The organism is Loktanella salsilacus (genome assembly GCF_900114485.1).
Taxonomy (GTDB): Bacteria; Pseudomonadota; Alphaproteobacteria; order Rhodobacterales; family Rhodobacteraceae; genus Loktanella; species Loktanella salsilacus.
In genome coordinates this window covers 230,687-287,843 of sequence record NZ_FOTF01000001.1, presented here as the reverse complement: position 1 = coordinate 287,843, position 57,157 = coordinate 230,687, and the positions used below count along the sequence as shown (strand labels likewise).

Genomic DNA, 57,157 nt, shown 5'->3' with positions numbered 1-57,157 from the left:
TAGGCGACGTCAAAGGTTGCGCCGCCCCAGCATTCAACCGAAAACAGCTGATGCATCTTGGCGGCATAGGTCGGGGCGACCGTGACCATGTCGATGGACCGCATCCGCGTCGCCAGCAAGGATTGGTGCCCGTCGCGCATCGTGGTGTCGGTGATCAGCAGTTGCGGCTGGTCTTTCATCCACTGGGCGACGGCCTTGGGGCCTTGCTCGTCCAGAATTTGGCGCGTGCCGGGGATCATCTTTTCCAGCGATTTGACCGGCGCTTTCGGCAGCTTCACATCCGCCGCAGGGCGCGGGCGGCCGGCAGTTTCCGGGTGACCGTTCACAGTGATATCAGCGACATAGGTCAGGATCTTCGTCGCCCGGTCGCGGCGCGGCTTGAAGTCGAACAGCTCTGGCGTCTGGTCAATGAACTTGGTGTGGTATTCGTTGTTCAGGAACGTCGGATGCTTCAGCAGGTTTTCCACAAACGCGATGTTCGTCGACACGCCGCGAATACGGAATTCGCGCAGGGCGCGGTCCATGCGGGCAATCGCCATTTCAGGCGTGGGCGCGCGGGCCGTGACCTTGGTCAGCAGGCTGTCGTAATACCGTGTGATCACAGCGCCGGAATAAGCGGTGCCGCCGTCAAGGCGGATGCCCGGACCAGTGGCGCTGCGATACATCTGGATGCGGCCGTAATCGGGGATGAAGTTGTTTTGCGGGTCTTCTGTCGTGACCCGGCATTGCAGCGCGTGACCGTCAAGCTTGACGTCATACTGCGACGCGCAGCCCGTCGCCTCGACCAGTGATTTGCCTTCTGCGATTAGGATTTGGGCGCGGACGATGTCGATACCGGTGACCTCTTCGGTCACGGTGTGCTCAACCTGCACGCGGGGGTTCACTTCGATGAAGTAGAACTCTCCGTTTTCCATATCCATCAGGAATTCGACGGTGCCGGCACATTCGTAATTCACGTGCTGGCAGATTTTCTTGCCCAGATTACAGATCTGCTCGCGCTGCGCGCTGGACAGGTACGGGGCAGGGGCGCGTTCCACGACCTTTTGGTTGCGGCGCTGGACGGAACAGTCACGCTCCCACAGGTGATAGATGTTGCCTTGGTTGTCGCCAAGGATCTGCACCTCGACGTGACGCGCCTTGATGATCATCTTTTCCAGATAACCCTCGCCGTTGCCAAAGGCGGCCTCGGCTTCGCGGCGGCCTTCGCGGACTTTTTCCTCTAGCTCTTTTTCAGAGTTGATCGCCCGCATCCCGCGCCCGCCGCCGCCCCAGGATGCCTTTAGCATCAAGGGATAGCCGACCTCTGCCGCTTGTTTTTTGATCAGCTCCATATCATCGCCCAGCACGGGCGTGGCGGGGATGACCGGCACGCCAGCGTCGATCGCGACTTGGCGCGCGCTGGCTTTGTCGCCCAACTGGCGCATGGTTTCGGCTTTGGGGCCGATGAATGTAATGCCGTTCGCGGTGCAGGCGTCAACGAAATCGGGGTTCTCGGACAGCAGGCCATAACCGGGGTGGATCGCGTCAGCGCCGCAATCCTTGGCGACGCGGATAATCTCTTCGATGCTCAGGTAGGCCGCGACGGGGCCCATGCCTTCGCCGATGCGGTAGGCTTCGTCCGCTTTAAAGCGGTGCAGCGACAGCTTGTCCTCTTCGGCATAAACCGCGACGGTTTTCTTGCCCATTTCGTTTGCAGCACGCATGACGCGGATGGCGATTTCACCGCGGTTTGCGATTAGAATTTTTTCAAAGTCGGCCATGGTCATCCCTTTTGCAGTTGCAGCATTGTTAAGCGCTGCTGAAAGGATGTCCAGTAGCCGTTGCGCAAAGGCGCTGGCGGGTGTGTGCCCTTTGCAGATCGCCCGCTTATTGATCGCGCGGTGATGTGAACGGATCGTGAACAGGGGTTTATCTGCGCCGCGTTCAGGCGTATGCCTAAGGGCATGAGCAGTTATTCCGAAGACGACGCCTTTGAGGCCGCCGCCCGCCCCCTTAGCCAGCGGGCCATGCCGCAACGCAGTGCCGGCCCTTATCTAGAGGGGCTGAACGACGCGCAGCGCGCCGCCGTTATGGCGCTGAATGGTCCTGTGTTGATGCTAGCGGGCGCTGGCACTGGCAAAACCAAGGCGCTGACATCGCGAATCGCGCATCTTTTGGTGACGGGCACGGCCCGCCCGCAAGACGTGTTGGCGGTGACTTTCACCAACAAAGCCGCCAGAGAGATGAAGAACCGCGTCGGCCGCCTGATGGGCGAAACGGTCGAGGGGATGCCGTGGCTGGGCACCTTTCACGCGATCTGCGTCAAGCTGCTGCGCCGCCATGCGGAACTGATCGGGCTGAAATCGAACTTTACGATTCTGGATACAGACGACCAGATCCGGCTGATGAAACAGCTGATCATTGCTGCCGGGATTGATGAAAAGCGCTGGCCGCCGCGCATGCTGGCCGGAATCATCGACGGGTGGAAAAACAAGGCGCTGACGCCTGATAAGGTGCCGCTGGCCGAAGCAGGGGCCTTTGATCAAAAAGGTGTCGACCTTTACGCCGCCTATCAACGCCGTCTGTTGGACCTGAATGCCTGCGATTTCGGCGATCTGCTGCTGCATATGGTCACGATTTTTCAGACGCATACCGACGTGCTGGAAATGTATCAGCGGCGCTTTCGCTATATCCTCGTGGACGAATATCAGGACACGAACGTTGCCCAATACCTGTGGCTGCGGCTGCTGGCGGCAGCGCATAAAAATATCTGCTGCGTGGGCGACGACGACCAGTCGATCTATGGCTGGCGCGGCGCCGAAGTCGGCAACATTCTGCGGTTTGAACAGGATTTCCCCGGCGCGACGGTTGTCAAACTGGAACAGAACTACCGGTCTACGGAACACATTCTGGCTGCCGCCTCTGGCGTGATCGCCGGGAATAAGGGGCGGCTGGGCAAGACCCTGTTCACCGAGGCGACGGGCGGCGAAAAAGTACGCTTGATCGGTCATTGGGACGGCGAGGAAGAAGCCCGCTGGATCGGCGAAGAGATTGAGGCCCTGCAGCGCGGCACGCGCGGGCTGGAAAAAGTCAGCCTTGATCACATGGCGATTCTGGTACGGGCCAGCCACCAGATGCGCGCCTTTGAGGATCGCTTTCTGACCATCGGTCTGCCCTACCGCGTCATCGGCGGGCCGCGATTCTATGAGCGTTTGGAAATCCGCGACGCGATGGCCTATTTCCGGCTCGCGGTATCGCAGGATGATGATCTGGCGTTCGAGCGGATCGTGAATACCCCCAAACGCGGCCTTGGGGACAAGGCGGTGCAGACCATCCAAAAGGCCGCACGGACCAATGGCGTCAGCCTTGTCGAAGGCGCGCGGATCGTGGTGCAGGCCAAACTGCTGGGCGGTAAGGGCCTGAAAGAACTGGCGCAACTGGTCGACGGTCTGGATCGCTGGCACGCGCAAGTCCGGTCAGAGGCGGATACGCATCAAGAACTAGCCGAGATGATCTTGGACGAATCCGGCTATACCGGCATGTGGCAAAACGACAAAACGCCAGAGGCACCGGGCCGGCTCGAGAACTTGAAAGAACTGGTCAAGGCGCTGGATAACTTCGAGAACCTGCAAGGGTTCTTGGAACACGTCGCGCTGATCATGGACAACGAGACAGAACAAGAAGGCGAGAAGGTCAGCATCATGACCCTACACGCCGCCAAGGGTCTGGAATTTCCCGCCGTGTTCCTGCCGGGCTGGGAGGATGGTTTGTTCCCGTCCCAGCGCAGCATGGACGAAAGCGGTGTGAAGGGGCTCGAGGAAGAACGCAGGCTGGCCTATGTCGGCATCACGCGGGCCGAGGCGATTTGCACGATTTCCTTTGCGGCGAACCGGCGCGTTTACGGCCAGTGGCAAAGCGCATTGCCGTCCCGCTTTATCGACGAGCTACCAGAAGATCACGTCGAGGTGCTGACGCCGCCGGGGCTCTACGGCGGCGGCTACGGCGCGGCGGGGATGGCGGGCAGCGCGAGCCCCAAACTGCGCGAAGAAAGCATGTCGGACCTGCATCAAAAGGCCCATGACGCGAACGTCTATAACTCGCCGGGTTGGCGGCGGTTGCAGGCACGCGGCCAGCAACGCGGCATGGCCCAGCCGGTCGAGGCCCGCAATATGGTCATCGATATGAGCGCGGTCAGCGCTTTTACGACCGGCGACCGGGTGTTTCACCAGAAATTCGGTTACGGCGTGATTGAGGGGATTGAGGGCGACAAGCTGGACATCGCTTTCGACAAGGCGGGGTCCAAGAAGGTCGTCGCTAAATTCATCGTGGCCGCAGACGCAGCCGACGACGTGCCGTTCTGATCACGGCGGTGCGGCGCTGTTTGGGCTGCCGCCCAAAGACGCCCCGCCCGCCGTCCCATCCTAATGCACAAGCATCGGATAGAGTGAGGCCAGCAGCAGCGCGGCCATCGTGATGTTGAAAATCCGCAGCCGTTTGGCCGTGCCAAGAAAACGGCGCACCTGAACACCAAGTACGGCCCAAACTGTGATCGACGGCAGATTGGTGCACAGGAAAATGACCGCCACGAGCATCGAGCCTGACCAAACGCTCCAGTCTTGCGGGGCATAGGCTGTGATGGCCGTGATCGCCATGACCCAAGCCTTGGGGTTCACCCATTGAAACGCCGCCGCTTGCAAAAATGTAAAAGGTTTGCCGGTGACGCGTGATGCCTCTGGCGGCAAGGCCGTCGCGATTTTCCACGCAAGCCAGGTCATATAAAGGACTGCGCCAACGGTCAGCACGGTATTCAGCGCCGGGACCGCATGAAACAACCGCAGCAACGCGACCCCCACCATGACCACCATAAAGCTATGGCCCAGACTGACGCCCAACATATGCGGCAGGGTCCGGCGCAGGCCATAATTCGCGCCTGACGCCATCAGCATCAGGTTATTAGGGCCGGGCGTGATTGAACTGGCAAAAGCGAATTGCACCAGCAGGTATAGGGCAAGAGGTTCCATCCGCCCGGGTTAACGTCAAACCCGCAGGGCGACACCTGATATATTGTGCTGATTACAATCGCTGCTGAGCATCCCCCAAAAAACCAAAAAGGCGATGCGCGGGAGGAGGTGCGCATCGCCTTGATCTGGGATGTGAGCTCTGGGGAGGAGGTCAGAGCCGCATCTTTCGCCCTAGCCGCAGGGAGGAGGTTGCGGCGTCAGGCTATCCGGGGTGGCTGCGGGAGGAGGTGCAGCGCCCGTATGGGGTCAAATCGGTGGCGGCCGGGAGGAGGTGACCGCCACCGATCTGTATTGGACTGCGCCGCAGGGAGGAGGTTGCGGGCCGTCCGGGTCGTAAACCCCAAGGCCAACCAGGGAGGAGGTTGGTGGCCAGGGGGCCTGTCAGAACTGCCGCGGGAGGAGGTGCAGCGTTCCGATCTGAATATCCTGTCGGTGGTGGCCGGGAGGAGGTGACCACCACCGATCTGGGTGGACCGCGCCGCAGGGAGGAGGTTGCGGGCCGTCCGGTATTTTCCAAAGCTTGCCAGGGAGGAGGTTGGCGCCCTTCGGATCATATAGGTAACTGCGGGAGGAGGTGCAGGTTCCCATATTTCTTAAACTGGTTTCAAAACGGCGACCCGGGGAGGAGGTCGGGTCGCCGTTTTGTTTTGCGCGCCCACCGCAGGGAGGAGGTTGCGGCGGCGCGGGTCAGAAACGGTCAGGGAGGAGGTTGACCGGTTCCGAACTGAATTACTTGCCGTAAGCGGCTTCATAAGCGATGGCGCGGATCATCGAGCGGGAGATGCCCAGATCGGCCAGATCGCGGTTGTCGAGCGACTGCAGTTCAGTCATCGTTGTCCGGTACACTTTACGTGCTGCCATTGCTGCGATCATGCGTGCCATCAGGCCGGGTGCTGCTGTCTGTGTTGCGTTTGCGTATGCCATGTTCATCTCTACCTTCGTCGTCTTAAATTTCGGTGCAGTGTCTGTCGTTCTGCTTGTGATGGTTATGTAGGAAGATGCTGCACCTGCACAATGGACGTGTTGGCAATGCCGCTATGCAGCAAATGCAACGTTACCCTAGGACAGTTTTTACGCCGCTCAATCATTGGGCAAAACCTGCGCGCGCCCTTGTGAAATAGGGGGTTGCGGGTTTGGGCCCGGCATCACAGGGTGCCGCAAACGCCATGCACTATGAAGGAAATATGAAAATGCCGACGTCCCGGGACGATATTTTGGCCGCTGTTGCAGGGATTTCGCTGCCGGACGGTGGCACTTTGGGGGCCAGCGATATGGTCCGTGCCATTCAGATTGACGCAGATACGGTCCGCTTTGTCATCGAAGCCCCTGATTCTGCCACCGCCGCCACGCTAGAGCCTGTGCGCCAAGCTGCGGTCGCCGCGGTACAGGCGCTTGCGCCCGGTCAGACTGTCTCGGCTGTGTTGACAGCGCATAGCGCGCCTGCGCCCAAGCCCGAGCCGCCCAGCCTAAAGATTGGCCGTCACCCCACACCGCAGGCCGGCCCTGCGCCGGTGGTCGGCGTTGATCGCATCTTAGCGATTGGATCGGGCAAGGGCGGGGTTGGTAAATCGACCGTGTCTTCTAACCTAGCGGTGGCGCTGGCCAAGAAGGGGCGGCGCGTCGGTCTGCTTGATGCGGATATATACGGTCCTAGCCAGCCGCGCATGATGGGCGTCAGCAAACGGCCCGCGAGCCCGGACGGCAAGACGATCATTCCGCTGCATGCCCACGGCGTCACCATGATGTCGATTGGTCTGATGGTGGACCCGGACAAAGCCGTCGTCTGGCGCGGCCCTATGTTAATGGGCGCATTGCAGCAGATGTTGACGCAGGTCGAATGGGGCGAACTTGACGTCCTTATTATAGACCTGCCGCCGGGGACGGGGGATGTGCAGCTGACCCTGTGCCAAAAGACCAGCGTCACCGGGGCCGTCATCGTCAGCACACCGCAAGACGTCGCGCTGCTGGATGCGCGTAAAGCCATCGATATGTTTAAGACACTCAATACGCCGCTGCTGGGTCTGATCGAGAATATGTCTACCTTCTATTGCCCGCATTGCGGGGAAGAGACGCAGATCTTTGGTCATGGCGGTGTCAGCCATGAAGCAGAGCGTCTGGGCGTACCATTCCTGGGCGCGTTGCCGATTGATCTGGATACCCGTCTGTCAGGGGATGCGGGCACGCCGATCGCTTTGGGCGACGGCCCGGTGGCGCAGGCCTATGCCGAGCTTGCCCAGCGGTTCATTGACGGCGGGATGGCCTAACCGTCCGAATCCCCGGCCCGCGGGCTGGCATGGAATCTCTGTGAACTTAGAATCGGATCGCCCCAAAGGGCGGTCCGATTCTTCTTTCTGGGCCTCAAATTTCCGCAGACTTAGTTATTTTTTAGGATTGACTGCGTCTTGACGGTCACTGGTTTTGCGCGACTCGGACGGGTCCCGAAACTTTTTTGGGGTTTTTGTGAACCCCGCACCACGGTTAATATTTCCACAAGATGTAGGGATTTTTATCCACAGGTACGCAAGATGGCGGCGGGGGTCTGTGGATAACTTCCGAATCACAGACCCGTGAAAACCCCCGGTTTCCCGTGAAGTTCACAGCAATCCCAAATTAGTCATTGCCGCAGCCGGAAGCGTCTGCCAAAACAGTGTCACGGTAACGACGGGCAGACAAACAAGGGGCATCTCAAGAACCCCACCGGCAAAATGTCAGGTTTCATACAGGCCTCGTTTTTACCCAATAAAGCGATCCGGCGCGCGAGCGAGCAGACATCCCCCCAGGTGGTGCGCGCAGTCGGTCCAGCCCTTTCAGGGCAGAAGATGGCGGGTTGAGTAGTGGCAGCTTCTCAATCCGCCGTTTTCACATCTAAGACAGATTTTCGGGGGACGGGCAATCAGAAGGCTACAGGTTGAACCTCTCGTTTACGAGCACATACCAGTCGAAAGTAGACGCCAAGGGTCGCATGTCGATCCCGGCGAAATTTCGACGCGTGATCGAAGCGGGCGACCCGGCCTGGACCCCCGACCAACCCATGACCGCCAAAATCCTTTACGGCAAACACCTTGGCGAAAGCCTGCAAGTGCTGACGGTCGAGGCCTATGACGCCAAGATCGGCCGCATCATGGCGATGCCCGACAGCGACCCCAACAAGAACAAGCTGCGCAAGCTGTACATGGGTTATTCAGAAGACCTGACCATCGACAAAGACGGCCGCGTCGTGCTGGCCCTGCGCCTGCGCGAAAAGCTGGGCGTCGTCGAGGGCGAGCTGTCTTTCATGGGTCTTGGTGAATATTTTCAGATCTGGAAGCTTGAAAGCTTCGAGGCCGACGTTGACGAACCGCTTGATGAGTGGTTGGACGAAATGGGCGAAGATTTCGACCCGATGAGCCTCGTGCCGTAAGGATCCACCATGTCAGATGCACCCCACATTCCCGTCCTGATCAATGCGATCCTCGACGCATGCGCGCCGATTCATGGCACGTGGCTGGACGGTACATTTGGGGCAGGGGGCTATACCCGCCGTCTGCTGGATGCGGGCGCTGAACGTGTCATCGCCGTCGACCGTGACCCGCTCGCGTTCGAGATGGCGCAGGACTGGATCGGCGACTACGGCGACCGGATCGTGCCTGTCGCCGGCACCTTTTCCAAGCTGGACGAATACGCGCAGAACCTTGACGGCGTCGTGCTGGACCTTGGTGTCAGCTCTATGCAGCTTGATCTGGCAGAGCGCGGCTTTTCCTTCATGCGCGACGGGCCGCTGGATATGCGGATGTCGCAATCCGGCTTTTCTGCCGCCGACCTTGTCAACATGAAGGACGAGGCGGAAATCGCTGATATCATTTATCTTTACGGTGAAGAGCGTGCCAGCCGCCGCATCGCAAAAGCCATCGTCGCAGCCCGTCCCGTGACGACGACAGCGCAGCTGGCCCGGATCGTGGAATCCTGCTTGCCGCGCCCCAAGCCGAACCAATCCCACCCCGCCACGCGCACCTTTCAGGCGCTGCGTATCGCGGTGAACGACGAATACGGCGAACTTGCTACCGGCATGGAAGCGGCTGAACGTGCGCTGGCCCCCGGCGGGCAACTGGCCGTCGTGACATTCCATTCGGTCGAGGACCGGATGGCGAAACGTTTCATCCAGACCCGCAGCGCGACAACGCCCAATGCGAACCGCTATGCGCCAGTGCTGGACACCGTCGTGCCCGCCTTTACGCAAAAGACGCGCAAGGCGATTGTGGCGGACAAAGATGAAGTCGCGATGAACCCGCGGTCGCGTTCGGCCAAGCTGCGGGTCGCGATCCGCACCGATGCGCCTGCGCAGCCGATGGATCGCAAGGACATGGGGATGCCGATGATGAAGGGTGACGCGCAATGATGCGAGCCGTGATGTATCTGATGGCGGCGCTTTCCGTCATGGGGCTGGCGTTCTGGGCCTACCAGGAAAACTACGCCACGCAGCAAGCCATCAAGGACGTGCGCCGTCTGCACGCGCAGATTGGTGATGCGCATGAACGGCTGGGGATGCTGCGGGCCGAATGGGCCTATCTGAACCGTCCGGACCGCCTGATTGATCTGGCCGAGATTAACTTTGACCGCCTTGGCTTGCTGCCACTGGGGCCAGAGGCCTTCGGCAACATCGAATCCATCGTTTATCCGCTGCCCGATATTCTGCCCATCACCGATCCCATCGACATTAGATCCGTCACCCCGGGTGGCGGCGAGGACCCGCTATGATCCGCACACCGCTTCGCCCGCTGGCCCGTATCCTTAAAGCCCGTGAACGCGGCGAAGATCCCGGCGCGATTGCCGCCGAAAACCTGCGCCTGCGCCACGAAGCGATTGCCGACAAATCCCGCGCCCGCGCCGAAGGGCGCCTTTTGGTGCTGGGGGCCTTCTTTGCCGTCGCTTTCCTGACCATCGGCCTGCGGATGGGCACCATCGCGAACTCTGCCCCAGAAGAGCCGCGCACCGCCGCGACGGGCAACCCGATCATCGGCCAGCGCGCTGATATCGTCGACCGCAATGGCCGCATCCTTGCCACCAACCTCGAGACACACTCGCTGTACGCCCAGCCGCAGCACATGATCGACCCGCTGCGCGCCGCAAGCGAGCTGAAGGCAATTTTCCCGGAACTCGACGAAGAACGCCTGATCAAGGATTTCACCGGCAAGCGTAAATTCGTTTGGATTCGCAGACAGTTGTCCCCCGAACAGATGCAGCAGGTCCACGACATCGGCAGCCCCGCGCTGCTGTTCGGCCCGCGCGAAATGCGGCTTTATCCCAACGGCCCCATCGCGTCCCACATCCTTGGCGGGGCCAGCTATGGCCGCGAAGACGTCGCCAGCGCCGAAGTCATCGGTGTCGCCGGGATCGAGCGTAACTTCGACAGCTTGCTGCGCGATCCCGCGAACGAAGGCAAACCGCTGCAACTGTCGCTGGACCTTAGCGTGCAGGCCGCGACCGAAGAAGTGCTTGATGGCGGCATGAAGTTGCTGAACGCCAAAGGCGCGGCATCGGTCCTGATGGACATCCACACCGGCGAAATCATCGCCATGGCGTCCTTGCCCGACTTTGATCCCAACAACCGCCCGCAGGTTTTGCTGACCGGCGATCAGTCCGACAGCCCGCTGTTTAACCGCGCGGTGCAGGGCGTTTACGAGCTTGGCTCGACCTTCAAAATCTTTGCCGTCGCGCAGGCGATGGAACTGGGGTTGCTGAACCCCGACACGATGATCGACACCAAAGGCCCGCTGACTTGGGGCCGGTTCCGCATCCGCGACAGCCACTATTTGCCGCCCAGCATGTCCGCGACCGATATCATCGTCGAATCCTCGAACGTGGGCACGGGCCGCATCGCCATGCAGATCGGCGGCGAACGTCAGCGTGCATTCCTAACCTCGCTGGGCCTCGCAGAGGCGACCCCGGTCGAGCTGTCAGAGGCACCTTCTGGTGCGCCGCTATTGCCGAAAAACTGGTCTGAAATCAGCACCATGACGATCAGCTTCGGTCACGGTATTTCCGACTCGCCGCTGCATCTGGCCGCCGCCTATTCGTCCTTGCTGAACGGCGGCACCCGCGTGCTGCCGACCTTGCTGAAATCGGATACGGTCCAGCAAGGTGCCCGCGTCGTGCGTCCAGAGGTCAGCGCGCGCGCCCGGTCCATGCTGCGCCAGGTCGTGACCCGTGGCACCGCATCCATGGGCGATGTCGAAGGTTACCGCGTCGGCGGCAAGACAGGCACAGCTGACAAGCCCAAGGAAAACGGCGGCGGCTATTATGACGACAAGGTCATCGCGACCTTTGCCAGCGTCTTTCCCGCCGACGATCCCAAATATGTGCTGATCGTCACGCTGGACGAGCCGAGCGAGAATTCCGGTGACAAGCCACGCCGCACTGCTGGCTGGACCGCCGTGCCGGTCGCTGCTGAAATGATCCGCCGCGTCGCACCGCTGCTTGGACTGCGACCACAGATTGAAGTCTCTGACGTTGCCAGTGTAACACTCACCTCGAACTGAACGGGCGAGGGCCAAGACATGGCGCAGACAAAAACGCTGGCGGAACTGGGATTAACGGCGCAAGGCGGCCGCAGACCCCAGATTGCAGGCCTGACAACCGACAGCCGCGCCGTGCGGCCGGGCCATATGTTCGCCGCGATGCCGGGCAGCAAAGTGCATGGCGCTGCCTTTATCGCCATGGCGCTGGAAAAGGGCGCAAGCGCGATCCTGACCGACGCGGACGGCGCGCAATTGGCAGCAGAGGCGCTGGCCGGATCGGACGCCGCGCTGATCATCGCCGAAGACCCCCGCGCAGCCTTGGCGCAGACCGCATCGCTGTGGTTTGGACCGCACCCCGACGTCATGGTCGCCGTCACCGGCACCAACGGCAAAACCAGCGTATCCACCTTTACCCGCCAGATCTGGGAGGCGCTTGGCTATCCCGGCATCAACATTGGCACCACCGGGGTCGAAGGCGCATGGTCCGCGCCCCTGCATCACACCACCCCTGATCCCGTGACCCTGCACCGCGTACTGGCGCAAGCCGAAGCCGCTGGCATCACCCATGCCGCGATGGAGGCATCAAGCCACGGCCTAGACCAGCGCCGCCTTGACGGCGTCGTGCTGCATGCGGCGGGCTTTACCAACTTCACGCAGGACCATCTGGACTATCACCACACGTTCGAGGCGTATTTTGACGCCAAAATGGGCCTGTTCACCCGCGTGCTGTCCGAAGACGGCGTCGCCGTCGTGAACTTTGACGATCCACGCGGGCACGAGGTTGCCAGCCTGTGCACCACCCGCGGCATCGAAGTGATCGGCGTCGGTCGCCACCCGGACGCGCGCCTGCGCATCCTCAGCCAGCGGTTTGACGACACGGGCCAAGACCTGCGCTTTTCTTGGCAGGATCGCCCGCATACTGCGCGGCTGAACCTGATCGGCGGCTTTCAGGCGGATAACGTTGCGCTGGCCTGCGGCCTTGCCATCGCGGCGGGGGCTATTCCGGGCGAAGTCTTTGATGTCATGGACCAGCTGACGACCGTGCGCGGGCGCATGCAACTTGTCGCGCGCCGCGATAACGGGGCCACGGTTTTTGTCGATTACGCCCATACGCCGGATGCCGTGCAAACCGCGCTCAAGGCGCTCAAGCCGCATGTCATGGGCCGCCTGATCGTTATCGTCGGCGCTGGCGGTGATCGCGACGCTAGCAAGCGGCCCTTGATGGGGCAGGCGGCGGCGGAAAACGCGGATCTGGTGATCGTGACGGACGACAATCCCCGCTCTGAACGGCCCGAGGATATCCGTGCTGCCGTGTTGGCCGGCGCAAAAGGCACCGCCGAGGTGATCGAGGTCGGCGACCGCGCCGAGGCAATCCTGCGCGGCATCGACGCGCTGGGGCCGGGCGATGCGCTGTTGATCGCAGGCAAAGGCCATGAAACCGGGCAAACCATCGGCGATACGGTGCTGCCCTTTGACGACGCGGAACAAGCCAGCGTTGCTGTCGCCGCATTGGAAGGCAAGATATGAACCCGCTTTGGACCGCCGCTGACGCCGCCCTTGCCACCGGCGGGACGGTCACAGGTGACTGGCATGCGAACGGTGTCTCGATTGACACGCGCACCTTGCAGCCGGGCGATCTGTTCGTCGCCCTTGCTGCCGCACGCGACGGGCACGAATTCGTGGCGCAGGCGCTGGCAAATGGGGCCGCCGCCGCATTGGTCACGCACCGCCCGGACGGCGTGGCGGATGATGCGCCGCTGCTGATTGTGGTTGATGTGCTGCGCGCGCTAGAGGCGCTGGGTGCCGCAGCCCGCGCCCGCACGCAGGCCCGCGTTGTGGCCGTGACCGGCTCTGTCGGTAAAACATCGACCAAGGAAATGCTGCGCGCCGCGCTGACGCCGCAGGGACGTACCCACGCGGCAGAGGCGTCTTATAACAACCACTGGGGCGTGCCCCTGACCCTTGCGCGGATGCCTGCGGATACCGAGTTCGCGATCATCGAAATCGGCATGAGCAACCCCGGAGAGATCGCGCCGCTGGCTAAATTGGCGCGCCCCGATGTTGCCATGGTCACCACCGTCGCCGCCGCGCATCTAGAGGCCTTTGGCGCACTGTCCGGCATCGCTGCCGAGAAAGCCTCGATCATGGACGGGCTAGAGGCGGGCGGCATCGCCGTACTGAACGCCGACCTAGAGACATCGCACATCTTGCTGGACCATGCGGCGGCAGGGCAGCACAAGATCGCAACCTTTGGCAAAGGCGCGGACTGGGCGCTTGGTGATGTGCGCATCACCGACAGCGCGACCGTGATTAACGCCAGCCACAACGGCACTGACTATCTGTTCAAACTCTCTGTCCCCGGCCGCCATTTCGCGATGAACGCCGTGGCCGTGCTGGCTGCTTGCGATGCGCTTGGCGCGGACCCGGTGCAGGCGGCGCAGGATATTGGCCAGTGGCAGCCGCCTATGGGGCGCGGCACGCGCGAAATCGTTGTGCTGGATTACGGCATTGCCGAAGAAACCCTCGACCTGATCGACGACGCCTTTAACGCCAACCCGACATCCATGACCGCCGCGCTAGAGGTCCTGTCGGCCAGCACCCCGCGCGACGGCGTGGGCCGCATCGTCAAAGGGCGCCGCGTCGCGATCTTGGGCGATATGCTGGAACTGGGGCCGGACGAAATCGGGATGCACACCGCGCTTGCGGACGATCCTCATCTTGCCAAAGCGCATATCGTGCATTGCGCAGGGCCGCGCATGCGGGCGCTGTTTGACGCCCTGCCTGCCGATCTGCGCGGCCAATGGGCACCAGAGGCGGACGATCTGGCAGGCCAGGTCGCGCGCCTTGTGGATGCAGGCGATGTTGTGCTGGTCAAGGGATCAAAGGGCAGCAAAGTGTCCCGCGTTGTTGACGCGATCCGCAAACTCGGGCATCGCTCTTGACGATAAAAGCAAGGAAATAACCAGATGTTGTATTGGCTGACAGAGCTGTCGGACGGCGGCGATTTTTTCAATCTGTTCCGCTATATCACATTTCGCGCGGGCGGGGCGTTCCTGACCGCGCTGGTGTTCGGCTTTATCTTTGGTCTGCCACTGATCAACGTGCTGCGCCGCAAGCAAGGCAAGGGTCAACCGATCCGCACTGACGGGCCAGAGGGGCACTTTGCCAAGGCTGGCACGCCAACCATGGGCGGGCTGCTGATCGTCGGCGCGCTGACGACCTCGACCCTGCTTTGGGCGCGGCTGGATAACCCTTACGTCTGGATGGTGCTGTTTGTGACGCTGGCCTTTGCTGCCATCGGCTTTGCCGACGATTACGCGAAGGTTAGCAAGCAGAATACCAACGGCGTGTCGGGCCGGGTCCGCATTGTGCTGGGCCTGCTGATCGCCGCGATTGCGGGCTATTGGGCGGCGCAATACCATCCGGCAGAGCTGACGAACCAACTGGCCGTGCCGATCTTTAAGGACGTGTTGATCAACATGGGTTTCCTGTTCGTGCCCTTTTCGATCATCGTGATTGTGGGCGCGGCCAATGCGGTGAACCTGACCGACGGTCTGGACGGCCTTGCCATCATGCCTGTGATGATCGCTGCGGGCACCTTTGGCATCATCGCCTACTTCGTTGGCCGCGTTGACTTTTCCCTAAGCCTTGGCCTGCACTATGTGCCTGACTCGGGTGAGATTTTGGTGTTCTGCGCTGGCCTGATCGGCGGTGGCCTTGGGTTCTTGTGGTATAACGCACCGCCCGCCGCCGTGTTCATGGGCGACACCGGATCGCTTGCCCTTGGCGGCGCGCTGGGTGCAATCGCTGTCGCGACCAAGCACGAGATCGTCTTGGCCATCGTCGGCGGTTTGTTCGTGGTCGAGGCGCTGAGCGTCATCATCCAAGTGCTGTATTTCAAGCGCACGGGAAAACGCGTGTTCCTGATGGCCCCGATCCACCACCATTACGAGAAAAAGGGCTGGGCCGAGCCGCAGATCGTCATCCGCTTTTGGATCATCTCGCTGATCCTCGCGATGATCGGCCTTGCGACGCTGAAGGTACGGTAATCCAGCATGCATCTGCGGGGGCCCGCCGGTCCCCCGTGATGACCTTCGCTTTAGCATAGGCATTCACCTTTCATTCAGACCTGCGGCCTAAACATGGTGCGGCAGTGACTGGCGAAAGTATGGATGATGCCTGATAACCGTCTCGACCCCGCGTTGGTGACCCCCAGTTACGAAGACGCAGGTCTGTTTAAATACGATCTGTGCAGCTTGAACCTGTCGCTTTTGCCCGGTGTGCGGCGCAATGCGCGGGCTGACTATATTTTTGACGCCATGATTGATGGCAAATACCGCGCGCCTATCTTCTTTGCCGGGCGCAGGGCCAGACAGACCTTTTTAATTCTGGACGCGATGACACGCATGGCCCGCGGCGTCCCGCTTGCTGATCCGGCGGATGATGATCTGCCAGACAGCAACCCAGACCTGTACCTTGCCTATGACGGGCCCAGCATTCCGCTTCAGGTAAATGGCGCATGGCGCAGCCTGGTGATTGAGGATGATCAGGGTTTTGCCCGCCCCATGCACCAGTTCATCGCTGCCGTCTGGACGTTGAACGCAGGAACCGGACCCGGAATGCAATTCGGCGCGCCCCCCGTGCGCTGACGCTCTTGCATCCCGGACCCCGCACAGGGCAATGTCCGCCCAAACAGCCATGGGGTGCGCGATGATACCGGTTCAAGGATATGACGGACGGCAGGTTGCTGTACTGGGGCTTGGCCGGTCGGGACTGGCGACGGCCCGCGCCTTGGCCGCTGGCGGCGCAACGCCGATCGTATGGGACGACAGCCCGCGGGGCCGCGACACGGCAGAGGCTGAAGGCTGGATCGTGCGCGATCTGACCGCACCCGGTGCCTTTGACGGCATCGCCGCGCTGATCGTATCCCCCGGCATTCCGCACCTGTACCCCTCGCCAAACCCCGTCATCGCGGCGGCATGGGATGCGGGCGTGCCCGTGGATAATGATATTGGCCTGTTCTTTCGCTCCTATGCCACCGACGATTGGGATGGGTTCGATGCCGCACCCCGCGTGATCGCGATCACCGGATCGAACGGCAAATCTACGACCTCGGCCTTGATCCACCACATCCTTGTGGAAAACGGCCGCCCGGCGCAATTGGCTGGCAACATCGGCCGCGGCGTGCTCGACATCGACCCCGCGCATGACGGCGAAGTCGTGGTGCTGGAACTGTCGAGCTATCAGACCGATCTGGCCCGGAACCTGACGCCAGACGTTGCGGTTTTGACCAATATCAGCCCCGACCATCTGGACCGCCACGCCGGACTGGGCGGCTATTTCGCCGCCAAGCGCCGTCTGTTCGCCGAAGGCGGGCCGGACCGCTGCGTTATTGGTGTCGATGAAAACGAAGGCCGGTCACTGGCGAACCAGCTGGTGGAAAACTTTGGCGACGACCGCCTGATCCGCGTTTCTGTCAATCGCAAGCTGACCGACGGCTGGACGGTCTTTGCGCGCAAAGGCTTCCTAAGCGAATATCGCCGGGGCAAGCAAATGGCGTCTATTGATCTGCGCGGCATCAAGGGATTGCCGGGCGCGCATAACCATCAAAACGCCTGCGCCGCCTATGCGGCCGTGCGCACGCTGGGGATCGGCCCCAAGGGGATTGAGGCGGCTTTGCACAGCTATCCCGGTCTGCCGCATCGCAGTCAGTTGGTCGCCGAAGCGGGCGGCGTGCAGTTCGTCAACGACAGCAAAGCCACCAACGTCGACGCCGCAGCGAAGGCGTTGCAGGCCTTTCCCGCGATCCGCTGGATTTGCGGCGGTCTGCAAAAAGAAGGCGGGCTTGATGGGCTATTGCCGCATCTTGGCGCGGTCAAAAAAGCCTATGTCATCGGGCGCGAGGCCGAAAGCTTTGCCCGTCAATTGCGGGGGATCGAGGCCGAGATCTGCGGCACAATGGACGTCGCTGTGGCCCGCGCCCGCGCCGATGCGGTGGCGGGCGAAGTGGTGCTGTTGGCCCCGGCCTGTGCGTCTTTTGACCAATACGACAGCTTTGCCGCGCGGGGCGATGATTTCACCGCGCAGGTGCTGGCTGGCATCGCTTAGGGGCGAAAATTGACTGCACCGTTATCGCCCTGCGATGGCGGTGCCTGCGGCCCAGCCCGACGACCAGGCCCACTGAAAGTTATATCCGCCCAGCCAGCCGGTAACATCGACGGCCTCGCCAATAGCAAACAGGCCCGGCACGGTCTTGGCCTCCATCGTGCGGGAATTCAGCGCGGCGGTGTCGATACCGCCCAGCGTAACCTCTGCGGTGCGATAACCTTCGGTGCCGGTCGGGGTTAGCTGCCACTGATGCAGGGCCGTGCCTAAATCGCGCAGCGCGGCGTCCGGCAGGTCTGCAAGGTTTGCCGTTGGCCAGTCCGGCGCAAGGTATTGCACCAATCGCGCGGGCAGGTGGCGCGACAGCACGCTGGTCAGGCCTTTGCGCCCTTCGGTCTGTTTTGCGGCAATCAGAATATCGCCCAGCGGCGCGGCAGGGGACAAATCGACCGTGATCGGATCACCCTCGGGCCAATAGGACGAGGCCTGCAAGATGGCCGGGCCGGACAGGCCGCGATGCGTGAAGAGCAGCGCCTCGGTAAAGCCGGGGCCTTGCGCCGTCACCCGCGCGGGCAGGGCGGTGCCTGCCAGCGGTTTGAAACGCTCGTCCGTAAAGGTGAAGGGCACCAGCCCGGGGCGCGGCGTCACCAAAGGCAGATCAAACTGCGCCGCCACGCGGTAGGCCAGATCGGTCGCGCCCATCTTGGGGATGGATTTGCCCCCCGTGGCAAGGATCAGGTTATCGGCGGTCACGTCAATGTCGCGTCCACCCCGTGTTAGCGTGACGAGGAACATGCCGTCGTGGCGGACCGCGCCAATCGCGGTGTCCAGCCAGATTTTTGCGCCAGCACGCTCTGCCTCGGTCAGCAGCATCTGCACGATTTGCTTGGCAGAGCCGTCGCAGAACAACTGGCCCAGCGTCTTTTCGTGGTGCGCGATCCCATGCGCATCGACCAGCGCGATGAAATCCCATTGCGTATAGCGCGACAGCGCCGATTTCGCGAAATGCGGGTTCTGGCTGATAAAGCGGTCCGGGCTGGTGTGCATATTCGTGAAATTGCAGCGCCCCCCGCCAGAGATGCGGATTTTCTCGCCCGGCGCGCGGGCATGGTCAACGACCAGCGTATCGGGGCCAGCGTGGGCGGCGGCCATCAGGCCGGCGGCGCCAGCGCCAAGGATCAGGGTGTGGACATGCATCCACCGGAACTGGCGCGGAAAACGCATCAAAGCAAGGGGGCAGGGGCGTGATTTTCGCCTGCCGCGCGATTTGAAGTGGAAATGACGCGCAGGCCGGGTTAAGCTGGCGGAATAGATCCGCGGAAAACGCGGACATGAGGCAGTCAAGGCGGTAATACGATGACCGAAATGGTGTATGGCGCGCCGCGCGTTGTGGCAGGTGATCCTGTTCTGCCGCGCTGGTGGCGGACGATCGACAAATGGAGCATGTGCTGCATTTTGGCGCTTTTCGGCATTGGGCTGCTTCTGGGGCTGGCGTCTTCGCCGCCGCTTGCGGCTAAAAACGGTCTTAGCCCCTTTTATTATGTGACCCGCCAAGGCTTCTTTGGCGGCATGGCCTTGATCGCCATGTTTGGCGTGTCGATGATGACCCCCGTGATGGTGCGCCGGCTTGCGGTCATCGGCTTTGCCTGCGCCTTTGTTGCGCTGGCGTTGCTGCCGATTTTTGGCACGGATTTTGGCAAGGGTGCCGTGCGCTGGTATTCCTTCGGCTTTGCCTCTGTGCAGCCCAGCGAGTTCCTGAAGCCCGGCTTTGTGGTTGTCGCTGCGTGGTTGATGGCGGCGGGGCTGAGTGTGGGCGGTCCTCCGGGACGGATGTATTCGTTTATCCTGACGATTGTGATTGTGGCGTTTCTGGCGCTGCAGCCTGACTTTGGTCAGGCCTGTCTGGTGCTGTTTTCATGGGGCGTGATGTATTTCGTCGCCGGAGCACCGATGACCTTGCTGATCGCCCTTGGCGGTGTTGTCGGGGGCGTGGGTGTATTTTCGTATAACATGTCCGAACACTTTGCCCGCCGCATCGATGGTTTCCTTAGCCCCGATGTCGATCCGCGCACCCAGCTTGGCTATGCGACGAATGCGATCCGCGAAGGCGGATTTTTCGGTGTCGGCGTGGGCGAGGGGCAGGTGAAATGGTCGCTGCCGGACGCGCATACTGACTTTATCATTGCTGTCGCGGCAGAGGAATACGGCCTGATTTGTGTGATGGCGATCATCACCCTGTACGGCGTTATCGTGGTGCGCAGCCTGATGCGGCTGATGAAAGAGCGCGATCCGTTTGTACGGCTGGCGGGCACGGGTCTGGCCTGCGCCTTTGGCGTACAAGCGATGATCAACATGGGCGTGGCCGTGCGCTTGCTGCCAGCTAAGGGCATGACCCTGCCGTTCGTCAGCTATGGCGGATCGTCCTTAATCGCGGGCGGCATCGCCGTCGGCATGTTGCTGGCGCTGACGCGCTCGCGCCCACAAGGCGAGATTGGCGATATCCTGATGCGGCGCGTCGGGCGGTGAACGTTTTTCGTAGAAAAATCGTGCAGGCGCGAAGATGGGGGGCCAGCCCCCCGTCCTGCGGACTCCCCCCGGAGTTTATCTGGCAAGGTGAATGGAGGGCGTTATGCCACTCTTGATGATGGCGGCGGGCGGTACCGGCGGGCATATGTTCCCGGCGCAGGCCTTGGCCGAGGCGATGCTGGATCTGGGTTGGCGGGTGAAGTTGAGCACGGATCCGCGCGGCGCGCGTTACGTAGGCGGCTTTCCTGACGCGGTCGAGGTTGTGCAGGTCGATAGCGGCACCTTTGCCCGCGGCGGCGCACTGGCGAAGGTTGCGGTGCCTTTGCGGATTGCGGGTGGATCGCTGAGCGCTGTCATGGCGATGCGGCGGGATCGTCCCGATGTGGTTGTTGGCTTTGGCGGCTATCCGGCCATTCCGGCGATGACAGCGGCGACGTTGTTGCGCATTCCGCGCATGATCCACGAACAGAACGGGGTGCTGGGCCGGGTCAATCAGGTCTTTGCCAAGCGCGTCGATATGGTGGCGTGCGGGACTTGGCCAACTGCGCTGCCGGACGGCGCGACCGGCGAGCATGTCGGCAATCCGGTACGGCAGTCCATTTTGGACCGCGCGGGGGCGGGGTATATTCCGCCTGGCGATTATCCGATGTCCGTGCTTGTCGTTGGCGGAAGCCAAGGCGCGCGGATCTTGTCGGACGTGGTGCCGGCTGGGATCGCGCTGCTGCCAGAGGCACTGCGCCGCAATATTCGCGTATTTCAGCAAGCCCGGGCCGAGGATGTCGACCGGGTGAATGCGTTTTATGCAGCCCGCGGGATCAACGCAGATATTCGCACCTTCTTTGACGATATGCCGACCCGGTTGGCCGAGGCGCAATTGGTGATCGCCCGGTCTGGCGCAAGCACGATTGCCGACCTGACCGTGATTGGCCGCCCCGCGGTGCTGATCCCTTATGCTGCTGCAGCGCAGGACCACCAAAGCGCCAATGCGCGGCAGATGGTGGATGCGGGCGCTGCCATCTTGATGCCGGAAAGTAAATTTAACGCCGAAAGCTTGGCCGAGCACATGGAAACGGTGCTGACGCATCCGTCCGGCGCGCTGCAAATGTCCCGTGCTGCCTTGTCCTGCGGGACGCCTGACGCTACAGCGCGGCTGGTCCAACTGGTGCAGCAGTTGGCGGACGCAAGACACTGATGAACGGAATAAGACGATGATGGCACCGACAAAACTGCCGCTGGACGTAGGCGCAATCCACTTTGTGGGCATTGGCGGCATTGGCATGTCCGGCATTGCCGAGGTGCTGATCAATCACGGCTACCGGGTGCAGGGCTCTGATTTAAAGGCCAGCGCGATTACCGCGCGGCTTGAAAGCCTTGGGGCGAAGATTTTCGTCGGGCAGCGCGCCGAGAACCTAGAGGGGGCCGAGGTCATCGTCATTTCCTCTGCCATCAAGGCGGGCAATCCGGAGCTGGACGCCGCGCGGGCGCAAAAGCTGCCTGTCGTGCGCCGGGCCGAGATGCTGGCCGAGCTGATGCGCCTGAAATCCAACGTGGCCATCGCAGGCACGCACGGCAAGACCACGACAACCACCATGGTTGCCGCCTTGCTGGACGAAGGCGGCCTTGACCCGACGGTCATTAACGGCGGTATTATTCACGCCTATGGGTCCAACGCGCGCATGGGCCAGGGCGAGTGGATGGTCGTCGAGGCGGACGAGAGCGACGGCACTTTTAACCGTTTGCCCGCCACGATTGCAGTCGTCACCAATATCGACCCAGAGCATATGGACCACTGGGGCACGATCGAAAACCTGCGTCAGGGTTTCCTTGATTTCGTGTCGAACATTCCGTTTTACGGGCTGGCCGTGTGCTGCACCGACAATGCCGAAGTGCAGGCGTTGGTGGGCCGCGTGACAGACCGCCGTGTCGTAACCTATGGTTTCAACGCGCAGGCCGACGTGCGGGCGATTAACCTGAAGTACGTCAAAGGCGCGGCGCATTTCGACGTGGCCCTGCAGTCCGAAGATGACGTGATCGAAGGCTGCGTTTTGCCGATGCCCGGCGATCACAACGTATCGAACGCGCTGTCGGCCGTCGCTGTGGCCCGACATTTGGGCATGAAGAAAGACGAGATCCGCGCCGCTCTGGCAGGGTTTGGCGGAGTTAATCGCCGCTTTACCCGCGTCGGCGAAGTAAATGGTATCACCATCATCGACGACTACGGCCACCACCCGACGGAAATCCTTGCGGTGCTCAAGGCCGCGCGTCAGGCCACCGAAGGCCGCGTCATTGCCGTGCACCAGCCGCACCGATACAGCCGCTTGCACCACCATTTTGACGACTTTTGCGCCTGCTTTAACGACGCGGATGTGGTCGGCATCACCGAAGTTTACGGCGCTGGCGAAGACCCCATTCCCGGCGCTGACCGCGATGCGCTGGTGGCGGGCTTGATCCGCCACGGCCACCGCCACGCCCGAGCCGTCGCATCCGAGGACGATCTGGAACGCCTTGTGCGCGAACAGGCCCGGCCCGGCGATATGGTCGTTTGCTTGGGGGCCGGCACGATCAGTGCTTGGGCCTACGGGTTGAAAGACAGGCTGGGCGCGTGATCTGGTCTGTCCTGATTGGCGCGCTTTGGGTGCTGGCGGCGACGATCACCGCCTTTTTGCCAATGCGCTTACAGATGGTGCCGGGGATTGCCTTGCTTGTCGCCGCCCCGGTCTTAATCGTCTGGCTGGGGTTTGATTTCGGTTGGCTGGTCGGTGTGGCCGCACTTTTGGCCTTTGGGTCCATGTTCCGCAATCCACTGCGCTATTTCTGGGCGCGGGCGCGGGGCCAAAACCCGGCGCTGCCGTCCGAGTTGCTGAAATGAGCGCGCCGATCCTGATGGCGCTGATCTGGCTGATTGCTGCGAATGTCGCCGCAATGTTTCCTAGCCGGGACCATCACTGGCGCTTTGCTTACGTCATGATTGCGATTGGCATTCCGCTGCTGGGTTGGCTGACGTGGCAGCAGGGGCCAATCGTTGGCCTGCTGTTTCTGGCCGCCGGGGCAAGCGTGCTGCGCTGGCCGCTGATCTATTTGATGCGCTGGCTGCGCGGGGCAAAGGGACCAAAGTCATCATGAACCTGCCTGACGTACGCGGCACGCTGACGATTGACCGCCCCCTAGCCGATCTGACGTGGCTGCGCGTGGGCGGGCCTGCGGATGTGCTGTTCCAGCCTGCGGATTTGGACGATCTGCGCGCGTTTCTGGCGGCGCTTGATCCCGCCGTTCCGGTGTTCCCGATGGGCGTTGGCAGCAATCTGATCGTGCGCGATGGCGGTGTGCGCGGTGTGGTGATCCGGCTGGGGCGGGGGTTTAACAGCATCGCCATCGACGGTCTGACGGTGACAGCAGGGGCTGCCGCGCTGGACGCTCATGTCGCGCGGCGCAGCGCCGAGGCGGGCGTTGATCTGACCTTTCTGCGCACCATTCCTGGCAGCATCGGCGGAGCCCTCCGGATGAACGCGGGCTGCTACGGTGCCTATGTCGCGGATGTGTTTCAATCGGCGCAGGCGGTTTTGCGCGATGGCACGCTGGTGACACTTGGCGCGGATGATCTGGCCTTTGCCTATCGCTCTAGCACTTTGCCGGATGGTGCGGTGCTAGTTAGCGCCGTGCTGAACGGGCAGGCGGGTGATCCCGATACGCTGGCGCAGCGCATGGACGACCAGATTGCTAAGCGCGACCAAACCCAACCAACCAAGGACCGCACCGCCGGCAGCACCTTTCGCAATCCTGTCGGTCATTCCAGCACGGGCCGCAGCGACGACACCCATGATCTGAAGGCCTGGAAGGTGATAGAGGACGCCGGGATGCGCGGTGCAACCCTAGGCGGTGCTGTGATGAACCCGATGCATGCCAACTTTTTAACCAATGCGGGCGGTGCAACTGCCGCAGAATTAGAAGATTTGGGCGAGCTGGTGCGGAAAACGGTTTACGATTCCGCGCAAATCACATTAGAGTGGGAAATCATGAGGGTTGGCGAACGAACCCCGAAAGATACCACGAATTAACCCTGTATGGGGTGCCACGGACAGGTGGCAAATAACGAAAGACAGGCCGCAAAGGTCTGCAGGATTGGCGGTTGGGTATGTCGAGCAGGACGGATCCCAAGGTAGTTGTATTGATGGGCGGGCCGTCCGCAGAGCGTGAAGTTTCACTCTCGACGGGTCGTGAATGTGCAAAGGCCTTGCGGGATGAAGGATTCACGGTTGTGGAACTTGATGCTGGGGCTGATTTGCCTGCGCGTTTGGCTGCCGAAATGCCTGCTGTCGTCTTTAACGCTTTGCATGGCCGCTGGGGCGAAGACGGCTGCGTGCAGGGTCTGCTTGAATGGCTGCGTATTCCTTACACACACTCTGGCGTGCTGGCTTCGGCCCTTGCGCTGGATAAACAGCGCACCAAAGACGCCTTTGTTGCAGCTGGTTTGCCTGTCGTGAAAAGCGTCATCGCTAATGCCGCTGATGTGCGCGCCGGACATGTGATGCCGCCGCCTTATGTCGTGAAGCCCAATAACGAAGGGTCCAGCGTTGGCATCTATCTGGTGCATGACGCAGGCAACGGGCCGCCGCAGCTGTCTGATGATATGCCGGACACCGTGATGGTCGAGGCTTTCGCCCCGGGCAGAGAGATGACGACCACCGTGATGGGCGACCGCGCCTTGACGGTGACCGACATCCTGACCGACGGCTGGTATGACTATGATGCCAAATACAAGCCCGGCGGCTCGCGCCACGTGGTGCCTGCCGATATCCCGGCCGAGATTTTTGACGCCTGCATGGATTACGCCCTGCGCGCCCACCGCGCCTTGGGCTGCCGGGGCATCAGCCGCACGGATTTCCGCTGGGATGAATCCCGCGGCCTAGACGGGTTGATCTTGCTGGAAACCAACACACAGCCCGGCATGACGCCGACATCGCTGTCGCCAGAGCAGGCGGAAAAAGTTGGCATCCCCTTTGGCACCCTGTGCCGCTGGCTGGTCGAGGATGCATCATGCGCACGATGAAGGAACCGCGCGGCTACGCCGCCACCCCGCGCACCCGTCCGGTCCGCGATCCCGCGCCGTCCAAGTGGGGCTATCGCTGGCAGCGCTGGATGCTGACACCGGGCGTGCGCACGGGGCTTCGCCTTGGCGTGCCAACGCTGGTGATCGGCCTGATCGGCACGGCGTGGTTTTCTAACGACGCCAACCTTGCCGTGGTCACGGACCGCTATGACCAGATCAAGGCTGCCATCCAGCACCGCCCTGAGTTTATGGTCACAGGCCTTGCCATCACCGGCGCGGACGAAGAACTGGCCAGCCAAGTCGCAGAGCTTGTGTCGGTTGAATTTCCCGTCTCGTCTTTCGATCTGGAACTGGAAGCGATGCGCGCCAAGGTCGCCGCACTGGATGCTGTCAGCGATGTTTATGTCCGCGTCGGCGATGCGGGCGCGCTGGAAATCGGCATCACACCGCGTCAGCCCGTCGCCTTGTGGCGCACGGCTGAAGGTTTGCGGATGCTGGACGATAACGGCGTCTTTTCCGGCGACGTGGCGGGGCGCGCTGAACGGCGTGATCTGCCGCTGATCGCTGGCGACGGCGCAAAGGAACATATGACCGAGGCGCTGGCCTTGTTTCGCACCGCCGCCCCCATCGCCACCCGTGTACGGGGACTGGTGCGGATCGGAAATCGGCGCTGGGATATGGTGCTGGACCGCGGCCAACGCATTCAACTGCCGGGTGAAGGCGCAGAGGCCGCATTGGCCCGCGTCATCGCGCTGGAAGACACACAAGATCTGCTGGCGCGCGATGTTATCTTAGTAGATATGCGTAATGAAAACCGGCCAACGGTAAGACTACAACAAGATGCAGTTGCGGCGACACGCAACGCAGTCACGACAGGGGCAAGCAACTAATGCGGGATCTTTACGAAACACAGCGGGCCATGCGGAACGTGCGCAAAGCGGCCATGCAGCGCGGTGTGATTGCCATTCTGGACATCGGCACGTCCAAGATTGCCTGCCTTGTGTTGCGTTTTGATGGACCCGGCCGTGCGGCGCAGACTGACGGCGTCGGCGCGCTGGCAGGACAGTCCCAGTTTCGCGTGATTGGTGCCGCCACAACCCGGTCCCGCGGTGTGCGCTTTGGCGAAATTGACGCGATGCAGGAAACCGAACGCGCGATCCGCACCGCCGTTCAGGCGGCGCAAAAGATGGCCGAAGTCCGCGTCGATCACGTCATCGCTTGCTTTAGCGGTGCGCGTCCCCGGTCCTATGGTCTGGACGGCGCTGTCGATGTTGAAACCGGCATCGTGACAGAGGCCGATATCGGCCGCGTGCTGGCGTCCTGCGAAACCCCTGATTTTGGCCACGACCGCGACGTGCTGCACGCGCAGCCCGTGAACTTTGCATTGGATCACCGCAGCGGCATGGCCGATCCGCGCGGGCAGGGCGGGCAACGCCTCGCCACCGACCTGCACCTGATGACCGTGGACGCGACCGCGATCCGCAATATCTTTTTCTGCATCAAGCGTTGCGATCTGGAATTGGCGGGCCTTGCGTCCTCTGCCTATGTCGCTGGCGTGTCGTCGCTGGTCGAGGACGAGCAAGAGCTTGGCGCCGCTTGTATCGATCTGGGCGGCGGTACGACGGGTATTTCCGTCTTTATGAAAAAGCACATGATCTATTCCGATGCGGTGCGCATGGGCGGCGAACATGTGAGCAGCGACATCAGCATGGGTCTGCAAGTCCCGATGCAGGTGGCAGAGCGGATCAAGACATTCTACGGCGGCGTTGTCGCCACGGGGATGGACGACCGCGAGATGATTGAAATCGGCGGTGATACCGGCGATTGGGAACGCGACCGCCGGACCGTCAGCCGGGCAGAGCTGATCGGTATCATGCGCCCGCGCATCGAAGAGATTTTGGAAGAGGTCCGCGCGCGTCTGGACGCCGCTGGCTTTGAATATCTGCCCAGCCAGCAGATCGTTCTGACAGGTGGCGGCAGCCAAATCCCCGGTCTTGACGGTTTGGCCGCCAAGATTTTGGGCCAGCAGGTCCGCCTTGGTCGTCCGCTGCGCGTGCAGGGGCTGCCGCAGGCCGCCACGGGTCCGGCCTTTTCCGGTGCTGTGGGCTGCGCATTGTTCGCCGCGAACCCACAGGATGAATGGTGGGATTTCGATATCCCGGCCGAAACCTATCCCGCGCGGTCGCTGAAACGTGCCGTGAAGTGGTTCAAAGACAACTGGTGACACGCTAGATTTCGCCGAATCGACCATATGCGGCGAAAAATGCGCGGAAACACGCCATATTTTGTGGGTTAACCGTGCTTTTTGAGTGACGAAACCACAACAACCAGTTAATATCTGCCCAAATACGCGAATTTTGCCCGGTGGGACGGGCCCCTCACATAGACAGGCGGACTGAGCATGACATTGAACCTATCCCTCCCGGGTCACGACGACCTTAAGCCTCGCATCACGGTGTTTGGTGTCGGCGGTGCCGGTGGCAACGCTGTTAACAACATGATCGAGAAGGAATTGGACGGGGTCGAGTTCGTCGTTGCGAACACTGACGCGCAAGCGCTGCAGCAGTCCAAGTCCGAAGCCAAGATCCAGATGGGCGTCAAAGTCACCGAAGGTCTGGGCGCTGGCGCGCGCGCGACTGTCGGTGCTGCCGCCGCTGAAGAAAGCATCGAACAGATCGTTGACCAGCTGGCTGGCGCACACATGTGCTTTATCACTGCTGGCATGGGCGGCGGCACCGGTACTGGTGCGGCCCCGATCATCGCACAGGCTGCCCGCGAGCTTGGCGTTTTGACCGTTGGCGTCGTGACGAAGCCCTTCCAGTTCGAGGGCAACAAGCGGATGAAGCAGGCCGAAGAGGGCGTCGAAGCCCTGCAGAAGGTCGTTGATACGTTGATCATTATTCCGAACCAGAACCTGTTCCGTCTGGCGACTGAAAACACCACCTTCACCGAAGCCTTCGCGCTGGCAGACGACGTTCTGTATCAGGGCGTTAAAGGTGTGACCGACCTGATGGTCCGTCCCGGCCTGATCAACCTCGACTTTGCCGACGTGCGCGCCGTGATGGACGAGATGGGCAAAGCCATGATGGGCACAGGCGAAGCTGAAGGCGAGAACCGCGCCAAAGAAGCTGCGCAGAAAGCCATCGCCAACCCGCTGCTGGACGAAATCAGCTTGAACGGTGCGCGCGGCGTGCTGATCAACATCACCGGCGGTTACGACCTGACCCTGTTCGAATTGGACGAGGCCGCGAACGAGATCCGCGAAAAGGTCGACCAAGAGGCGAACATCATCGTGGGTTCCACGCTGGACACCAGCATGGAAGGCCGCATGCGCGTGTCCGTCGTGGCAACGGGCATCGACGCCCGCGTCCGCGCTGACGACGTGCCCGTCCCGCGCCGTTCGATGTCGATGAACCAGCCGATCCGCAATCCAGAGCCCGCACCGCGCGCCGCAGCACCTGCTGCCCGTGCACCGCAGCAGACCGAAATGCGCGAGCAGCCCGCCGCGCGCCAGCAGCCAGCGCCCCGCGCTGAAGCACCGGCGCAGCGCCAGGCCCCTGTCGCACGTCAGGCCCCTGCGGTTGAAGAGCGTTCCTTGTTTGAGAGCATGGACGATCAGCAGTACGAGCCGATGGATGACGATTACGCTGAAATGCCAGCCGCGACGTCCGACGACCTGCCGCCGCCCGCGTACCGTCCGCAGCCAGAGCCGGAAATCGAAGCCTCTGAAAGCTTCGTCGCGCCGCGTTCCGCTCAGCCCGGCCAGCCAACACCAGAAGCAATGGCCCGTCTGCAAGCTGCCGTGAACCGTCAGCCCAAGACAGCTGCAGCGCCTGCTGCGCAGCGCAATGCTGAACCGGCCCGCGCGGCCGAAGGTGAAAAGCCGCGCTTTGGCATTAACTCTTTGATCAACCGGATGACCGGGCAGGGCGAAGCGCCTAGCGCCCAGCCGTCGCGCCAGCAGCCGCAGGTCAGCGCCCTGCGCGACCAGCCGCGTGCAGAGCCTGCGATCGATCCCGATCAAGAGCGGATCGAGATTCCCGCCTTCTTGCGTCGTCAGGCCAACTAAAAACCATTACACTAAAGTAAGAAGCCGCCCCATCGTGGGCGGCTTTTTCGTTTGTGGGGCAAGGTCTTAGCCTTTGTTACAGGCCATGTTTCAGAACGTTGCAATGTGTGAATTGTCCCTGTGGCACTTGCCGCCTATCTGATGCGTTAACATAGCAAGAACAAACTTAAGTTACGCCAAGGCGGACCCGTCCCATGCAAACGACATTACAATCCGATCTCAGCTTTGACGGCATTGGCCTGCACTCTGGCCGTCCTGCGCGTTTGACGCTGCGCCCTGCGCGGGCGAATATCGGTATTGTTTTTGTCCGCACGGATGCCGCAGGGCAGGGCCGTCGTTTGCCCGCGCTGTGGAATCACGTCGAGGTGTCGCCGCTGAATACCCGCCTGACCGAACGCGATGTTAGCGTTTCGACGATTGAACACCTGATGGCAGCCCTGTCCGGCTGCGGTGTGCATAACGCGATCGTGGAAATCGACGGCCCAGAAGTGCCGATCATGGACGGCAGCAGCGCGGCATTTGTGCGCGGCATCGTGTCCACCGGGCTAACGCGCCTGTCCGCGCCCTTGCTCGCGATCGAGATTTTGGACGAAGTCCGCGCCAGCCACGGCGACGCATGGGCGACCCTACGCCCCGCGACCAGCCTGCAAATCGATTTCGAAATTGATTTCGCTGACGCGGCGATCGGCCATCAGCAAAAGACGCTGAACATGGCGAACGGTAGCTTTGTGCGCGAATTGTGCGACAGCCGCACCTTTTGCCGCAACGCCGACGTGGAATACATGCGCGCCCACGGCCTTGCGCTGGGTGGCACGCTGGAAAACGCGGTCGTCGTTGACGGTGCCGATGTTTTGACCCCCGGCGGTTTGCGTCACGCGGACGAGGCTGTGCGCCACAAGATGCTGGACGCGCTGGGTGATTTGTACACCGCAGGCCGCCCGATCCTGGGTCGCTATACGGGCCACAAAGCCGGTCACAACCTGACAAACGCCTTGCTGCATGCGCTTTTCGCCAATCCCGCCGCTTGGCGTCTGGTGACCTGTGATCACCAAATCGCGGCGCGCTTGCCCGGTGTGGGCGTGTCTGTCGCCGATCTGTGCGCTGTTGCGTGATATAAGGCGCGGGGCTGAATGCTTCACAACTGTTATAGGACGGTCAAAAGGCATTTTGCCCCCGTTTGTTTTCTGTTAGACCCACGAATAACCGGGGGCGCACTGCCTCAATGGGTAGAATTTGCGGGGACTTAGCATGTCAGGCAGCTTGATGAGCACAGGTGCAAAAGCACGCTTGGGTGTTGCTGTAGCAGCCCTATTGCTGGCCGGATGTAGCGGTGCATCGCGCGTGCCCGCCTCGATGGAGGCGTTTACCGCCGACCAGATCTACGCCAAAGGCGAGGTTGAGGTCGAAACCGGTGACGCTGGCGACGCGGCCTTTTACTTTGGCGAGATTGAACGTCTGTACCCCTATTCCGAATGGGCGCAGCGGGCGTTGATCATGCAGGCCTATTCGTATCACCGCGACCGGGATTATCCCAACAGCCGCGCCGCTGCGCAGCGCTACTTGGATTTCTATCCTGGCGAAGACGACGCAGCCTACGCCCAGTATCTGCTGGCGCTGTCCTATTATGACCAGATCGATGATATCGGCCGGGATCAGGGCCTGACCTTTCAGGCGCTGCAGTCCTTGCGCACCGTGATCGAGGTCTACCCCGAGAGCGAATATGCCCGCGCGTCGATCCTGAAATTCGATCTGGCCTTTGACCATCTGGCCGCCAAAGAAATGGAAGTCGGACGGTACTACCTGAAGCGTAAGAACTACGCCTCGGCCGTCAGCCGTTTCCGCGTCGTGGTCGAAGAGTTCCAGACCACAGAGCAGACGCCAGAGGCGCTGCACCGCTTGGTCGAATCCTATCTGGCCCTTGGCCTGACCGACGAGGCGCAGACCGCCGCTGCTATTCTGGGCGCGAACTACCCGTCAACCTTGTGGTATCAGGACAGCTACGCCCTGCTGACCGGTAAGGGGCTCAAGGCCGAAGCGGCAGGCGACAATTGGCTGTCGTCGATCTATCGTCAGGTTGTGCGCGGCGAATGGCTCTAATCACCCAACGGGCAATGACCGGGCGGACTTTTTGATGCTGCGCGCACTCGATATCCACGACATGCTGATCATTGATCGGCTGGCCCTGAACTTTCAGCCCGGCTTGAATGTGCTGACCGGCGAAACCGGCGCAGGCAAGTCGATCTTGCTTGATTCGCTGGGCTTTGTGCTGGGCTGGCGCGGACGCGCTGAACTGGTGCGCCAAGGGGCGGATCAGGGTGAAGTCACCGCTGAATTCGACCTGCCCACCGGCCATGCCGCGCGCGCCGTGCTGGAAGAGGCGGGTTTACCCGTCAGCGACACGCTGATCCTGCGCCGCGTGAACGCCCGCGACGGGCGTAAAACCGCGTGGGTCAACGACCGCCGCGTCAGCGCCGAAGTGCTGCGCGCCCTGTCCGATACGCTGATCGAGCTGCACGGCCAACACGATGACCGGGGCCTGCTGAACCCGCGGGGCCACCGCGACATGCTAGATACCTACGCGAACCTTGGCCCCCAAATCGCGACAGCGCACACCGCTTGGACCGCCCTTGGCCGCGCCCGCAAGGCGCTTTACGCCGCCGAAGCCCGCGTCGCCGAAGTCCGCCAAGAAGAAGAATACCTGCGCCACGCCGTCGGTGAACTTGACGCCATCATGCCAGAGCCGGGCGAAGAGGCCACCCTTGATGCCGCGCGCCGCATGATGCAAGCCTCTGAAAAGATTAAGAAAGACGTCGCCCGCGCTGGCGAAGCCTTAGGCATGCAGGGGGCAGAGGGTCAACTTTCTGACGCAAACCGCTGGCTTGGCGGCGCTGCAGACCGCGCCGATGGCCGCCTTGACGCGCCGCTGGCTGCGATTGAACGGGCGATGTTTGAACTGGACGCAGCCCAGCGCGGGGTCGAGGACGCGCTAGACGCCCTGTCCTTCAACCCCGCCGAACTTGAACAAACCGAAGAACGCCTTTTCGCAATCCGCGGCCTTGCCCGTAAACACAACGTTCTGGCGGATGACCTTGCCGCCTTCGCCGACGATCTGCGCGAACGGCTCGCGCTGCTGGATAATTCCGAACGCGGCTTGGCCGACCTGCAAAAAGCGGAAGAGGCCGCGCTGGCTGCCTATGACGCCGCCGCCGTCGCCCTGACCGATGCCCGCAGCGCCGCCGCAACCTCGTTGGACGCCGCCATGGCCGCTGAACTGGCCCCGCTGAAAATGGAACGCGCCGTCTTTGCAACCGTTGTCAGCAACGGCCCTGCTGGCCCCGATGGCCGGGACGATGTGTCCTTCACCGTCGCCACCAACCCCGGCGCGCCCCCGGGACCGCTTAATAAAATCGCCTCTGGCGGTGAACTGTCGCGCTTCCTGCTCGCGCTCAAGGTCTGCCTGTCGCAAGCAGGCCAAGGCGGCGTGACCATGATTTTCGACGAAATCGACCGGGGTGTCGGCGGCGCGACGGCTGACGCCGTTGGCCGCCGCCTTGCCGCCCTCGCCAGCGGCGGCCAAGTCCTCGTCGTCACCCACTCACCTCAGGTCGCCGCCCTCGGCGCGCACCACTGGCGTGTGGAAAAGCGCCAGACCGAGGATTCGACGACATCCACCGTCATCCCCCTCGACGCAGCGGCCCGCATCGACGAAATCGCACGCATGCTCTCCGGCGATCAAGTCACCGACGCCGCCCGCGCCGCCGCCCGCGCCCTGATGCCAAGCTAATCCCGATCACCTTGCCAGCAATACTCCCGCCGGAGGCATCAAAGCTGTCCTCCATCGCAAACCCTGGATCATTCCCAACGACGCCCCGACAACGCAGGACGCACGCAGGCGCGTCCTCAATGCCGGCAGCAAAATCCCAGTTCAGCCTTGGACCCGCGCAGCGCATCCCCTAGACATACCTCATATATAACCCACGCCAGCCCGGCCCTATGCGAGGACGCGACATGAGCAGCACGCCGCCGGGATGGATCGCGGCCTCGGTCAGCCGGGGGCAGGGCGATCTGCGCCGTGCATGGCTGGTACTGAAATTGCGTGGCCCCAGCCAAGTGCAATTTTGGTTCATCGCGCTGTTTCTTGGCGTCGCCTCTGGCGCAGCGGCGGTGGCGTTCAAACTTGGTATCGACCTTATTCAACGCACGGTCTACGGCACGGATGATCCGACGCATCTGCACAGCTTTGTCGCGGGCCTGCATTGGTCGCAAATCCTGATCATCCCCATCATCGGCGGACTCATTGTCGGTCTGATCTTGAACCGCATCACCGGCGATGGCCGCGTCCGCTCTGTTGCAGACGTGATCGAGGGCGCAGCGCTTTACGAAGGCCGGGTGGAGGTGCGCAAAGGTCTCGCCTCTGCCTTTGCCAGCCTGCTGACCCTGTCTACCGGCGGTTCTAGCGGCCGTGAAGGTCCGGTCGTACACCTTGCTGCCGTCATCTCTACCGCGATTTGCCGGGTGATCCGCGCGGACGGTATCACCGGGCGTGATTTGCTCGGCTGCGCTGTCGCCGCCGCCGTCTCGGCCAGTTTCAACGCCCCCATTGCTGGCGCGCTCTTCGCGCTTGAAGTCGTGCTGCGCCACTTTGCCGTCCACGCCTTTGCCCCGATTGTGATCGCCAGCGTGGCGGGCACCGTCGTCAACCGTCTGTGGTTCGGCGACATCACCGAGTTCATCCTACCCCGCGACACCGTGCTTGGCTTCTACGTCGAACTACCCGCCTTTCTGATCCTTGGTTTGATCTGCGGCCTCGTGGCGGTCGTGCTGATGCGGTCGATCTTTTGGGCCGATAGTATGGGCAGCCGCCTGCAATTCAGCCTGAACATCCCGGCCAGCCTGCGCCCTGCCGGGGCAGGCGCGCTGCTTGGCCTGATCGCAATCTTTTTCCCGCATATCATCGGCGTGGGATACGAGACGACAAGCGCCGCGCTGACCGGACAACTGGTCCTGTCCCAAGCGATCATCTTTGTGATCCTCAAGGTCGCCGCCGTTGCCATCACCATGGGCGGGCGCATGGGGGGCGGGGTGTTTTCGCCGGCGCTGATGATCGGTGCGCTGACAGGTCTGGCCTTTGGTATCGTCGCCACGGGACTGTTCCCAGCCGTCTCGGGCTCTGGCACGTTATACGCTTTGGCAGGTATGGGGGCCGTCGCGGCAGCCGTGCTTGGCGCGCCGATTTCCACGACCTTGATTGTGTTTGAACTGACGGGGGACTGGCAAACCGGCCTTGCGGTGATGGTCGCCGTGTCGATGTCCACTGCGCTGGCCTCGCGCCTTGTGGACCGTTCATTTTTCCTGACGCAACTGGAACGCCGCGGCGTGCATCTGGCGGCTGGCCCGCAGGCCTATCTGCTGGGCACCTTCCGTGTCGGCACTGTGATGCGCTTCGCTGCCGACCCGAGGGCCGCTGCGGAAAAAGCCTGCTGGGACATGATTGAAGGAGGCACATGGATCGACGTGAATGCCACGCTAGAACAAGCCATGCCGATCTTTGAAAAAGGCGGCCACGCCTTTATTCCGGTGGTCCAAATGAACGAAAAGGGCGCTGCGCCAGATCTGCGCGGCGCCCTCTTTCAGGTCGATGCCCTGCGTGTGCTAAACCGCGCCTTGGCAGACCGCGCCGAAGAGGAACATTCCTAAACGGTTAGACCTGCTCGACGGCGACGCGGTCGGTATGGAACGCCAGATAGCCTTTGATCTGTGCGACGTCAGCCTTGGGGTCCTCATAGGACCACACGGAATCCGTCAGCGTGTTGCTTTTCGTCACGATGGAATAATAGCTCGCCTCGCCCTTATGCGGGCAGGTGGTCTTACGATCACTGGCATCCAGAAACGTCATCGCGATATCGCCGCGCGGAAAATAGATAACGGGCGCAGAACTGCCTTCAATCAGCTCGAGCGCTTGCGTGCTTTCACCCAAGACAGCGCCGCCAGCGCGAACAACCCAGGTGCCAGTGGCAGGGCGAATAGTGATATGATCGGCCATGGGCAGATAGTCCTTCGTCAATTTCAAGGGAAAGGTGTCGCCGCCTCAAGCGGCGCACAGGCCGCAAGCAGCCAGTCTCGCGCGGCCCCCTCCACCAGCGGCGCGATAAGGCGGACTGTAGCGGCATGGTAGGCGTCGATCCAGTCCCTTTCGGTGCGCGACAGCAGGCCCGTGTCTATCAAACGGCGGTCCAGCGGCACATGGGTCAGCGTCTCAAAGGCGAGCATATCGCGCTTGTCCGGCCCCTCTGGGGCCTGAACGGTCACGATCAGGTTCTCGATCCGGATACCATATGCCCCTTCGCGGTAATATCCCGGCTCGTTCGACAGGATCATCCCCGGCTCTAGCGGAGTCGTATTGCGATGGGAAATCCCCTGCGGCCCCTCATGCACAGACAGATAGCTACCGACGCCGTGACCCGTGCCGTGATCGAAATCGAGCCCCGCCGTCCAGAGTGGATAGCGCGCCAGCGCATCCAGATGCTGCCCCGCAAGCCCGCGCGGAAACTGCGCCCGGCTGATCGCAATCATGCCTTGCAAAACGCGGGTATAACGATCGCAGTGCTCGCCTGACGGCGTGCCAATAATGACCGTGCGCGTGATGTCCGTAGTGCCATCTACATACTGCCCGCCGCTATCCACCAGCAACAACTCGCCACTTTTCACGGGGGCATCGGTGCCGCGGGTGACGCGGTAATGCACAATCGCCCCATGCGCGCCCGCGCCGCAGATCGTCTCAAAGCTGATGTCGCGCAGCGCATTCGTCTCGCGGCGGAAACCTTCCAATGCTTGGGTAACAGCAATCTCGGTCAACTGGCCCTTGGGTGCCTCGGCATCCAGCCAGGCCAAAAACCGCACCATGGCCGCACCATCGCGCAGGTGCGCCGCACGGCTGCCGGCAATCTCGACCTCGGTCTTGCGCGCCTTGGGCAAAATGCAGGGGTCCTGCGCCTCTGTCACCTCTGCTGTGATCAGATCGCGCACGGCTTGCGGGCACGACTTAGGATCAATCCGCACAGGCCCTGACAGCGCGGCGATTGCGGCGTCAAAGTCGTCGCGCACCGTGACATCCGGCCCCAAATGATCGCCCAAATCCGCAACCTTGGCCGCCGGTGCAAACAGATCAACATGCCCATCCGCCGCCAAAATGGCAAAGGCCTGCGGCACCGGATTACGCGCGATATCCGCGCCGCGGATATTCAGCAACCAAGCGATGCTGTCGGGCAGCGTAATGACAAAAGCACCGTCCGATACGTCTTTCGTCAATCGCGCCCGCTTGTCTGCATGCGCCTCGCCCGTCAACTCTAGCGGCTGTGCAAAGAATGGCGCGCTTGGCCGGGCAGGGCGGTCAGACCAAATCTGATCAACCATATTTTGCACCGCGCGCAGGCTAATCCCTGCCGCCGCCACATCCTTTGTCAGCGCTGCAACCTCGTCCACCGTATGCAGCCATGGGTCATAGGCAACAACGCCGCCCTGCGACAGCTGTTTGATCAGCCAATGGGCCAGCGACGTTTGCGGCCAGTGCACCGGCGTGAATACATTCGCCACCTGATCGCGCACTTGCACCCGATAGCGCCCGTCAATGAACACCCCGGCTACATCCGCCAACACCGCTGCAAAACCCGCCGATCCGGTAAATCCGGTCAGCCACGCCAGCCGCTCATCGCAGGCTGCGACATATTCGCCTTGATAGCGATCCGCCCGCGGCACCAGAAAACCGTCCACACCAGCAGCAGCCATAACATCGCGCAAAGCTGCAAGCCGCCCCGGCCCCTGCGCCGGATCACTCGTCGCATCAAAGCTCTGAAACATCACGCTCGTCCTTCATTCATCTTGCCCGCACACGCCCGCCGGACGACATCGGCCCCGTCATCATCTTGCCAAAAATACTCCCGCCGGAGGCGCGCCAACACGCCAACCTCCGCCTCAGCGGACCTTGCGCAGGCCCAAGACACGCGCGCGTTTGCGCGGATCGCTGTCAAACAGACTGGCCAATTGCTCGGTCATCGCGCCGGCAAGCTGCTCGACATCGGTGATCGTCACGGCGCGGCTGTAATAGCGGGTCACGTCATGGCCGATACCAATCGCCGCCAACTCTACGCCTTTGCGCTTTTCGATCATCGCAATCACGTCGCGCAAATGCTTTTCCAGATAATTCGCAGGGTTCACCGACAGGGTGCTGTCGTCCACCGGCGCACCGTCAGAAATCACCATCAGCACCTTGCGCTGCTCGCCGCGGGCCATCATCCGGCGGTAGGCCCATTCCAGCGCCTCGCCGTCGATATTTTCCTTCAGCAGGCCTTCTTTCATCATCAGGCCCAGATTGGGCCGGGTCCGGCGCCATGGTGCGTCTGCGGATTTATAGACGATGTGGCGCAGATCGTTCAGGCGGCCCGGCGTCGCGGCCCGGCCATCTTTCAGCCAAGCCTCGCGGGATTGGCCACCTTTCCACGCTTTCGTGGTAAAGCCCAAAATCTCGACCTTCACGTCGCAGCGTTCCAGCGTGCGGGCCATGACGTCGGCGCAGATCGCTGCGATCGAAATCGGGCGGCCCCGCATGGAACCCGAGTTGTCCAGCAGCAGCGTCACAACGGTATCGCGGAACTCGGTGTCTTTTTCGACCTTGAACGACAGCGGAGTCGTCGGGCTAGCCACAACCCGCGCAAGGCGGCCCGCGTCCAGAATGCCTTCCTCGCGGTCGAACTCCCAACTGCGGTTTTGCTTGGCTTGCAGGCGGCGCTGTAATTTGTTCGCAAGGCGCGACACAGCGCCCTTGAGCGGCTCTAGCTGCTGATCCAGATAGGCGCGCAGGCGTTCTAATTCGGCGGGCTCGGCCAGATCAGCAGCGCTGATTTCCTCGTCAAATTCCGTCGTGAATACCTTATAGTCCGGGTCGGCATCCGACGCAGGCGCGGGCTGCGGCGGGTCCATCGGGGCCTCGCCTTCAGGCATCTCGGTCTCTTCGCCCATGTCGGTATCGGCGCTGTCGTCCATGCTGACCTGCGCTTGTGACGCGTCCTGCTGGTCCTCTTGCGCCTGCTCGGGGCTGGCTTCTGCCTCTTCGCCCTCGGCGTCATCGCCCGTGCTATCAGGCTGCTCTTCGTCCTCGTCGCCGCTTTCGGCCTCGTCATCCTGATCGTCGTCGGGCGCATCGGGGTCTTCGCCAAGCTGATCGCCATAGCCCAGATCTGCGATGATCTGCCGCGCAAAGCGGGCAAAGGCTTTTTGATCGCTCAGCGTGTCTTTCAAGCTTTCCAGCGTGCCGCCGGCCTGATCCTCGATAAAGCCGCGCCACAGGTTCATCACGTTATCTGCGCCGGGCGGCAAATCGCGGCCTGTGGCCAGATGCCGGATCAGATAGCCCGCCGCCGTCGCCAACGGCGCATCGGCGCTGCTGGTGATTTGGTCGTAGCCTTTGCGCAGGGCCTCGTTGCCGATCTTGGCGTCGATATTGCCAGCGGTGCCGGGCATATATTGCGCGCCAACAGCCTCGATCCGGGCGGTTTCCATCGCGTCATATATATCGCGCGCCATTTGCCCCGGTGGGGCATAGCGGGCGGCGGTTGCCGCGTCGTGAAACTTGTGCCGCAGCGCAAAGGCGTCGGCGGTGCCGCGCGCCAGCAGGACCTCTTGCCGGGACATGCGGCGACTGACCTGCGGCAGCCGAATGCTGTCCGCGGTCTGGCCCGCCGGATCGACGGAATAGCTAATCGTCAGCTCTGCATCATTGGCCAAGACTTTGGTCGCCTCGGCCAAGGCTTTTTTGAACGGATCGGCGGGGTTGTCTGATGGCTTGTTCATGGCATCGGTAAATCACTCTGTGCGGATAGGGGCAAGGTGGTGCGCGACGGTGATCTGTCCAGCGCTGTCGTCTTGCGTTGGTTTGCGCACATGTTCTGTGCCGTGGCGGCAATTGAGCCACGCGTGGGCGGGGTCAATTAAGAGGCAACCCAACGCAAGGACACCTTCCATGGCACAACTTCCCAACATCGCGATTATCATCGGTTCGACCCGCGACAGCCGTTTCGCTGACAAACCAGCCGCATGGATGCTGAAACAAGCCCAAGCGCGCGGCGACATGACCGTAGAGCTGGTCGATCTGCGCGATTTCGATCTGCCGCTGTTCAACGAGATGGGCGGCAATAAATTCGTCCCGACCCAAGACCCCGCCGCATTGACGTGGCAGGCGAAGATTGCCGAATTCGACGGCTATATTTTTGTCACCGCCGAATACAACCACTCGGTCACAGGTGCGCTGAAGAACGCGCTTGATCAGGCCTATGTCGAATGGAATCGCAAGCCGATGGGCGCGATTGGTTACGGCGGCCTTGGGGCTGCACGTGCGGTAGAGCATCTGCGCAACATCGCGGTAGAGCTTGAAATGGTCCCCGTGCGCGGCGCGGTTCATATCGCGGGCGGCGATTTCATGTCGGTGCATCCGCTGGGCGCAAATGGTCCGATCGAAGATATCGAAGACCACCTGCTGGGCGGTGCCAAAGAACTGCTGAACGATATCGTTTGGTGGGCGAATGCCGCCAAAGCAGCCAAGGCTTAATGCCAATCAAAAAGGCCGGTCCGCGACGGACCGGCCTTTTAAATTTGTATCACCGACATGCAAGAGTGACCGGAATACGCCCGCCAAAGCCGCGATACACAGAGCTTGGCACAATCACATCGCGATCAGACCCCGCCGCCTGATAGACACGGTCAATGGCCGTAGCGCGGCATCCGGTTTCAATGCGGGCGGCTTTTTCAATATCAGCAATCGTGGCCAGCGGTGCGCTTGGGGCGACCAGGGCAATCTTGCGGCTTTCAGGCACGGTGATTTGATAGGTCAACGCTGTCGGCGGGACAGGTGGGGGTGCGCAGCCAAACATCACCCCCGCCGATACAGCCGCGACCAGCAGACAAAATTTTCGCGAAAATTTTGGTGTTCCCGCATTTTCGCGAAACTTTGGCATTGTTAGCCCAAGCTCAGGCTTGCAGCACTTTCCGGCAGCTCTTCGTCAAAGCAGCGCTGATAGAACTCTGCGACGGTCTGGCGTTCCAGCTCGTCACATTTGTTCAGGAACGACAGGCGGAAGGCGTAGCCCACATCGTTGAAAATGCGTGCATTTTCGGCCCATGCCAGCACGGTGCGCGGCGACATGACGGTCGACAGATCGCCGTTCATAAAGGCGGTGCGCGTCAGGTCGGCGACGGTGACCATCTGGGATATGATCTTGCGACCCTTGTCGTTGTTGTAATGCGGCGACTTGGACAGCACGATGGCCGCTTCGGCGTCGTGGGACAGATAGTTCAACGTGGCGACCAGCGACCAACGGTCCATCTGTGCTTGGTTGATCTGCTGCGTGCCGTGATACAGGCCCGTCGTGTCGCCAAGGCCGACCGTGTTGGCCGTTGCAAATAGGCGGAAGTATTTATGCGGCGTCAGGATGACGTTCTGATCCATCAGCGTCAGCTTGCCGTCGGCTTCCAGCACGCGCTGGATTACGAACATCACGTCGGCGCGGCCTGCGTCGTATTCGTCGAACACGATGGCAACAGGGTTGCGCAGCGCCCAAGGCAGGATGCCTTCGTGGAATTCGGTGACCTGCACGCCGTCTTTCAGCTTGATCGCATCCTTACCGATCAAGTCGATCCGGCTGATGTGGCTATCAAGGTTCACACGCACGGCAGGCCAGTTCAGGCGCGCTGCGACCTGTTCGATATGCGTCGATTTGCCCGTGCCGTGATAGCCTTGGATCATGACGCGGCGGTTGTAGCCAAAGCCTGCCAGAATCGCGAGTGTAGTGTCCGGGTCGAACTTATAAGTGCTGTCGATCTCTGGCACGCGGTCAGTGCGTTCAGCAAAGCCCTTAATCTTCATGTCGCTGTCGATGCCAAATACATCGCGGACTGAAATGTCCTCGGTCGGCGTTGCGTTGATGTCGGTCATGCCGTCGGCCATAAGAAGCTGCCTTTGTTGTCGCGGATCGCGTGAAATAAACGTCATTAGCGGGATGCAACATATCGCGGTGAATGCCAAGGGGAAGGGGTGCCACACCCTTTGCGCTGATATTGCGCAGTGCGCCGCGCCAACGTTGCCTTTTGCGCCAGATGCGCCACAGTAGTGCCAACAGAACGAAGAGCGAGTTCCAGATGACTAGTCTGACAGACATCGAGGATATGATTGCGCGCATGGCGATTGGTGACCGCGCTGCATTCGACGGGCTTTATGCCGCGACCTCGGCGAAACTATTCGGCGTTTGCCTGCGTGTGTTGGGTAATCGAACCGAAGCCGAAGACGCGCTGCAAGAAGCTTTCGTCAAGATTTGGCGCAATGCGGATCGCTACCGGGTCAATGGCCTTAGCCCGATGACGTGGCTGATTACCGTGACGCGGAACCATTCCGTTGACCGGGTGCGGGCGCGTAAGTCCAAGATGAATGCCGGGATGGACGAGGCCGCAGATGTGGCCGACGCCGCGCCGGGACCAGAAGCGCTTGCCATCGCGGCCTCTGACCGGGGGCGGATCGTGGATTGCATGGCGCAGCTCGACCCTGACAAGGCAGGCGCCGTGCGCCGCGCCTATCTGGAAGGGGAAACCTATCAAGAGTTGGCGGATCATTACGATGTGCCGCTGAACACCGTTCGCACATGGCTGCGCCGCAGCCTGCTGAAGTTGAGAGAGTGTCTGTCCCATGACGGATGAGATTGAAAAAGAAGACGAATCCGCCCTGACCGCAGAATATATTCTGGGTCTGCTGTCGCCAGCAGAGGCGCAAGCCTATGAGGACGTGCTGAGCGTCGATCCGGATCTGCGTGCGGAATATGCCTTTCAGACCGACCGCATTGTCGCGCTGACCGACGATATCGCGCCCGTCACGCCGCCGCCGCATGTGCTAAAGCGCATCAAGGAAACGCTGTTCCACGAGGGGGCACCCGCCCGCAGCGGCGCTGGGGTGCAGTCTTGGCTGCAGCGTCTTGGCCTTCTGCCCGCGATCGGCGGCGGCTTGCTGGCAGCGCTGGCCGTGTTGTGGATCGTCACGGCGATTGTACCGCCCAGCAGTGGCCCGGTCAGCGGTGCAACATATATCGCGCAAATCGCCTCGGCAGACGAAAGCCTTGTGGTGGATGCAAGCTACGACTCGGCGAACGGCAATCTGGTGGTGAACCGGGCCGTGGGCGATCCGCGCCCCGGCCGTGCGCTGGAATTGTGGCTGATCGCCGGGGACAACCCGCCGATATCGCTGGGCGTCTTGCCGGCCGACCGCAGCGGCCGCGTGCCTGTATCGCCTGATCTGGCGCTGTCCCTTGCGGGCGGCACGCTTGCGATTTCGGACGAGCCGCTGGGCGGATCGCCAGAGGCAGGGCCGACGGGCGACGTCCTGGCCGTGGGCCAGATCGTCGACGCCTAAGACGCGATGTGACTGCAAACAAAAGGGGCCGCATCCATCGTGATGCGGCCCCTTTTTGCATATCACAACCGATCACATCCGCGTGGGGAACGCAGAGAAAGGCTAGCGTGATGCAAACTCCTTCGAAACGATGCTGTCAGATCTTTAGGAGGACCGCCCATGAAACGCCGCCATTTCCTTTTGTCCGCCCTTGCCGCGAGTGCAGCCCCGATGGCGCTGCGGGCTGAAGCCTTTGAAGTGACGCGCACGGACGCCGAATGGCGGGCCATGCTGACGCAGACACAATACAACGTCATGCGCCGCGAAAGCACAGAGCCGCCCCGGTCCAGCCCATTAAACGCCAACAAAGCCGAAGGCACCTATCACTGCCGCGGCTGCGATCTGCCGCTGTATCCGTCATGGTCGAAATACGAAAGCGGCACCGGCTGGCCAAGCTTTTATTCGCCTCTTCCCAATGCCATAGCAACCAAGGTGGACAACAGGTCGTTCCAGACGCGCAACGAATTGCATTGCCGCCGCTGCGGCAGCCATCTGGGCCATATCTTTGGCGATGGGCCGAAACCTACGGGTCAGCGTCATTGTCTGAACGGCGTTAGCCTTGTGTTTCGCGCCGCCTAGGGCTGAATTCGGAAACGGTGTGTTGGTTATCGCACTCTTAACGCCACCTGCGTTAAATGGTAGCATCACAGGGTGACTTCCCTGACGGACAAAACCATGTTGAGCAGCCTGTTTTCAAACTTTAGCCCGACAGCGGGCGAAAAGCGGCTTTACGCTGCGGCCTTGGCCGTCAGCTTGGCTGGCGGCGTGGTCAGCTTTACGATTGTCTCGCAGATGGGTCATGATCAGGCGATGCTGCGCAGACTAAGCGGCGCGGATTATTGGTTCGTGATTGCTGGCGTGCTGGGCAGCCTGTGCGCGCTGTTTGCGGGCCGGGACTGGCTGGGCCATGGCGGCCCGCTTGGCGTGCTAAAGCTGGTGGCAGGCATCCTTGCGATCACCTTTATGGGCACCATCATCGGCGGCACATTGGCGCTGCCATTTTATGGCACAATGTTCGGCCCGATGATGTTCTGTTTCACGGTGGCGGCGCATCCGGTGCTAGCGCTGATTTGGGTGAACGCCCTTGTCGTCGCACATCTGCTGATGACGGACTGGCGGCGCGAGCGGGACAGCATCTTTGCGCCGCTAAACCGCTCTGTCACTGTGGTAACCGCGCGCCAGCCACAGGCAGGCGCACGGCAGAATTGGCTCAATCCCAAGCGGGACCGCGAAAAGCGGCGCGCTTAGTCCTTTTCGCGGAAGTTGCGGCTGGCCTTGATCTGTTCCCAAGCCCAGACGACTTCGGCTAGCTGTTCTTCTTGGCTGCGATCGCCGCCGTTCATGTCTGGGTGCAGCACCTTGATCAGCGCCTTATAGCACTTGCGGATCTCGGTCTTGGCCATGTGATCCTTGGCATCCAGAATCTCGACCGCGCGGCGTTCGGTGGGTGGCAGCTTGCGCGTGCCGCCGCCGTTTTTGCCGGGGTTGCGGGTCGCGTTCTCGCCCAGCACTTCATGCGGGTCGGTCACGCCCAGACGGGCCCAAGCGCGTTCTTCGACGGACCTTTTGATCGGCTTGGTGGGGCGTTCCCACGTCGCGCGGTCCTTTTCCATCTGCGCCATCAGCTCTGCCTCTGACGTGCCGTCAAAGAAATTCCACTTCAGGTTATATTCGCGCACGTGGTCTTTGCAGAACCACCAGTATTCATCCACGGAGTCCGGTGATTTCGGCGCACGGTACTGCCCGGCCTCGTCGCACCCTTCATGATCGCAGATGCGGGTCGACGTTTCAGACGCACCCGACATACCCCGCCGCCCGCGCGGGTTCTTCTTCTTGCTGTTCGACACTGACATGTCAAAACCGAAGGGGTCTTTTTTATTCATGGGGATCGTCCCTTTCCGACTCGGAGTATGCACTCTAAACCTGTGGTTGGCAGATAGAAGAGGCAGGACAAAAATAATGGCACTTGACGACGAAATTCAGGCCGCGCTGGTGCGCGAATTGTCGCCGGAACACCTTGAGGTGATAAATGAGAGCCATCTTCACGCTGGTCACAGCGGCGACGACGGCTCTGGTGAAAGCCATTGGCAGTTGGTGATAGGCGCATCTGCGCTGGATGGTAAGTCCCGGATCGCCAAGCACCGCGCCATTCACGATGCCTTAGGTAAGGATATCATGGGCCGATTGCACGCGCTGGCGATCACAATTCGCTGATGGGTGGCTGATCAGCCCTTATGGGCTGGATCAGCTGCGCCAACACCCGGCGTCTTATCCGACTTGGGCTCTGCTGCGGTTGTTGCAGAGCCTGCAACCGGCATCGCCGCAGGCGCGGTGACGGCTGGCGCTGCGACCACAGGGGCGGTTGCTGCCTCAGCCCGCTTATCCTCGATCATGGGCGCAGGGGCAGGGGCCGCTTTCGCCTCGGCCTTGGCCCGGCGAAACACCATCATGTTTTGATAGACCGTCGCTTTGCCGAGCAAGCCTTCACGCTCTTCGGCGGGCAGGGTTTCGGTGCGCTGGTATTCCCAGCCCAGTGCGGCCTGCGCGTTCAGGGCGTTCGTCAGGGCCAGCGCATAGCGATCCTCTGCTGCGCGCAAGCCCTTCGCCTTTTCGCCGCGCTTAGGGGCGGGGACAACCTTATACTCGTAATGAACCATCGGGATTAAAGCCCCAGCTTTGCAGCGACCAGCGCGTTGACGGCGGCCGGATTGGCCTTGCCGCCGGTGGATTTCATGACTTGGCCGACGAACCAGCCCGCCAATTTAGGGTTGGCCTTGGCCTTTTCGACCTGCGCCGGGTTCGCGGCGATAATCTCGTCCACGGCCGCCTCGATCGCGCCGGTGTCTGTGACCTGCTCTAGCCCGTCGGTTTTCACGATCTCTTCGGGGTCGCGGTCTTGGGTATAGGCGATGTCAAAGACGTCCTTGGCGATCTTGCCGCTGATCGTCTCGGCCTTGATCAAGGCGACGATCTGCGCCAGCCGTGCGGCGGGGATCGGGCTTTCGGTGATGCCTTTGTCGCCGTCCTTTTTCAGGCGGCCGAACAATTCGTTGATGACCCAGTTGGCCGCCAGCTTGCCGTCGCCGCCGCCTTTGGCGACGTCCTCGAAATAGGCAGCGTTGGCGACGTCAGCCGTCAGCACCGATGCGTCATAATCCGACAGGCCAAAGCTGGCGATAAAGCGGGCCTTTTTGGCGTCCGGCAGTTCGGGCAGGTTGGCGGCAATATCATCGACCCACGCCTGTTCGATTTCCAGCGGCAGCAGGTCAGGATCGGGGAAGTAGCGGTAGTCGTGCGCTTCTTCCTTGGACCGCATGGACCGCGTTTCGTTCTTGTCTGGATCGTACAAACGCGTTTCTTGCACGACTGCACCGCCATCCTCGATGATGGCGATCTGGCGGCGGGCCTCGACCTCGATCGCGGCTTGGATGAACCGCATAGAGTTCATGTTCTTGATTTCGCAGCGCGTGCCCAGATGGCTAAAGTCCTGCGTGGCCTGATATTTCTCGTAATCGCCGGGACGGCAGATGCTGACGTTCACGTCGGCGCGCAGGTTGCCGTTCTGCATGTTGCCATCGCAGGTGCCCAGATAACGCATGATCTGGCGCAGCTTGGCGACAAAAGCAGCCGCCTCTTCTGGTCCGCGAATGTCAGGGCGCGACACGATTTCCATCAGCGCGACGCCCGTGCGGTTCAGGTCCACAAAGGACATCGTCGGGTCCATGTCGTGGATCGACTTGCCGGCATCCTGCTCTAGGTGAATGCGTTCAATCCGCACCAGACGCGCGGTGCCATCGCCCAGTTCAACCAGCACTTCGCCTTCGCCCACGATGGGGTGATACAACTGGCTGATCTGATAGCCCTGCGGCAGGTCAGGATAAAAGTAGTTCTTGCGATCAAACGCAGAGAACAGGTTGATCTCGGCCTTCAGGCCCAGACCCGTGCGCACAGCCTGCGCGACGCAAGCCTCGTTAATCACGGGCAGCATGCCGGGCATGCCGGCATCCACAAAGGCGACGTTGCTGTTTGGCTCGGCCCCGAACAGGGTCGATGCGCCGGAAAACAGCTTGGCCTTCGTGGCCACCTGCGCGTGGACTTCCAGACCGATCACCAGTTCCCAGTCGTGCTTTGCCCCGGCAATGACTTTTGGGGCAGGGGCGGCGTATTCAAGATCGAGCATGGCGGTCCTCATCTGTTGTTGCGCCCTTCTAGGCCAGCCAAAAGGGCGGAACAAGAGGCGGGGGACACCCGTTATGCCCGCAGAACGAAGCGAACCCCTTAAAGGAGAGCAACAATGACTGCGATTACCGAATCCAAGATCCTGATCATGGCCACCAACGGCTTTGAAGAGGTCGAACTGACCACCCCACTAGAACAGCTGCGCGAGGCGGGTGCCACCGTCCATGTCGCCACGCTGGACGGCGATAAGATCAAAGGCTGGGACCAAGACCACTGGTCCATCGACGTGCCCGGCGATCTGAAAATCGCTGATGTAAATGTCGAAGACTACGATGCCATCGTCCTGCCGGGCGGCCAGATTAACCCTGACCTGCTGCGCGTCGAAGACGATGCGATCAACGTCATCAAGGGCTTCGTGAGCCACGGTAAAATCGTCGCTGCCATCTGCCACGCCCCGTGGCTGCTGATCGAGGCAGGCGTGGTCGAAGGGCGCGAGATGACGTCCTTTAAATCCATCCGCACCGACCTGAAAAACGCTGGCGCGACCGTCGTGGACAAAGAGGTCGCGATTTCCAACGGCATCATCACCAGCCGCAATCCGGACGATCTGGACGCCTTTGTCGCCAAGATCATCGAGGAAGTGAAAGAAGGCGATCACAAGCGCAAAGCCGCCTGATCAAATATCGGCGAAGGGGCGCTGGTGTCGGCGCCCCTTCGCTGCATGGGAAGGCGCGGGTTAAAAAAACCTTGCCCCTGATCCCCCGCGCAGGGCAAGTTCGCCGCCATGCGCCTGAAAGCCATCATTCTGGGGGGAGTGATTGCAGTTCTGAGCGCCACATCTGTGGCTGCCGAACTGCCGATCCGTCCCCAATCTCGCCTAGATGCCGCTGCCGCGCGCGCCGAGGCTGAAATAGTGCGGCGCACATCATTTCGCCCTATAGCCAGGCCAGCCCACATGATCCGGTATCCGGTGACTGTCATTCAGGGTGCACCCTCCGTGCGTCCGCAGGCGCGGCTCAACTTTGTGCCGCGCACCAGATGGGGCAAAGGTGCGCAAGCAAACGCTTGGGCGCGGGCCACGATGTCGGCGGTTGCGGCGCAGGGACTCGATTCGGTCGTGCCCCGCGATATCGAAACATGGTGCCCCGCCTATGCCGAAAACAGCCCGACGCTGCGCCGGGCGTTCTGGGTCGGCATGATGTCGGCGCTATCCAAGCACGAAAGCACCTATAACCCGCAGGCCGTCGGCGGCGGTGGGCTTTGGTATGGGTTGCTGCAGATTTTGCCCGCGACGGCACGCGGCTATGGCTGCCGGGCGACCACAGGGGCAGGGCTGCAAAACCCGATCGACAACCTGTCCTGCGCCGCCCGCATCATGGGCCGCACGGTCAAACGCGACCGCGCCGTCGCGCTGCACGATGGCCGCTGGCGCGGCGTCGCAGCCGACTGGGGCCCGATGAGCAATCGTGCAAAAGTGGCAGAGATGTCGGCATGGACGCGCAAACAAGACTATTGTGTCGTGCGCGAACGCCAGCGTCCGGTCCTGCGCCCCGCCACCTTAATGGCAGGACGCGAGAGCGCTACAGTTTCAACAATGGGCGACGGGTCATCCGAATAAGGTTCACCGTCGGCGCATCAATCCCGCCAAGCGCCAGCGTCGCCTTTTTCAGCATCTCGATTCCCTCTTCCGACGATTTCGGTAGGGCAGAGGCCTGAATAGGCTCGCCCACCGTCACGCGGTACGGCTGGCGATCCTTGTTCAGCGTTTCGTGAAACAGGGTCACGTCGCGCAGGGTCGGGTGGATCATGTCGAACATGTAAAACAACGCCGAATTACGCGCCTGCACGTTGATCGGGATCACCGGCAGATCAAACTTGCGCGCCAGCATCGCAGCGGACGCCATCCAAGGCCGCTCGTGCAGCTTGAACCCGCGCCGCTTGGCCAACCGGCCAGAGGGGAAGATCACGCCAAGGCGGCCTGCTTCGGTTGCAGTCCGCACATAATCCAGCGTGTTGCGGGTCTTTTCCCGCGTCCGCTTGTCCATGCGCCACTCGACCGGGCAGATCATATCCTCCATCTGCGGCATGACGCGCAGGATGTCGGAGTTGGCGAAGAAATACACATCAGGCCGCGTACGGGCGATCAGGTGGTGCAAGATGATGCCGTCGGCGATCCCAGTGGGATGGTTCGCCACGACAATCGCCGGCTCGTGCAGCGGCAGGTTCGACAGGCCCGACACCTCGACATGCTTGGCCAGCAATTCGCCCATGTGCCCCATGATCTGGTTGGACGGGGCATCACGCAGACCCTGCGCAATATCGACGGTTTTGTCGTAAGCGAGGGCCAAATGCATTAGCCCGCGCACATAGCGCATCCCGGGCCAGGATTTGTACATCCACGGCGCACGTTCGACGATCAATGGATCAATACGGTCCTTCATACGCACTAAATGCCCCGGCAGCGGTAACGGTTCCATGACATTTACGGTTTTTTCACCGTTTCGCCAAGTCGCCTATGACAAAAGGCGTGTTACCATCTCTGACGTGTCGCGCGACAGGCCCGGCGTGTCCTTGATCCGTGTCAATGCGCTGCGCATTTTTTCACGGCGCGCATCATCCCAGCGGCGCATGCTGTCAAAGCCCGCGACCATCCGCGCCGTCGTTTGCGGATTGACCGGATCTAGCTTGATCAGCCAGTCGGCAACAAAGTCATAGCCCGCGCCGTCCGCCCGGTGAAAGCCTGCCTGATTCCCCGTGAGCGCGCCAATGACAGAGCGGAAGCGGTTCGGGTTTTTCCACTCGAAGTCAGGATGCTGGGTCAGGCGGGTGGCCACAGCGACCGCGTCCTGCGGCTGCGCTGCGCTGATCTGCACGCCAAACCATTTGTTCAGAACCAAGCGGTCATGATGCCACTGATCATAAAACGCCTGCGCGGCGGCGTCGCCCGCGCCATGCGCCAGCAGGATCGACAGGGCCGACAACTGCTGGGTCATATTGTCGGCGGTGTCGAACTGCGCCTGCGCGGCGGTGCCTTTGTCAGCCCATGTCAGCAGCGACAGCAGGCTGTTCGACAGCGCGCGCCGCCCGCCTTGATCCGCGTCAGGGGCAAAGGGCGCGTCGATGCGCACGGAGGAGAGGACGGCGGGTATATCCGTGGCCAAAGCCTCGGCCAGTTGGCGCTGCGCCTTGCGGCGCGTTTGGTGGATTGCATCTGGGTCGGGTGTTTGGCCTTGGCCCGCCAAGGCAATGGCCATATCCGCCTCTGACGGCATCGCTAGCAGCAGGGCGCGCATCGCTGGATCAAGGGTGCTATCCGTCAGGGCAGCCCGCAAGCCGTTGATATAACCCGCATCCAGATCACCGCCATTTGCGATCATATCGAGCAGGACTGCCCGTGCTAAGGATCGGCCCGCGTCCCAGCGGTTGAACGGGTCGGTGTCGTGGGTCAGCAGAAAGGCTTGCTCTGCCTGCGTGACGTCCCGTTCAATGATCACGGGGGCCGAGAAGTCGCGCAGGATCGATGGCACAGGTTTGCTGGCCAGCCCGTCAAAGGTAAAGGTCTGCTGCGCCTCGGTCAGCTCTAGCAAGGTGGTCGCCACCACCTCTGCGCCGGTGTCGTCCAGCAGGCCGACAGCGACGGGAATGTGCAGCGGCAGCTTGTCCGTCTGGCCGGGCGTGTCAGGGGTTTGTTGTGCGATATGAAGGCTGTATGTGCCGTTCTTAAAGTCATCTGTTACTGTCAGGCGCGGTGTGCCTGCCTGCGCGTACCAACGTTTGAACTGCGTCAGATCGCGGTCCGTGGCATCTGTGAACGCGGCCAACCAATCCTCTATCGTGGCGGCCTGGCCATCGTGGCGGGTGAAGTACAAATCTAGCGCGGCGCGGTAGCCATCGTCGCCCACAAGGCGTTTGAGCATCCCCACCAGCTCTGCGCCCTTTTCATAGACGGTGACGGTGTAGAAGTTGTTGATCTCGACAAAGCTTTCGGGACGCACGGGGTGGGCCAATGGGCCTGCGTCCTCTTGGAACTGGCGGTTGCGCATGACCAGCGCATCCTCGATCCGCTTCACGGCGTGGCCGTGCAGATCGCCGGTAAAGGACTGGTCGCGGAACACGGTCAGCCCCTCTTTCAGACACAGCTGGAACCAGTCGCGGCAGGTGATCCGGTTGCCGGTCCAGTTGTGAAAATACTCGTGGGCGATGATCGCCTCGACCCGCTGAAAGTCGGCGTCGGTTGATGTGCTTTGCTTTGCCAAAACTGCGCTAGAGTTGAAAATGTTCAACCCTTTGTTCTCCATCGCGCCCATATTGAAGTCGTCGACGGCCACAATGTTGAAAATGTCCAAGTCATAAGCGCGGCCATAGACCTGTTCATCCCAGACCATCGACCGCTTGAGCGCGCCCATACCGAAGGCGCATTTGTCCAGATCGGCGGCGCGGACCCAGATGTTCAATTCAACATCGCGGCCTTCCATCGTGGTAAAGCTGTCGTTGTGTGCGACCAGATCGCCCGCCACCAGCGCGAACAAATAGGCCGGTTTCGGCCACGGATCGTGCCATTCCGCCCAGCCTGCGCCAGAGGCGGTGGCGTTGCCGTTGGACAGCAGTACCGGCAGGTCGCTTTCGATGCGCACGGTAAACACGCCCATCACGTCGGGGCGGTCGGGGTAGTAGGTGATCTTGCGAAAGCCTTCGGCCTCGCACTGGGTGCAATACATGCCGTTCGACATATAGAGCCCTTCGAGGGCTGTGTTTTTCACCGGCGCGATCTCGACCTCTGCCTCCCATATGAACGCACCGTCTGGCACGTCGCAGGTCAGACCTGCGGCGGTCAGATCGGGGGACACGGCCACGCCGTCGATGGCGGCGCTGATCAATGTCAGCTCTTCGCCATGCAGCATAAAGGGCTGGGCAGGCGCATCTGGGTTCGGCGTAAATGCGATGCGCGAGATCACGCGCGTGGCCTCTGGCGCGAGCTTAAATGTCAGATTCACACTTTCCACATGCCAACCGGGCGCCATGTAATTGGATAGAAAAATCGTTTGCGGCGCTGCGGTGTTCATAATGGTGACCTTTTCGGAGGCGGAACTGTCCGCTTTGGCGGGACGTTATGAAGTTGGCAAAGCGGCTGCAACCACTGGCCTTGCGTTAACGAATGGAGATTACGATGTCGGCACCGAATACTGATCTGGATAAGCAGGAAAAGAAACATCGCGGCCCGATGCGCGGCATGGCGGGCGTCGTCATCTTTGCGTTACTGCTGCTGGTGGGCCTGATGATCTGGACGATCAGCAACGGCACGTCGCCCGAAGGCGCGGACACGCAGATCGACGGCCGCCCGGGCGCAGAAGTGCCAGCCGAGCCGCAGGTCGAAACCGCGCCGGCAAGCAACTAAACGGCAGGGGCAGCAATCATGGCGCGGATGCGCAAAAAGGCAGATCTGCCGGTTAAGACCTGCGCGGTCTGCGGCAGACCCTTCACTTGGCGCAAATCTTGGGCCAAGGTCTGGGACGAGGTGCGCTATTGCTCTGACAAATGCCGGGCGGCGCGGGGGAAATCCTCGACCGCTTAGCGTAGCGACATGCTAAATTGGTCAGGATTTTTTACCACATCTGGACAGAGCGTCCGCAATCCTCTAGCAAATATGCAAATCGAACGGAGGATCGTGTGATGACTGGACGGATCAATAAAGCTGGGCTGCAAGTCGCGCCGGTACTGGTGGATTTCATCGAAACGCAAGCGCTGCCCGGTACGGGTGTGGACGCCGATGCGTTTTGGACTGGGTTTGCCGATTTGGTGAACACGATGGGCCCGCGCGGCCGCGATCTGCTGGCCCAGCGTGAAGAGCTTCAGGCCAAGATCGATGCTTGGCATGTTGAACACCGCGGCCAGACGTTTGATGCCGCAGCCTACCGCGCCTTCCTGTCAGACATCGGCTATCTGGTGCCTGAAGGCCCCGATTTCGCGATTGAGACAACGTCGGTCGATCCCGAGATCGCCGATCTGCCCGGCCCGCAGTTGGTTGTGCCGATCATGAACGCCCGCTTTGCGCTGAACGCGGCGAACGCCCGCTGGGGCAGCCTGTATGACGCGCTGTATGGCACCGATGCGCTTGGCGATCTGCCACAGGGCAAGGGCTACAATGCAGAGCGCGGCGCCCGCGCGATTGCTTGGGGCCGTGCGCATCTGGATAAGGTCGCGCCGCTGGCCGATGGCTCTTGGGCCGATATCGACAGCCTGAACGTGACCGACGGCATGTTGTCGCCGCAGCTAGAGGATCAGGGCCAGTTCGCAGGCTCGATCGGGCACGGCGATGCGCTGACAGTTTTGTTGCGCGTCAATGGTTTGCTGATCGAAATTGAAGTAGATCCGAAGTCGCAAATCGGTGCGCAGGACAAGGCCGGGATCAGCGATATCCGCTTTGAATCCGCGCTGTCCGCGATCATGGATTGCGAAGATTCCGTCGCCGCTGTCGACGCGGATGACAAGGTGCTGGCCTATGCCAACTGGCTGGGCCTGATGCGCGGCGACCTGACCGAAGAGGTCAGCAAGGGCGACAAGACATTTACCCGTGCCCTGCACGGCGACCGTACCTTTACCACGTCCGAAGGCCATGACCTGACGGTCAAAGGCCGTTCGCTGATGTTGATCCGCAACGTGGGTCACTTGATGACGAACCCCGCCGTTCTGGACAGCGACGGGCGTGAGGTCGGCGAAGGCTTGATGGACGCGATGTTCACCGTGATGATCGCGATGCACGATTTGCAGAAGACATCCGGCATCCGCAATTCCGTGGCCGGGTCGGTCTATGTGGTCAAGCCCAAGATGCACGGCCCCGAAGAAGTCGCCTTTGCCGACGACATCTTTACCGCTGTCGAACGGGTGCTGAACCTGCCGGAAAACACCGTCAAGCTGGGCATCATGGACGAGGAACGCCGCACATCGGTGAACCTGAAAGAATGTATCCGCGCGGCCAAGCACCGCGTGGCCTTTATCAACACAGGCTTCCTAGACCGGACCGGCGACGAGATTCACACCAGCATCGAAGCGGGCCCGATGATTCCCAAAGGCGAGATGAAGAACGCGCCTTGGATTAAGTCCTATGAGGATCGCAACGTCGATATCGGTCTGGCCTGCGGATTGCAGGGCAAGGCGCAGATCGGCAAGGGCATGTGGGCCATGCCGGACCTGATGGAGCGGATGCTGGTCGAAAAGACCAACCACCCGAACGCGGGCGCAAACTGCGCTTGGGTGCCATCGCCGACGGCGGCGACGCTGCATGCCAGCCACTATCACCAGATTGACGTGCTTGCGCGCCAAGAAGAGCTGAAAGCAGGCGGGCCCCGCGGCACGCTGGAAGACTTGCTGACGATCCCCGTTGCCAATGGTCAGAACTGGTCCGAGGACCAGATCACCGCAGAGCTGGAAAATAACGCGCAGGGTATTCTGGGCTATGTCGTGCGCTGGGTCGATCAGGGCGTTGGCTGTTCCAAGGTGCCTGACATCCACAACGTTCAGCTGATGGAAGACCGCGCCACCTGCCGGATTTCCGCGCAGGCGCTGGCGAACTGGCTGCTGCACGGTGTGATGACCGAGGGCCGCATGATGGAGGTCATGAAGAAAATGGCCGCTGTCGTGGACGATCAGAACAAGGGCGACGCCGCGTATACGCCAATGGCGCCCGCGTTTTCTGGCCCCGCGTTCAAGGCGGCTTGCGATCTGGTGTTTGAAGGCCGCACGCAGCCATCTGGCTATACCGAACCCATGCTTCACGACTGGCGTCTTGTCGCCAAAGCTAACGCATAAAAGGAACTGACTATGACACAGATCACCGCAGCACAGGCCCGCACGATTATCGAAGTCGCGATGAAAACCGGCGCAGACAAAGGCTTTAAGCCGTTGTCCGTCGTCATTCTGGACGCTGGCGGCCACGTCAAAGCGTTCGAGCGGGCCGACGGCGCGGCACCAGGCCGCTATGGTATCGCGCATGGTAAAGCCTACGGCGCAGTCATGCTGGGCATGCCCGGCAGCGCACAGATGGCCCGCGCCGAGGCGCAGCCGTATTTCATGGCCGCAGTGAACGGCGTGTATGGCGGGCAGGTCGTGCCGGTGCCGGGCGGCGTGTTGGTCAAGGCAGACGGCGTTGTGATCGGCGCTGTTGGCGTGACCGGCGACACCTCTGACAATGACGTCGTGGCCGCTATGGCTGGGCTAGAGGCCGCTGGCTTGACCGGTGAGGCGTAAACTGCTGCTGAATTAAGCAGGCGCTTACGCTTTGGGCGCATAAAATCGGTATCGGCAGCGTTTTTGCTGCCGGTGCCCTGACGCAGGGGTTGCTGTGCAGACACTGACCTATGCAATCTGGGGGCAAGCGGCTAGGTAAGCCGTGTATTCCTTACAGGAGCCTACATCTTGTCCCGTCCCGTTATTGGTATCATTGGCAACTCTCACCTGATCAACGACAGCTATTTGGTCCAGGCGGCAGGTGATATGAACATGCAAGCCGTGCGCGAGGTTTGCGATGCGCTGCCGCTGATTGTGCCCGCTGACCCCGACATGGTTGATATTAACGATCTGCTATGTGCCTGCGATGGTTTCATCTTTCCGGGCGGGCGGCCCAATGTGCATCCCGAAGAATACGGCGAAGACGCAACCCCAGCCCATGGTGATTTCGACAGAGGCCGCGACCGCGTAGCCCTGCCGCTGATCCGCGCTTGCGTGGCGGCGGCTGTGCCGATCCTTGGCATTTGCCGGGGCTTTCAGGAAATCAACGTCGCCTTTGGCGGGTCACTCTATCCCGAAATCCGCGATCTGCCGGGGCGGGATAATCACCGCATGCCGCCTGACGGAACGATCGAGGAAAAGTTTGCCATGCGGCACACCATCACCTTTACCGATGGCGGCGTATTCCACCGCCTGATGGGCAAGCGCGAGGTGATGACGAATTCGCTGCACGGGCAGGGGATCAAGGTCGCGGGACCCCGTGTCGTGATCGATGGCACCGCCCCTGATTCGACACCAGAGGCGATCCATATCGCCGACGCGCCCGGCTTTGCGCTGGGCGTTCAGTGGCATCCCGAATATCAGGCTGGCCTTGATATGGTGTCGCGTCCGCTGTTCGAGGCGTTCGGCCAAGCCGCTGCCGCTCATGCCGCTGGCAAGCGCGCGCCAATGCGTAAATCCGCCTGATTCCAAACGTTTACTTGGCTACAGAATCCAAACGCCCGGTGTGCTGGCAGGCACACCGGGCGGGATACGCGCCGCACCGTCATCAAGCAGACTGACGGGGCGCACATGTGCCTGCGGGCGTTACACCCGCAGCAGCTCTGCCTCGTGCCGTTTCAGGCAGCGCCGGGCAGTATCGCCGTAATGTGTCACGTCAGAGCGTAATTGCGGGAAAATTGCAAACAGCTCTTCACGGGCGGCGTCATGGATGGCGTCCATGCCCAGCGATCCAGGGTGGAAGCTTTCGGTGGCCGCACCCTCTGCAAAGACGATTTCGTGCTGGTCGAACATCATGTGGATATAGGTGACCTCCTGGCCCTCGTCGCGGGTGACGGCCAAGTTGTCCACCAGATGCTTAGCGGGGACCAAGACTTCGGTTTCGCCAAACAGCAGCTCTGCGCGGTAGCCTTGGAACAGCATCCGGTGTTGAGGCGACACGATCAAGTCACGCTCTTGCCCGATGATGACACCGGGGCGGATGCGCACGGGGGCAAAGCGGCCCTGCGCCGATACGGTGCGCGACTGGATCCAGCGGATCGGCTGAAGCCCGTGGTCGCGGGTCATCACCAGATCACCAACCTGCAGGGTCGCGATATCGCGCGCGCCCATTGGGGTGGCGATCAGCGTGCCGGGGGTGAAGCAGATGATGTTTTCGATATTGTCAAAGGTCAGCAGGCTGCCGTCGTCAAGCTGCACTGTGCCAGAGGTTTTCGCCTCGTTCGAATAGATGAGCGTGGACAGATCCGCGCCCGTGCCCAGCTGCAACGTATCGCCCACGGTGCCGTTCGCGCCGCCGTCGATATAGATGTTAGCCGGATCGCCGTCGGGATCGGTGGTCAGGACAAAGGTGTCGTCGCCCCCCGTGCTGGCAGCGGGTTCGTCACCGGAAACGGTATCGCCGCGGCCAAAGGTGACCGTGTCATTGCCAGCGCCGCCATAGATGGTGTCAGCACCCGCGCCGCCGTCGATGATGTCATCATCGTCGCCTGCGTCAATGACATCGTTGCCAGCGCCACCAAAGAGTGTGTC

General features: G+C 61.5%; 53 protein-coding genes (2 of these 53 cut by a window edge). 38 read left to right on the top strand and 15 right to left on the bottom strand.

Features of this window, described 5'->3' with window-relative positions; all coding sequences use genetic code 11:
- Positions 1-1,760 carry the 5' portion of a pyruvate carboxylase gene (locus tag BM131_RS01315; RefSeq protein ID WP_090184638.1) on the bottom strand. The gene continues 1,681 nt to the left of window position 1, outside the view, so 1,760 of the gene's 3,441 nt are visible here — the first part of the coding sequence; its start codon is at positions 1,758-1,760; the stop codon falls past the left edge of the window.
- 183 nt (positions 1,761-1,943) lie between these two features.
- Between BM131_RS01315 and BM131_RS01310 the strand changes: the two genes are divergently transcribed.
- A complete protein-coding gene (locus tag BM131_RS01310; protein ID WP_090184458.1) occupies positions 1,944-4,340 on the top strand; it encodes an ATP-dependent helicase in 2,397 nt (798 codons plus the stop codon).
- A gap of 60 nt (positions 4,341-4,400) precedes the next feature.
- Here BM131_RS01310 and BM131_RS01305 read toward each other — a convergent pair whose 3' ends face one another.
- Positions 4,401-5,000 (bottom strand): LysE family translocator, encoded by a 600-nt coding sequence (locus BM131_RS01305; RefSeq protein ID WP_090184455.1) that lies wholly within the window; start codon positions 4,998-5,000, stop codon positions 4,401-4,403.
- Positions 5,001-5,729: 729 nt separating this feature from the next.
- A complete protein-coding gene (locus BM131_RS01300; RefSeq protein ID WP_372803805.1) occupies positions 5,730-5,882 on the bottom strand; it encodes a DUF1127 domain-containing protein in 153 nt (50 codons plus the stop codon).
- Positions 5,883-6,190: 308 nt separating this feature from the next.
- Here BM131_RS01300 and BM131_RS01295 point away from each other — a divergent pair, with 308 nt between their 5' ends.
- From BM131_RS01295 to murD, 10 genes are all read left to right on the top strand, one after another.
- Entirely contained in the window at positions 6,191-7,264 is a 1,074-nt protein-coding gene (locus tag BM131_RS01295) for an Mrp/NBP35 family ATP-binding protein (RefSeq protein WP_090184452.1), read from the top strand.
- A gap of 698 nt (positions 7,265-7,962) precedes the next feature.
- Positions 7,963-8,400, top strand: a complete 438-nt coding sequence (locus BM131_RS01290) for a division/cell wall cluster transcriptional repressor MraZ (protein ID WP_090184449.1) — start codon at positions 7,963-7,965, stop codon at positions 8,398-8,400.
- A gap of 9 nt (positions 8,401-8,409) precedes the next feature.
- Positions 8,410-9,375, top strand: coding sequence for a 16S rRNA (cytosine(1402)-N(4))-methyltransferase RsmH (gene rsmH / locus BM131_RS01285; RefSeq protein ID WP_090184447.1), 966 nt, complete (start codon positions 8,410-8,412; stop codon positions 9,373-9,375).
- Positions 9,375-9,734 carry a cell division protein FtsL gene (gene ftsL, locus BM131_RS01280; RefSeq protein WP_090184632.1) on the top strand — a complete coding sequence of 120 codons (360 nt, stop codon included), beginning with the start codon at positions 9,375-9,377 and terminating at the stop codon, positions 9,732-9,734. Before rsmH ends, ftsL begins: the two co-directional genes overlap by 1 nt.
- Positions 9,731-11,515, top strand: coding sequence for a peptidoglycan D,D-transpeptidase FtsI family protein (locus BM131_RS01275; RefSeq protein WP_090184444.1), 1,785 nt, complete (start codon positions 9,731-9,733; stop codon positions 11,513-11,515). The genes ftsL and BM131_RS01275 overlap by 4 nt, the downstream gene beginning before the upstream one ends.
- Before the next feature lie 18 nt (positions 11,516-11,533).
- The gene (locus BM131_RS01270; protein ID WP_090184441.1) at positions 11,534-13,021 is read left to right on the top strand and encodes a UDP-N-acetylmuramoyl-L-alanyl-D-glutamate--2,6-diaminopimelate ligase; all 1,488 of its coding nucleotides are present in this window, start codon (positions 11,534-11,536) and stop codon (positions 13,019-13,021) included.
- The gene (locus BM131_RS01265) at positions 13,018-14,436 is read left to right on the top strand and encodes a UDP-N-acetylmuramoyl-tripeptide--D-alanyl-D-alanine ligase (RefSeq protein WP_090184438.1); all 1,419 of its coding nucleotides are present in this window, start codon (positions 13,018-13,020) and stop codon (positions 14,434-14,436) included. The genes BM131_RS01270 and BM131_RS01265 overlap by 4 nt, the downstream gene beginning before the upstream one ends.
- A gap of 24 nt (positions 14,437-14,460) precedes the next feature.
- Entirely contained in the window at positions 14,461-15,543 is a 1,083-nt protein-coding gene (mraY, locus tag BM131_RS01260; protein ID WP_090184434.1) for a phospho-N-acetylmuramoyl-pentapeptide-transferase, read from the top strand.
- A 126-nt stretch (positions 15,544-15,669) separates the two neighbouring features.
- Entirely contained in the window at positions 15,670-16,143 is a 474-nt protein-coding gene (locus tag BM131_RS01255; RefSeq protein ID WP_090184431.1) for a hypothetical protein, read from the top strand.
- 61 nt (positions 16,144-16,204) lie between these two features.
- The gene (murD, locus tag BM131_RS01250; RefSeq protein ID WP_090184629.1) at positions 16,205-17,602 is read left to right on the top strand and encodes a UDP-N-acetylmuramoyl-L-alanine--D-glutamate ligase; all 1,398 of its coding nucleotides are present in this window, start codon (positions 16,205-16,207) and stop codon (positions 17,600-17,602) included.
- A 21-nt stretch (positions 17,603-17,623) separates the two neighbouring features.
- Here the strand turns inward: murD and BM131_RS01245 are convergent, their stop codons facing one another.
- A complete protein-coding gene (locus BM131_RS01245) occupies positions 17,624-18,796 on the bottom strand; it encodes a BaiN/RdsA family NAD(P)/FAD-dependent oxidoreductase (RefSeq protein WP_090184626.1) in 1,173 nt (390 codons plus the stop codon).
- Positions 18,797-18,955: 159 nt separating this feature from the next.
- Here BM131_RS01245 and ftsW point away from each other — a divergent pair, with 159 nt between their 5' ends.
- The 14 genes from ftsW to BM131_RS01175 all read left to right on the top strand — a co-directional run bounded on the left by ftsW (position 18,956) and on the right by BM131_RS01175 (position 34,938).
- Positions 18,956-20,125 (top strand): putative lipid II flippase FtsW, encoded by a 1,170-nt coding sequence (gene ftsW, locus BM131_RS01240; RefSeq protein ID WP_090184428.1) that lies wholly within the window; start codon positions 18,956-18,958, stop codon positions 20,123-20,125.
- 103 nt (positions 20,126-20,228) lie between these two features.
- A complete protein-coding gene (gene murG, locus BM131_RS01235) occupies positions 20,229-21,317 on the top strand; it encodes an undecaprenyldiphospho-muramoylpentapeptide beta-N-acetylglucosaminyltransferase (protein ID WP_245754097.1) in 1,089 nt (362 codons plus the stop codon).
- A 16-nt stretch (positions 21,318-21,333) separates the two neighbouring features.
- Entirely contained in the window at positions 21,334-22,731 is a 1,398-nt protein-coding gene (murC, locus tag BM131_RS01230; RefSeq protein ID WP_090184422.1) for a UDP-N-acetylmuramate--L-alanine ligase, read from the top strand.
- Complete coding sequence (locus BM131_RS01225) at positions 22,728-22,994, top strand: DUF2484 family protein (RefSeq protein WP_090184417.1); 267 nt, start codon at positions 22,728-22,730, stop codon at positions 22,992-22,994. Before murC ends, BM131_RS01225 begins: the two co-directional genes overlap by 4 nt.
- Positions 22,991-23,248 carry a DUF2484 family protein gene (locus tag BM131_RS01220; protein WP_090184413.1) on the top strand — a complete coding sequence of 86 codons (258 nt, stop codon included), beginning with the start codon at positions 22,991-22,993 and terminating at the stop codon, positions 23,246-23,248. The genes BM131_RS01225 and BM131_RS01220 overlap by 4 nt, the downstream gene beginning before the upstream one ends.
- On the top strand, positions 23,245-24,180 hold the full coding sequence (gene murB, locus BM131_RS01215; protein ID WP_175499118.1) for a UDP-N-acetylmuramate dehydrogenase: 936 nt from the start codon (positions 23,245-23,247) through the stop codon (positions 24,178-24,180). Before BM131_RS01220 ends, murB begins: the two co-directional genes overlap by 4 nt.
- 71 nt (positions 24,181-24,251) lie before the next feature.
- Positions 24,252-25,172, top strand: coding sequence for a D-alanine--D-alanine ligase (locus BM131_RS01210; RefSeq protein WP_175499117.1), 921 nt, complete (start codon positions 24,252-24,254; stop codon positions 25,170-25,172).
- Positions 25,160-26,062: a cell division protein FtsQ/DivIB gene (locus tag BM131_RS01205; RefSeq protein WP_245754096.1), complete on the top strand. Its 903-nt coding sequence runs from the start codon at positions 25,160-25,162 to the stop codon at positions 26,060-26,062. The genes BM131_RS01210 and BM131_RS01205 overlap by 13 nt, the downstream gene beginning before the upstream one ends.
- A complete protein-coding gene (ftsA, locus tag BM131_RS01200) occupies positions 26,062-27,396 on the top strand; it encodes a cell division protein FtsA (RefSeq protein ID WP_090184408.1) in 1,335 nt (444 codons plus the stop codon). Before BM131_RS01205 ends, ftsA begins: the two co-directional genes overlap by 1 nt.
- A 177-nt stretch (positions 27,397-27,573) precedes the next feature.
- Entirely contained in the window at positions 27,574-29,241 is a 1,668-nt protein-coding gene (gene ftsZ, locus BM131_RS01195; protein WP_090184405.1) for a cell division protein FtsZ, read from the top strand.
- Positions 29,242-29,435: 194 nt separating this feature from the next.
- Entirely contained in the window at positions 29,436-30,353 is a 918-nt protein-coding gene (lpxC, locus tag BM131_RS01190; RefSeq protein ID WP_090184402.1) for a UDP-3-O-acyl-N-acetylglucosamine deacetylase, read from the top strand.
- 151 nt (positions 30,354-30,504) lie between these two features.
- Positions 30,505-31,338 carry an outer membrane protein assembly factor BamD gene (locus tag BM131_RS01185; RefSeq protein WP_090184399.1) on the top strand — a complete coding sequence of 278 codons (834 nt, stop codon included), beginning with the start codon at positions 30,505-30,507 and terminating at the stop codon, positions 31,336-31,338.
- Positions 31,339-31,372: 34 nt separating this feature from the next.
- Positions 31,373-33,025, top strand: a complete 1,653-nt coding sequence (recN, locus tag BM131_RS01180; protein ID WP_090184396.1) for a DNA repair protein RecN — start codon at positions 31,373-31,375, stop codon at positions 33,023-33,025.
- A gap of 224 nt (positions 33,026-33,249) precedes the next feature.
- Positions 33,250-34,938, top strand: coding sequence for a chloride channel protein (locus BM131_RS01175; RefSeq protein WP_090184394.1), 1,689 nt, complete (start codon positions 33,250-33,252; stop codon positions 34,936-34,938).
- Between the two features lie 4 nt (positions 34,939-34,942).
- Here the strand turns inward: BM131_RS01175 and BM131_RS01170 are convergent, their stop codons facing one another.
- The 3 genes from BM131_RS01170 to cobT all read right to left on the bottom strand — a co-directional run bounded on the left by BM131_RS01170 (position 34,943) and on the right by cobT (position 39,087).
- Positions 34,943-35,284: a DUF427 domain-containing protein gene (locus BM131_RS01170; RefSeq protein WP_090184392.1), complete on the bottom strand. Its 342-nt coding sequence runs from the start codon at positions 35,282-35,284 to the stop codon at positions 34,943-34,945.
- Positions 35,285-35,307: 23 nt separating this feature from the next.
- The gene (locus tag BM131_RS01165) at positions 35,308-37,098 is read right to left on the bottom strand and encodes an aminopeptidase P family protein (RefSeq protein ID WP_090184387.1); all 1,791 of its coding nucleotides are present in this window, start codon (positions 37,096-37,098) and stop codon (positions 35,308-35,310) included.
- Between the two features lie 114 nt (positions 37,099-37,212).
- Positions 37,213-39,087 carry a cobaltochelatase subunit CobT gene (gene cobT, locus BM131_RS01160; RefSeq protein WP_090184384.1) on the bottom strand — a complete coding sequence of 625 codons (1,875 nt, stop codon included), beginning with the start codon at positions 39,085-39,087 and terminating at the stop codon, positions 37,213-37,215.
- A 169-nt stretch (positions 39,088-39,256) separates the two neighbouring features.
- Here cobT and BM131_RS01155 point away from each other — a divergent pair, with 169 nt between their 5' ends.
- A complete protein-coding gene (locus tag BM131_RS01155; RefSeq protein ID WP_090184381.1) occupies positions 39,257-39,841 on the top strand; it encodes an NADPH-dependent FMN reductase in 585 nt (194 codons plus the stop codon).
- A gap of 49 nt (positions 39,842-39,890) precedes the next feature.
- Here the strand turns inward: BM131_RS01155 and BM131_RS01150 are convergent, their stop codons facing one another.
- Positions 39,891-40,124: a hypothetical protein gene (locus tag BM131_RS01150; RefSeq protein ID WP_139222567.1), complete on the bottom strand. Its 234-nt coding sequence runs from the start codon at positions 40,122-40,124 to the stop codon at positions 39,891-39,893.
- A gap of 125 nt (positions 40,125-40,249) precedes the next feature.
- Positions 40,250-41,236, bottom strand: a complete 987-nt coding sequence (gene cobS / locus BM131_RS01145; RefSeq protein ID WP_090184375.1) for a cobaltochelatase subunit CobS — start codon at positions 41,234-41,236, stop codon at positions 40,250-40,252.
- Positions 41,237-41,427: 191 nt separating this feature from the next.
- Here cobS and BM131_RS01140 point away from each other — a divergent pair, with 191 nt between their 5' ends.
- The 4 genes from BM131_RS01140 to BM131_RS01125 all read left to right on the top strand — a co-directional run bounded on the left by BM131_RS01140 (position 41,428) and on the right by BM131_RS01125 (position 43,972).
- Entirely contained in the window at positions 41,428-41,979 is a 552-nt protein-coding gene (locus BM131_RS01140) for a sigma-70 family RNA polymerase sigma factor (RefSeq protein ID WP_090184372.1), read from the top strand.
- The gene (locus tag BM131_RS01135; protein ID WP_090184369.1) at positions 41,969-42,685 is read left to right on the top strand and encodes an anti-sigma factor; all 717 of its coding nucleotides are present in this window, start codon (positions 41,969-41,971) and stop codon (positions 42,683-42,685) included. Before BM131_RS01140 ends, BM131_RS01135 begins: the two co-directional genes overlap by 11 nt.
- A gap of 159 nt (positions 42,686-42,844) precedes the next feature.
- A complete protein-coding gene (msrB, locus tag BM131_RS01130) occupies positions 42,845-43,303 on the top strand; it encodes a peptide-methionine (R)-S-oxide reductase MsrB (RefSeq protein ID WP_090184366.1) in 459 nt (152 codons plus the stop codon).
- A 96-nt stretch (positions 43,304-43,399) separates the two neighbouring features.
- Positions 43,400-43,972 (top strand): hypothetical protein, encoded by a 573-nt coding sequence (locus BM131_RS01125; RefSeq protein WP_090184363.1) that lies wholly within the window; start codon positions 43,400-43,402, stop codon positions 43,970-43,972.
- Here the strand turns inward: BM131_RS01125 and BM131_RS01120 are convergent.
- Complete coding sequence (locus BM131_RS01120) at positions 43,969-44,607, bottom strand: J domain-containing protein (RefSeq protein WP_090184359.1); 639 nt, start codon at positions 44,605-44,607, stop codon at positions 43,969-43,971. The two genes, BM131_RS01125 and BM131_RS01120, sit on opposite strands and share 4 nt — an antisense overlap.
- A gap of 76 nt (positions 44,608-44,683) precedes the next feature.
- Here BM131_RS01120 and BM131_RS01115 point away from each other — a divergent pair, with 76 nt between their 5' ends.
- Complete coding sequence (locus BM131_RS01115) at positions 44,684-44,938, top strand: BolA family protein (RefSeq protein WP_090184356.1); 255 nt, start codon at positions 44,684-44,686, stop codon at positions 44,936-44,938.
- Between the two features lie 11 nt (positions 44,939-44,949).
- Here the strand turns inward: BM131_RS01115 and BM131_RS01110 are convergent, their stop codons facing one another.
- Together BM131_RS01110 and gatB are read right to left on the bottom strand one after the other, a co-directional pair.
- Positions 44,950-45,381 (bottom strand): DUF4177 domain-containing protein, encoded by a 432-nt coding sequence (locus tag BM131_RS01110; protein ID WP_090184353.1) that lies wholly within the window; start codon positions 45,379-45,381, stop codon positions 44,950-44,952.
- Positions 45,382-45,386: 5 nt separating this feature from the next.
- Entirely contained in the window at positions 45,387-46,904 is a 1,518-nt protein-coding gene (gatB, locus tag BM131_RS01105; protein WP_090184351.1) for an Asp-tRNA(Asn)/Glu-tRNA(Gln) amidotransferase subunit GatB, read from the bottom strand.
- A 114-nt stretch (positions 46,905-47,018) separates the two neighbouring features.
- On the opposite strand from gatB, the gene BM131_RS01100 reads away from it, so the two are divergent.
- On the top strand, positions 47,019-47,579 hold the full coding sequence (locus tag BM131_RS01100) for a type 1 glutamine amidotransferase domain-containing protein (protein ID WP_090184348.1): 561 nt from the start codon (positions 47,019-47,021) through the stop codon (positions 47,577-47,579).
- 279 nt (positions 47,580-47,858) lie between these two features.
- Positions 47,859-48,521 carry a transglycosylase SLT domain-containing protein gene (locus BM131_RS01095; RefSeq protein WP_245754095.1) on the top strand — a complete coding sequence of 221 codons (663 nt, stop codon included), beginning with the start codon at positions 47,859-47,861 and terminating at the stop codon, positions 48,519-48,521.
- Here BM131_RS01095 and BM131_RS01090 read toward each other — a convergent pair.
- Entirely contained in the window at positions 48,484-49,380 is an 897-nt protein-coding gene (locus tag BM131_RS01090; RefSeq protein WP_245754094.1) for a 1-acyl-sn-glycerol-3-phosphate acyltransferase, read from the bottom strand. The two genes, BM131_RS01095 and BM131_RS01090, sit on opposite strands and share 38 nt — an antisense overlap.
- 36 nt (positions 49,381-49,416) lie before the next feature.
- Complete coding sequence (gene pepN / locus BM131_RS01085; protein ID WP_090184337.1) at positions 49,417-51,966, bottom strand: aminopeptidase N; 2,550 nt, start codon at positions 51,964-51,966, stop codon at positions 49,417-49,419.
- A 104-nt stretch (positions 51,967-52,070) separates the two neighbouring features.
- On the opposite strand from pepN, the gene BM131_RS01080 reads away from it, so the two are divergent.
- The 5 genes from BM131_RS01080 to BM131_RS01060 all read left to right on the top strand — a co-directional run bounded on the left by BM131_RS01080 (position 52,071) and on the right by BM131_RS01060 (position 56,092).
- Positions 52,071-52,298 (top strand): hypothetical protein, encoded by a 228-nt coding sequence (locus BM131_RS01080; RefSeq protein ID WP_090184617.1) that lies wholly within the window; start codon positions 52,071-52,073, stop codon positions 52,296-52,298.
- 18 nt (positions 52,299-52,316) lie between these two features.
- Positions 52,317-52,475, top strand: a complete 159-nt coding sequence (locus tag BM131_RS01075; protein ID WP_090184335.1) for a DUF2256 domain-containing protein — start codon at positions 52,317-52,319, stop codon at positions 52,473-52,475.
- A 98-nt stretch (positions 52,476-52,573) separates the two neighbouring features.
- The gene (locus tag BM131_RS01070) at positions 52,574-54,709 is read left to right on the top strand and encodes a malate synthase G (protein ID WP_090184332.1); all 2,136 of its coding nucleotides are present in this window, start codon (positions 52,574-52,576) and stop codon (positions 54,707-54,709) included.
- Positions 54,710-54,721: 12 nt separating this feature from the next.
- Entirely contained in the window at positions 54,722-55,147 is a 426-nt protein-coding gene (locus BM131_RS01065; protein WP_090184329.1) for a GlcG/HbpS family heme-binding protein, read from the top strand.
- A gap of 168 nt (positions 55,148-55,315) precedes the next feature.
- The gene (locus BM131_RS01060; protein WP_090184326.1) at positions 55,316-56,092 is read left to right on the top strand and encodes a gamma-glutamyl-gamma-aminobutyrate hydrolase family protein; all 777 of its coding nucleotides are present in this window, start codon (positions 55,316-55,318) and stop codon (positions 56,090-56,092) included.
- A 120-nt stretch (positions 56,093-56,212) separates the two neighbouring features.
- Here the strand turns inward: BM131_RS01060 and BM131_RS01055 are convergent, their stop codons facing one another.
- Positions 56,213-57,157: the 3' portion of a Hint domain-containing protein gene (locus BM131_RS01055; protein WP_090184323.1), read on the bottom strand. It continues 6,033 nt past the right edge of the window; only the last 945 of its 6,978 coding nucleotides appear in the window; the start codon falls outside the window, past its right edge; it ends in the stop codon at positions 56,213-56,215.

Bases quoted from the DNA above. Each gene is read 5' to 3' on its own strand.
- BM131_RS01155 (WP_090184381.1), top strand. From the start codon at position 39,257: ATGGCACAACTTCCCAACATCGCGATTATCATCGGTTCGACCCGCGAC.
- BM131_RS01065 (WP_090184329.1), top strand. From the start codon at position 54,722: ATGACACAGATCACCGCAGCACAGGCCCGCACGATTATCGAAGTCGCG.
- BM131_RS01125 (WP_090184363.1), top strand. From the start codon at position 43,400: ATGTTGAGCAGCCTGTTTTCAAACTTTAGCCCGACAGCGGGCGAAAAG.
- murG (WP_245754097.1), top strand. From the start codon at position 20,229: ATGCCACTCTTGATGATGGCGGCGGGCGGTACCGGCGGGCATATGTTC.
- ftsW (WP_090184428.1), top strand. From the start codon at position 18,956: ATGACCGAAATGGTGTATGGCGCGCCGCGCGTTGTGGCAGGTGATCCT.
- msrB (WP_090184366.1), top strand. From the start codon at position 42,845: ATGAAACGCCGCCATTTCCTTTTGTCCGCCCTTGCCGCGAGTGCAGCC.
- BM131_RS01140 (WP_090184372.1), top strand. From the start codon at position 41,428: ATGACTAGTCTGACAGACATCGAGGATATGATTGCGCGCATGGCGATT.
- BM131_RS01275 (WP_090184444.1), top strand. From the start codon at position 9,731: ATGATCCGCACACCGCTTCGCCCGCTGGCCCGTATCCTTAAAGCCCGT.
- BM131_RS01110 (WP_090184353.1), bottom strand. From the start codon at position 45,381: ATGGTTCATTACGAGTATAAGGTTGTCCCCGCCCCTAAGCGCGGCGAA.
- BM131_RS01245 (WP_090184626.1), bottom strand. From the start codon at position 18,796: ATGCATGTCCACACCCTGATCCTTGGCGCTGGCGCCGCCGGCCTGATG.
- gatB (WP_090184351.1), bottom strand. From the start codon at position 46,904: ATGCTCGATCTTGAATACGCCGCCCCTGCCCCAAAAGTCATTGCCGGG.
- BM131_RS01090 (WP_245754094.1), bottom strand. From the start codon at position 49,380: ATGGAACCGTTACCGCTGCCGGGGCATTTAGTGCGTATGAAGGACCGT.
- BM131_RS01295 (WP_090184452.1), top strand. From the start codon at position 6,191: ATGCCGACGTCCCGGGACGATATTTTGGCCGCTGTTGCAGGGATTTCG.
- BM131_RS01115 (WP_090184356.1), top strand. From the start codon at position 44,684: ATGGCACTTGACGACGAAATTCAGGCCGCGCTGGTGCGCGAATTGTCG.
- BM131_RS01290 (WP_090184449.1), top strand. From the start codon at position 7,963: ATGTCGATCCCGGCGAAATTTCGACGCGTGATCGAAGCGGGCGACCCG.
- BM131_RS01170 (WP_090184392.1), bottom strand. From the start codon at position 35,284: ATGGCCGATCATATCACTATTCGCCCTGCCACTGGCACCTGGGTTGTT.
- lpxC (WP_090184402.1), top strand. From the start codon at position 29,436: ATGCAAACGACATTACAATCCGATCTCAGCTTTGACGGCATTGGCCTG.
- BM131_RS01095 (WP_245754095.1), top strand. From the start codon at position 47,859: ATGATCCGGTATCCGGTGACTGTCATTCAGGGTGCACCCTCCGTGCGT.
- BM131_RS01135 (WP_090184369.1), top strand. From the start codon at position 41,969: ATGACGGATGAGATTGAAAAAGAAGACGAATCCGCCCTGACCGCAGAA.
- murC (WP_090184422.1), top strand. From the start codon at position 21,334: ATGATGGCACCGACAAAACTGCCGCTGGACGTAGGCGCAATCCACTTT.
- recN (WP_090184396.1), top strand. From the start codon at position 31,373: ATGCTGCGCGCACTCGATATCCACGACATGCTGATCATTGATCGGCTG.
- BM131_RS01185 (WP_090184399.1), top strand. From the start codon at position 30,505: ATGAGCACAGGTGCAAAAGCACGCTTGGGTGTTGCTGTAGCAGCCCTA.
- BM131_RS01255 (WP_090184431.1), top strand. From the start codon at position 15,670: ATGCCTGATAACCGTCTCGACCCCGCGTTGGTGACCCCCAGTTACGAA.
- mraY (WP_090184434.1), top strand. From the start codon at position 14,461: ATGTTGTATTGGCTGACAGAGCTGTCGGACGGCGGCGATTTTTTCAAT.
- BM131_RS01070 (WP_090184332.1), top strand. From the start codon at position 52,574: ATGACTGGACGGATCAATAAAGCTGGGCTGCAAGTCGCGCCGGTACTG.
- pepN (WP_090184337.1), bottom strand. From the start codon at position 51,966: ATGAACACCGCAGCGCCGCAAACGATTTTTCTATCCAATTACATGGCG.
- ftsZ (WP_090184405.1), top strand. From the start codon at position 27,574: ATGACATTGAACCTATCCCTCCCGGGTCACGACGACCTTAAGCCTCGC.
- cobS (WP_090184375.1), bottom strand. From the start codon at position 41,236: ATGGCCGACGGCATGACCGACATCAACGCAACGCCGACCGAGGACATT.
- BM131_RS01305 (WP_090184455.1), bottom strand. From the start codon at position 5,000: ATGGAACCTCTTGCCCTATACCTGCTGGTGCAATTCGCTTTTGCCAGT.
- BM131_RS01310 (WP_090184458.1), top strand. From the start codon at position 1,944: ATGAGCAGTTATTCCGAAGACGACGCCTTTGAGGCCGCCGCCCGCCCC.
- ftsL (WP_090184632.1), top strand. From the start codon at position 9,375: ATGCGAGCCGTGATGTATCTGATGGCGGCGCTTTCCGTCATGGGGCTG.
- BM131_RS01100 (WP_090184348.1), top strand. From the start codon at position 47,019: ATGACTGCGATTACCGAATCCAAGATCCTGATCATGGCCACCAACGGC.
- ftsA (WP_090184408.1), top strand. From the start codon at position 26,062: ATGCGGGATCTTTACGAAACACAGCGGGCCATGCGGAACGTGCGCAAA.
- rsmH (WP_090184447.1), top strand. From the start codon at position 8,410: ATGTCAGATGCACCCCACATTCCCGTCCTGATCAATGCGATCCTCGAC.
- BM131_RS01205 (WP_245754096.1), top strand. From the start codon at position 25,160: ATGCGCACGATGAAGGAACCGCGCGGCTACGCCGCCACCCCGCGCACC.
- BM131_RS01175 (WP_090184394.1), top strand. From the start codon at position 33,250: ATGAGCAGCACGCCGCCGGGATGGATCGCGGCCTCGGTCAGCCGGGGG.
- BM131_RS01075 (WP_090184335.1), top strand. From the start codon at position 52,317: ATGGCGCGGATGCGCAAAAAGGCAGATCTGCCGGTTAAGACCTGCGCG.
- murD (WP_090184629.1), top strand. From the start codon at position 16,205: ATGATACCGGTTCAAGGATATGACGGACGGCAGGTTGCTGTACTGGGG.
- BM131_RS01265 (WP_090184438.1), top strand. From the start codon at position 13,018: ATGAACCCGCTTTGGACCGCCGCTGACGCCGCCCTTGCCACCGGCGGG.
- murB (WP_175499118.1), top strand. From the start codon at position 23,245: ATGAACCTGCCTGACGTACGCGGCACGCTGACGATTGACCGCCCCCTA.
- BM131_RS01165 (WP_090184387.1), bottom strand. From the start codon at position 37,098: ATGTTTCAGAGCTTTGATGCGACGAGTGATCCGGCGCAGGGGCCGGGG.
- BM131_RS01270 (WP_090184441.1), top strand. From the start codon at position 11,534: ATGGCGCAGACAAAAACGCTGGCGGAACTGGGATTAACGGCGCAAGGC.
- BM131_RS01080 (WP_090184617.1), top strand. From the start codon at position 52,071: ATGTCGGCACCGAATACTGATCTGGATAAGCAGGAAAAGAAACATCGC.
- BM131_RS01220 (WP_090184413.1), top strand. From the start codon at position 22,991: ATGAGCGCGCCGATCCTGATGGCGCTGATCTGGCTGATTGCTGCGAAT.
- BM131_RS01120 (WP_090184359.1), bottom strand. From the start codon at position 44,607: ATGAATAAAAAAGACCCCTTCGGTTTTGACATGTCAGTGTCGAACAGC.
- cobT (WP_090184384.1), bottom strand. From the start codon at position 39,087: ATGAACAAGCCATCAGACAACCCCGCCGATCCGTTCAAAAAAGCCTTG.
- BM131_RS01300 (WP_372803805.1), bottom strand. From the start codon at position 5,882: ATGGCACGCATGATCGCAGCAATGGCAGCACGTAAAGTGTACCGGACA.